The sequence below is a fragment of the Campylobacter concisus genome, from assembly GCF_902460625.1.
Classification (GTDB): Bacteria; Campylobacterota; Campylobacteria; order Campylobacterales; family Campylobacteraceae; genus Campylobacter_A; species Campylobacter_A concisus_AD.
Genome location: NZ_CABPUT010000006.1, coordinates 192,127 through 249,797, shown reverse-complemented (window position 1 = coordinate 249,797; position 57,671 = coordinate 192,127). Strand labels below are relative to the sequence as shown.

At 36.3% G+C, this 57,671-nt stretch carries 61 protein-coding genes (1 of these 61 running past the window's edge); 19 read left to right on the top strand and 42 right to left on the bottom strand.

Annotated elements, in window-relative coordinates; translation table 11 throughout:
• The 6 genes in view from mnmE to rpmH are tightly spaced (at most 1 nt apart) and all read right to left on the bottom strand, a layout consistent with a single transcriptional unit that may run on beyond the window.
• On the bottom strand, positions 1-1,120 hold the 5' portion of the coding sequence (gene mnmE, locus F3G69_RS05675; protein ID WP_149714645.1) for a tRNA uridine-5-carboxymethylaminomethyl(34) synthesis GTPase MnmE. The gene continues 206 nt to the left of window position 1, outside the view; the window shows 1,120 of its 1,326 coding nt (coding positions 1-1,120); the start codon lies at positions 1,118-1,120; the stop codon falls past the left edge of the window.
• The gene (locus F3G69_RS05670; protein ID WP_103600815.1) at positions 1,117-2,178 is read right to left on the bottom strand and encodes a Jag N-terminal domain-containing protein; all 1,062 of its coding nucleotides are present in this window, start codon (positions 2,176-2,178) and stop codon (positions 1,117-1,119) included. The genes mnmE and F3G69_RS05670 overlap by 4 nt, the downstream gene beginning before the upstream one ends.
• Positions 2,178-3,731 carry a membrane protein insertase YidC gene (gene yidC / locus F3G69_RS05665; protein WP_149714644.1) on the bottom strand — a complete coding sequence of 518 codons (1,554 nt, stop codon included), beginning with the start codon at positions 3,729-3,731 and terminating at the stop codon, positions 2,178-2,180. The genes F3G69_RS05670 and yidC overlap by 1 nt, the downstream gene beginning before the upstream one ends.
• 1 nt (position 3,732) lies before the next feature.
• On the bottom strand, positions 3,733-4,074 hold the full coding sequence (gene yidD / locus F3G69_RS05660) for a membrane protein insertion efficiency factor YidD (protein ID WP_103600817.1): 342 nt from the start codon (positions 4,072-4,074) through the stop codon (positions 3,733-3,735).
• Positions 4,071-4,406, bottom strand: coding sequence for a ribonuclease P protein component (rnpA, locus tag F3G69_RS05655; RefSeq protein ID WP_103600818.1), 336 nt, complete (start codon positions 4,404-4,406; stop codon positions 4,071-4,073). The genes yidD and rnpA overlap by 4 nt, the downstream gene beginning before the upstream one ends.
• Positions 4,394-4,528 (bottom strand): 50S ribosomal protein L34, encoded by a 135-nt coding sequence (gene rpmH / locus F3G69_RS05650; RefSeq protein ID WP_002940373.1) that lies wholly within the window; start codon positions 4,526-4,528, stop codon positions 4,394-4,396. Before rpmH ends, rnpA begins: the two co-directional genes overlap by 13 nt.
• Positions 4,529-4,650: 122 nt before the next feature.
• Between rpmH and F3G69_RS05645 the strand changes: the two genes are divergently transcribed.
• Both F3G69_RS05645 and F3G69_RS05640 read left to right on the top strand, forming a co-directional pair.
• A complete protein-coding gene (locus F3G69_RS05645; protein WP_107776134.1) occupies positions 4,651-5,304 on the top strand; it encodes a uracil-DNA glycosylase in 654 nt (217 codons plus the stop codon).
• A complete protein-coding gene (locus tag F3G69_RS05640; RefSeq protein WP_149714643.1) occupies positions 5,301-6,551 on the top strand; it encodes a hypothetical protein in 1,251 nt (416 codons plus the stop codon). Before F3G69_RS05645 ends, F3G69_RS05640 begins: the two co-directional genes overlap by 4 nt.
• A 43-nt stretch (positions 6,552-6,594) precedes the next feature.
• Here F3G69_RS05640 and F3G69_RS05635 read toward each other — a convergent pair whose 3' ends face one another.
• The 13 genes from F3G69_RS05635 to F3G69_RS05575 all read right to left on the bottom strand — a co-directional run bounded on the left by F3G69_RS05635 (position 6,595) and on the right by F3G69_RS05575 (position 17,682).
• A complete protein-coding gene (locus tag F3G69_RS05635) occupies positions 6,595-6,984 on the bottom strand; it encodes a YbgC/FadM family acyl-CoA thioesterase (RefSeq protein ID WP_149714642.1) in 390 nt (129 codons plus the stop codon).
• A complete protein-coding gene (locus F3G69_RS05630) occupies positions 6,984-7,985 on the bottom strand; it encodes a hypothetical protein (RefSeq protein ID WP_107708764.1) in 1,002 nt (333 codons plus the stop codon). The genes F3G69_RS05635 and F3G69_RS05630 overlap by 1 nt, the downstream gene beginning before the upstream one ends.
• A 237-nt stretch (positions 7,986-8,222) precedes the next feature.
• Positions 8,223-8,747 (bottom strand): threonine/serine exporter family protein, encoded by a 525-nt coding sequence (locus F3G69_RS05625; RefSeq protein ID WP_149714641.1) that lies wholly within the window; start codon positions 8,745-8,747, stop codon positions 8,223-8,225.
• The gene (locus F3G69_RS05620; protein ID WP_149714640.1) at positions 8,740-9,522 is read right to left on the bottom strand and encodes a threonine/serine exporter family protein; all 783 of its coding nucleotides are present in this window, start codon (positions 9,520-9,522) and stop codon (positions 8,740-8,742) included. Before F3G69_RS05620 ends, F3G69_RS05625 begins: the two co-directional genes overlap by 8 nt.
• Positions 9,506-9,985, bottom strand: a complete 480-nt coding sequence (locus tag F3G69_RS05615) for a DUF4149 domain-containing protein (protein WP_149714639.1) — start codon at positions 9,983-9,985, stop codon at positions 9,506-9,508. The genes F3G69_RS05620 and F3G69_RS05615 overlap by 17 nt, the downstream gene beginning before the upstream one ends.
• 10 nt (positions 9,986-9,995) lie before the next feature.
• Positions 9,996-10,808 carry a peptide chain release factor N(5)-glutamine methyltransferase gene (prmC, locus tag F3G69_RS05610; protein WP_107686507.1) on the bottom strand — a complete coding sequence of 271 codons (813 nt, stop codon included), beginning with the start codon at positions 10,806-10,808 and terminating at the stop codon, positions 9,996-9,998.
• Positions 10,798-12,000 (bottom strand): M48 family metallopeptidase, encoded by a 1,203-nt coding sequence (locus F3G69_RS05605; RefSeq protein WP_149714638.1) that lies wholly within the window; start codon positions 11,998-12,000, stop codon positions 10,798-10,800. The genes prmC and F3G69_RS05605 overlap by 11 nt, the downstream gene beginning before the upstream one ends.
• Positions 12,001-12,011: 11 nt before the next feature.
• Positions 12,012-13,385 (bottom strand): sodium-dependent transporter, encoded by a 1,374-nt coding sequence (locus F3G69_RS05600; protein ID WP_103559328.1) that lies wholly within the window; start codon positions 13,383-13,385, stop codon positions 12,012-12,014.
• Between the two features lie 176 nt (positions 13,386-13,561).
• Complete coding sequence (locus F3G69_RS05595; RefSeq protein WP_149714637.1) at positions 13,562-14,005, bottom strand: hypothetical protein; 444 nt, start codon at positions 14,003-14,005, stop codon at positions 13,562-13,564.
• 106 nt (positions 14,006-14,111) lie between these two features.
• Positions 14,112-14,912, bottom strand: coding sequence for a 3'-5' exonuclease (locus F3G69_RS05590; protein ID WP_149714636.1), 801 nt, complete (start codon positions 14,910-14,912; stop codon positions 14,112-14,114).
• Complete coding sequence (gene rpe, locus F3G69_RS05585) at positions 14,909-15,556, bottom strand: ribulose-phosphate 3-epimerase (RefSeq protein ID WP_087576873.1); 648 nt, start codon at positions 15,554-15,556, stop codon at positions 14,909-14,911. Before rpe ends, F3G69_RS05590 begins: the two co-directional genes overlap by 4 nt.
• A gap of 9 nt (positions 15,557-15,565) precedes the next feature.
• On the bottom strand, positions 15,566-16,939 hold the full coding sequence (locus tag F3G69_RS05580; protein ID WP_149714635.1) for an STAS domain-containing protein: 1,374 nt from the start codon (positions 16,937-16,939) through the stop codon (positions 15,566-15,568).
• Complete coding sequence (locus tag F3G69_RS05575) at positions 16,936-17,682, bottom strand: hypothetical protein (RefSeq protein ID WP_149714634.1); 747 nt, start codon at positions 17,680-17,682, stop codon at positions 16,936-16,938. Before F3G69_RS05575 ends, F3G69_RS05580 begins: the two co-directional genes overlap by 4 nt.
• A gap of 172 nt (positions 17,683-17,854) precedes the next feature.
• Here F3G69_RS05575 and rpmB point away from each other — a divergent pair, with 172 nt between their 5' ends.
• From rpmB to F3G69_RS05560, 3 genes are all read left to right on the top strand, one after another.
• The gene (gene rpmB / locus F3G69_RS05570) at positions 17,855-18,046 is read left to right on the top strand and encodes a 50S ribosomal protein L28 (protein WP_021090707.1); all 192 of its coding nucleotides are present in this window, start codon (positions 17,855-17,857) and stop codon (positions 18,044-18,046) included.
• 23 nt (positions 18,047-18,069) lie between these two features.
• A complete protein-coding gene (locus F3G69_RS05565) occupies positions 18,070-19,200 on the top strand; it encodes a potassium channel family protein (protein ID WP_021090478.1) in 1,131 nt (376 codons plus the stop codon).
• Between the two features lie 115 nt (positions 19,201-19,315).
• Entirely contained in the window at positions 19,316-19,522 is a 207-nt protein-coding gene (locus F3G69_RS05560; RefSeq protein ID WP_084041511.1) for an HP1242/YdcH family protein, read from the top strand.
• Positions 19,523-19,541: 19 nt separating this feature from the next.
• On the opposite strand, the gene epsC is transcribed toward F3G69_RS05560, so the two are convergent.
• From epsC to yajC, 13 genes are all read right to left on the bottom strand, one after another.
• Entirely contained in the window at positions 19,542-20,093 is a 552-nt protein-coding gene (epsC, locus tag F3G69_RS05555) for a serine O-acetyltransferase EpsC (protein WP_149714633.1), read from the bottom strand.
• A 4-nt stretch (positions 20,094-20,097) separates the two neighbouring features.
• Positions 20,098-21,003: a cysteine synthase A gene (gene cysK, locus F3G69_RS05550; RefSeq protein ID WP_085657533.1), complete on the bottom strand. Its 906-nt coding sequence runs from the start codon at positions 21,001-21,003 to the stop codon at positions 20,098-20,100.
• Between the two features lie 118 nt (positions 21,004-21,121).
• On the bottom strand, positions 21,122-21,790 hold the full coding sequence (locus tag F3G69_RS05545) for an endonuclease III domain-containing protein (protein WP_149714632.1): 669 nt from the start codon (positions 21,788-21,790) through the stop codon (positions 21,122-21,124).
• Positions 21,787-22,551: an ATP-binding protein gene (locus tag F3G69_RS05540; protein WP_149714631.1), complete on the bottom strand. Its 765-nt coding sequence runs from the start codon at positions 22,549-22,551 to the stop codon at positions 21,787-21,789. Before F3G69_RS05540 ends, F3G69_RS05545 begins: the two co-directional genes overlap by 4 nt.
• Positions 22,548-25,493, bottom strand: coding sequence for a transcription-repair coupling factor (mfd, locus tag F3G69_RS05535; RefSeq protein WP_149714630.1), 2,946 nt, complete (start codon positions 25,491-25,493; stop codon positions 22,548-22,550). Before mfd ends, F3G69_RS05540 begins: the two co-directional genes overlap by 4 nt.
• Positions 25,474-26,676, bottom strand: coding sequence for a Mur ligase family protein (locus tag F3G69_RS05530; RefSeq protein WP_149714629.1), 1,203 nt, complete (start codon positions 26,674-26,676; stop codon positions 25,474-25,476). The genes mfd and F3G69_RS05530 overlap by 20 nt, the downstream gene beginning before the upstream one ends.
• A complete protein-coding gene (locus F3G69_RS05525; protein ID WP_085657538.1) occupies positions 26,673-28,247 on the bottom strand; it encodes a GGDEF domain-containing protein in 1,575 nt (524 codons plus the stop codon). The genes F3G69_RS05530 and F3G69_RS05525 overlap by 4 nt, the downstream gene beginning before the upstream one ends.
• Positions 28,228-28,767, bottom strand: coding sequence for an LPS assembly lipoprotein LptE (lptE, locus tag F3G69_RS05520; protein ID WP_103589470.1), 540 nt, complete (start codon positions 28,765-28,767; stop codon positions 28,228-28,230). Before lptE ends, F3G69_RS05525 begins: the two co-directional genes overlap by 20 nt.
• Before the next feature lie 3 nt (positions 28,768-28,770).
• Positions 28,771-31,236 carry a leucine--tRNA ligase gene (gene leuS, locus F3G69_RS05515; RefSeq protein ID WP_103600879.1) on the bottom strand — a complete coding sequence of 822 codons (2,466 nt, stop codon included), beginning with the start codon at positions 31,234-31,236 and terminating at the stop codon, positions 28,771-28,773.
• A gap of 8 nt (positions 31,237-31,244) precedes the next feature.
• Positions 31,245-31,583 (bottom strand): DUF6394 family protein, encoded by a 339-nt coding sequence (locus tag F3G69_RS05510; RefSeq protein WP_021090699.1) that lies wholly within the window; start codon positions 31,581-31,583, stop codon positions 31,245-31,247.
• 9 nt (positions 31,584-31,592) lie between these two features.
• Entirely contained in the window at positions 31,593-32,564 is a 972-nt protein-coding gene (secF, locus tag F3G69_RS05505; protein ID WP_103582612.1) for a protein translocase subunit SecF, read from the bottom strand.
• Positions 32,565-32,566: 2 nt separating this feature from the next.
• Positions 32,567-34,147, bottom strand: coding sequence for a protein translocase subunit SecD (gene secD, locus F3G69_RS05500; protein ID WP_149714628.1), 1,581 nt, complete (start codon positions 34,145-34,147; stop codon positions 32,567-32,569).
• Complete coding sequence (yajC, locus tag F3G69_RS05495; RefSeq protein WP_021090619.1) at positions 34,147-34,419, bottom strand: preprotein translocase subunit YajC; 273 nt, start codon at positions 34,417-34,419, stop codon at positions 34,147-34,149. The genes secD and yajC overlap by 1 nt, the downstream gene beginning before the upstream one ends.
• Between yajC and F3G69_RS05490 the strand changes: the two genes are divergently transcribed.
• Positions 34,395-35,687, top strand: a complete 1,293-nt coding sequence (locus F3G69_RS05490; RefSeq protein ID WP_180997331.1) for an apolipoprotein N-acyltransferase — start codon at positions 34,395-34,397, stop codon at positions 35,685-35,687. The two genes, yajC and F3G69_RS05490, sit on opposite strands and share 25 nt — an antisense overlap.
• A gap of 42 nt (positions 35,688-35,729) precedes the next feature.
• Here the strand turns inward: F3G69_RS05490 and metK are convergent, their stop codons facing one another.
• Positions 35,730-36,935 carry a methionine adenosyltransferase gene (gene metK / locus F3G69_RS05485; protein ID WP_103600876.1) on the bottom strand — a complete coding sequence of 402 codons (1,206 nt, stop codon included), beginning with the start codon at positions 36,933-36,935 and terminating at the stop codon, positions 35,730-35,732.
• Between the two features lie 137 nt (positions 36,936-37,072).
• Between metK and sstT the strand changes: the two genes are divergently transcribed.
• From sstT to F3G69_RS05420, 13 genes are all read left to right on the top strand, one after another.
• Complete coding sequence (gene sstT / locus F3G69_RS05480) at positions 37,073-38,440, top strand: serine/threonine transporter SstT (RefSeq protein ID WP_410470295.1); 1,368 nt, start codon at positions 37,073-37,075, stop codon at positions 38,438-38,440.
• 87 nt (positions 38,441-38,527) lie between these two features.
• The gene (locus F3G69_RS05475; protein ID WP_149714627.1) at positions 38,528-40,249 is read left to right on the top strand and encodes a M3 family oligoendopeptidase; all 1,722 of its coding nucleotides are present in this window, start codon (positions 38,528-38,530) and stop codon (positions 40,247-40,249) included.
• Between the two features lie 2 nt (positions 40,250-40,251).
• Positions 40,252-40,701 (top strand): hypothetical protein, encoded by a 450-nt coding sequence (locus tag F3G69_RS05470; RefSeq protein ID WP_103600874.1) that lies wholly within the window; start codon positions 40,252-40,254, stop codon positions 40,699-40,701.
• 51 nt (positions 40,702-40,752) lie between these two features.
• Positions 40,753-42,822 (top strand): ATP-dependent helicase, encoded by a 2,070-nt coding sequence (locus tag F3G69_RS05465; protein WP_103600888.1) that lies wholly within the window; start codon positions 40,753-40,755, stop codon positions 42,820-42,822.
• Entirely contained in the window at positions 42,819-43,640 is an 822-nt protein-coding gene (truB, locus tag F3G69_RS05460) for a tRNA pseudouridine(55) synthase TruB (protein ID WP_103600873.1), read from the top strand. The genes F3G69_RS05465 and truB overlap by 4 nt, the downstream gene beginning before the upstream one ends.
• Positions 43,634-43,864: a carbon storage regulator CsrA gene (gene csrA, locus F3G69_RS05455; protein WP_021090864.1), complete on the top strand. Its 231-nt coding sequence runs from the start codon at positions 43,634-43,636 to the stop codon at positions 43,862-43,864. The genes truB and csrA overlap by 7 nt, the downstream gene beginning before the upstream one ends.
• A complete protein-coding gene (locus tag F3G69_RS05450) occupies positions 43,861-44,604 on the top strand; it encodes a 4-(cytidine 5'-diphospho)-2-C-methyl-D-erythritol kinase (RefSeq protein ID WP_149714626.1) in 744 nt (247 codons plus the stop codon). The genes csrA and F3G69_RS05450 overlap by 4 nt, the downstream gene beginning before the upstream one ends.
• A 14-nt stretch (positions 44,605-44,618) precedes the next feature.
• On the top strand, positions 44,619-45,071 hold the full coding sequence (gene smpB / locus F3G69_RS05445; protein ID WP_103600887.1) for an SsrA-binding protein SmpB: 453 nt from the start codon (positions 44,619-44,621) through the stop codon (positions 45,069-45,071).
• Positions 45,072-45,079: 8 nt separating this feature from the next.
• Positions 45,080-45,676, top strand: coding sequence for a thioredoxin domain-containing protein (locus F3G69_RS05440; RefSeq protein WP_149714625.1), 597 nt, complete (start codon positions 45,080-45,082; stop codon positions 45,674-45,676).
• A gap of 62 nt (positions 45,677-45,738) precedes the next feature.
• Positions 45,739-46,173 carry a flagellar basal body rod protein FlgB gene (gene flgB, locus F3G69_RS05435; RefSeq protein WP_054196421.1) on the top strand — a complete coding sequence of 145 codons (435 nt, stop codon included), beginning with the start codon at positions 45,739-45,741 and terminating at the stop codon, positions 46,171-46,173.
• A gap of 8 nt (positions 46,174-46,181) precedes the next feature.
• On the top strand, positions 46,182-46,682 hold the full coding sequence (flgC, locus tag F3G69_RS05430) for a flagellar basal body rod protein FlgC (RefSeq protein ID WP_103600870.1): 501 nt from the start codon (positions 46,182-46,184) through the stop codon (positions 46,680-46,682).
• Positions 46,682-46,975 carry a flagellar hook-basal body complex protein FliE gene (gene fliE / locus F3G69_RS05425; protein ID WP_021090507.1) on the top strand — a complete coding sequence of 98 codons (294 nt, stop codon included), beginning with the start codon at positions 46,682-46,684 and terminating at the stop codon, positions 46,973-46,975. Before flgC ends, fliE begins: the two co-directional genes overlap by 1 nt.
• Positions 46,976-46,982: 7 nt before the next feature.
• Complete coding sequence (locus F3G69_RS05420) at positions 46,983-48,815, top strand: peptidoglycan D,D-transpeptidase FtsI family protein (RefSeq protein WP_103600869.1); 1,833 nt, start codon at positions 46,983-46,985, stop codon at positions 48,813-48,815.
• Between the two features lie 112 nt (positions 48,816-48,927).
• Here F3G69_RS05420 and F3G69_RS05415 read toward each other — a convergent pair whose 3' ends face one another.
• The 9 genes from F3G69_RS05415 to F3G69_RS05375 form a co-directional block, all read right to left on the bottom strand.
• Positions 48,928-49,428, bottom strand: a complete 501-nt coding sequence (locus F3G69_RS05415; RefSeq protein ID WP_223155881.1) for a hypothetical protein — start codon at positions 49,426-49,428, stop codon at positions 48,928-48,930.
• A 53-nt stretch (positions 49,429-49,481) separates the two neighbouring features.
• Positions 49,482-49,913 (bottom strand): fatty-acid--CoA ligase, encoded by a 432-nt coding sequence (locus F3G69_RS05410; RefSeq protein ID WP_103600868.1) that lies wholly within the window; start codon positions 49,911-49,913, stop codon positions 49,482-49,484.
• Positions 49,914-53,009, bottom strand: a complete 3,096-nt coding sequence (locus F3G69_RS05405) for a cytochrome c biogenesis protein CcsA (protein WP_149714624.1) — start codon at positions 53,007-53,009, stop codon at positions 49,914-49,916.
• Between the two features lie 45 nt (positions 53,010-53,054).
• Positions 53,055-53,612 carry a c-type cytochrome gene (locus F3G69_RS05400; RefSeq protein WP_087578611.1) on the bottom strand — a complete coding sequence of 186 codons (558 nt, stop codon included), beginning with the start codon at positions 53,610-53,612 and terminating at the stop codon, positions 53,055-53,057.
• Between the two features lie 92 nt (positions 53,613-53,704).
• Positions 53,705-54,979 carry a major outer membrane protein gene (locus F3G69_RS05395; protein WP_107695331.1) on the bottom strand — a complete coding sequence of 425 codons (1,275 nt, stop codon included), beginning with the start codon at positions 54,977-54,979 and terminating at the stop codon, positions 53,705-53,707.
• Between the two features lie 255 nt (positions 54,980-55,234).
• Positions 55,235-55,672 (bottom strand): hypothetical protein, encoded by a 438-nt coding sequence (locus tag F3G69_RS05390; protein WP_087576844.1) that lies wholly within the window; start codon positions 55,670-55,672, stop codon positions 55,235-55,237.
• 133 nt (positions 55,673-55,805) lie between these two features.
• Positions 55,806-56,393, bottom strand: a complete 588-nt coding sequence (locus tag F3G69_RS05385; RefSeq protein WP_103600637.1) for a hydrogenase-4 component G — start codon at positions 56,391-56,393, stop codon at positions 55,806-55,808.
• Positions 56,394-56,475: 82 nt separating this feature from the next.
• Positions 56,476-56,910 carry a Dps family protein gene (locus F3G69_RS05380; protein ID WP_021090517.1) on the bottom strand — a complete coding sequence of 145 codons (435 nt, stop codon included), beginning with the start codon at positions 56,908-56,910 and terminating at the stop codon, positions 56,476-56,478.
• A gap of 149 nt (positions 56,911-57,059) precedes the next feature.
• A complete protein-coding gene (locus F3G69_RS05375; protein ID WP_021090898.1) occupies positions 57,060-57,437 on the bottom strand; it encodes a rhodanese-like domain-containing protein in 378 nt (125 codons plus the stop codon).
• Positions 57,438-57,671 lie beyond the last annotated feature (234 nt).

The window sequence follows — 57,671 nt, the reverse complement described above, 5'->3', positions numbered from 1 at the left end:
TGATCTCGTCGGTGTCTTGCGTCTTGAGATATTCCTCGAGCTTTTTTAAAACTACACTCGTATCATTTTTTGCTGAAATTTTGATAGCACCCTCTAGCTCTATGTCAAATTTAAACGCCAGATCGCTTTTGTTTAAGATAAAAAAGGCTTTTTTGTTTGAGCTAGAAACGAGCCTAATTATCTCTTTATCTTGCTCGTCGCTTAGATTTGAGCCATCAAAAACAGCTAGGATTATGTCAGCTTCGTTTATAGCAGAAATAGAATAGTTTATACCGATTTGCTCGATCTTCCCAGCATCTTTTCTGATGCCAGCGGTATCTATTATACGAACTAGATGTGAGCCGATCTTGAAATTTTCTTCTATCCTGTCCCTAGTAGTGCCCGCTTCGTCGCTAACGATCGCCCTCTCATATGCCAAAAATGAGTTTAAGATAGAGCTTTTGCCAACATTTGGCTTACCAACGATAGCGATCTTAAAGCCATCTATCAGTCCTCTTCTTTGCTCGCTAAGAGTTGCTATGCGCTCTAGCTTCTCGCTATTTTTTAAAAGCATCTGCTTAGTCTGCTCTAGTAAATTTGCTGGCAGATCATCATCAGCATAGTCAATCATCGTCTCAACAAAAGCAAGAGTTTTGACCGCTTCGCCCCTGATCTCGCTTACAAATTTACTAAGATCGCCTTGCATCTGGCGGGTCAAAATTTTAGCAGCGATCTCGCTTTTTGAAGTGATGAGCCCTTGCATAGCCTCAGCCTTGGCTAGATCCATCTTGCCATTTAAAAATGCCCGCTTGCTAAACTCGCCTGGCATAGCAAGCCTTGCGCCAGCCTTTATTAGCTCATTTAAAATTCTCTCACTCACCATCACGCCACCATGAGTTTGAAATTCAACGATATCCTCGCCTGTAAAGCTTGCTGGGGCTTTAAAATATATAACGACGCTCTCGTCTAAAATTTCATCATCAAGGGAGTAGATTTTGGCTAGTTTTGCGTATCTTGGCTCTAAATTTGAAAGTTTAAGAAGTTTTAAAGAGGTGGCCAGAGCGTCTTTGCCACTAAGCCTTACGATAGAAACTGAGCCGATGCCATAAGCTGTGGCAAGGGCTGCGATGGTTTCACTCATTTTTTGAAAAAGTCATTTACGACGACAAATTTGCCGTCATTGCCGCTTTTTATGCCGACATATTTATCTGGAAATTTCTCGCGAAGTTTCTCAAGTGCGATCTTGACCAAAACCCCATCAAGTGGCTTTGTTTGAGCTCTACCACTATTTTGTACACGCTCGATCACACCATTTAGATACTGATCCATCATCGCTTCTTGATTTTGCAAAAATTGTGCGATCTCAAGGCGGATAGCAAGGTTGTATTTTGAGTTTAACCAGTTGTAAAGCATGTAAGATATCGCTTTATACCTATAACCTTCTTTACCTATAAGTAGAGCCGCATCAGCTCCATCAAGCTCTATAAGCACCGTTTCATCGTCAAATTTGCTAACTTCAATTTTACTAATATCAAAACAACTTGCCTTAAAAAGACGGTTCATGCCCTCTTTGATCTCAGGTAAAATTTTGTCAAAGTCGATTGTTACTTTTTCTTTTTTTTCTTTTTGTAAAGCTTGAGCCGCACTCTCTTCATCAGTTTGGTTAAAATTTTCAATAATAGAATTATCTAAAATATTTTTAGGAGCATTTTTGCTAGCTTGTGGCTCCTTTATTTCTTTTGGCTCATCAAGTCTCTTTATCACATATCCTGGTTCAGCTTCTTCTTCACTCTTTTGAGTAAATGCATCTTTAGCTAGAGCTTCATTTTTTTCACTTAAATTTGACTTTTCATTTTTATGTTCTTTTTGCTCAAATTTAGTTTCGCTTTTTTCATCTCTATGTTTTTTAGGGCCTCGCTTTTTATCACTATGATCGTGTTTTTTAGCTTGCTTTTTATCTTCTTTTATAGCCTCGTTCTCATCATTTTTTTTAACAAAATTTTTATCATTTTTTGGCTTGTGTTGTGGTTTTGGCTGATTTTCTAAATTTGCTTCAATGATCGCACTTCTTTTAAAAAATCCCAAAAAACCACTGCTTGGATGCTGTAAAACTTTTATATCAAGCTGAGTTACTGAGCAGTTAAGCTGCTCAGCTGCTTTTTGAAATGCCTCTTGAAGGGTATTTGCTTCTATTTTCATTAAGCCTTTACCTCCGTAGCTTTTTTATGTTTTTCAAAAAGTTTGTTTACAAATACTTGCTGAACAACCGAGCAAACGTTATTTACAAACCAGTAAAGTGTAAGACCGGCTGGGAATGTCACGAAGAAAAATGTAAATATAAGAGGTAAAAATTTCATCACCTTTTCTTGCATAGGATCAGTAAATGTCGTTGGTGTAAGCTTTTGCTGTAAAAACATCGTAAGACCCATCAAAATAGGTAATACAAAATATGGATCCATTACCGAAAGATCGTGTATCCAAAGTATCCAAGGAGCACCTTTTAGCTCGATCGCATTTAGTAAAACGCGGTAGATTGCAAAAAATACCGGAATCTGAAGTAAGATCGGTAAGCAGCCACCCATCGGATTTGCACCATGCTTTTTATAAAGCTCCATCATATGAACTTGCATTTTTTGCTTATCATCTTTATATTTTGCCTGAAGCTCTTTTACCTTTGGAGCAAGCTCTTTAAGCTTATTCATAGATAGCATACCCTTGTATGTAAGCGGGAATAAAACTATCCTTATAACAAGTGTTAGCACAACTATAGCCCAGCCCCAGTTGCCAATGTAGTTATGCAAGAAATTTAAAAATGCAAACATCGGTTTTGCTATAAATGTAAACCAACCATACTCAATAACATCGTTTAATCTCTCATCCATCGAACTTAAAATTTTATGCTCTTTTGGTCCGATATATGCGCCTAATTTTAAATTATCATTTGCCTTTACAAAAAGAATAGGATTATTGTTAGAATCTTTATCTACGGCTACTTCAAATGGTTTTTCAAATGAGTAAAATAGCGTTGTATAGTATCTATCAGATGCGGCTGCTATTGTGGTATTTGCATAGTTTTTAACCTCTTTAGCGTCACCATCTTCTATGATGTTTAGGCTATCATCCGTGTTTCTAAGCATCACGCCGTGAACCGTATAGCTATCTACTGAGATGTTTGGTCTAAAGCCAGGGGTGATGAAATAATCAACACTTTTACTTAAATTTACTTCAACTTCATATCTGCCATTTGGGTAAAATTTGATATTTTTTGTGACTGTAGCTCCATCTAAATTTTGAGTAAGTTTTATGGTTTTAGGCTCGCTGCTAGCATCTATCTCGCTAGCGTCACTACTATATGCAACCTTAAAGGCATCAGTGTTTAAAGTACTATCGTTAAATCTAAGCTCAAGTGGCAATGGATTTTGTGAAACAAGCTCGATTTTGTTGCCATCTTCTGTTTTGTACTTATCTTCAGTTAGATAGAATTTTGAAATTCTTCCTAGCTTATCTATCTTTGCTTCATAGCTTTGACCTTTGATCGTAGCGATTATCTCATTTGAAGCCAAATTTTCATTTGATTTTGGTGTATTTTGATTTATATTTGGAGCTTTATTTTGATCTATTGTTTGGGACATTGTAGTTTGGTTTTGCTCAGGTATCACTCTTTTTGGCATAAAAAAATCATACACTATAAAAAACACAATAGATAAAAGCGCTGCAAGAAGCAACCTTTTTTGCATAGACATCTGTTCCATTTTAATTTTTTTCCTTTAATTTATCTAATACTTTTACGACATAAAATTTACTATTCTGACAAGGGATAAACCAAAAATTTACATTTCTGGTATCACTTTTTTGAAATATAAAACATAAGTTAAATTTTTTGTAGATGATTGGGTAGTTGATACCGCCTTTAAAAAGCTGATTACATTTTAAAATTCGCATGAAGGTTGCAAAAAAAGCAGAAAAAAAACTATTTGTTTGAAATTCCCAAATCGCGTATTGTGAGCAAGTCGGGTAATAGCGACAGCTTTTTGGTAGAAGTATGGAAATATATTTTTGATAAAAAGCGATAGCTTTAATCGCAATTTTTTTCATTTTAAACATCCCATTTTTTTTGTAGACCAACTTAAATTTTTACAAATTTTTTCAAATGAAATTTCTGTAATTCCATTTTTTGCGATCATAATATATGTGCCATCTTTTAATTCACTAGAAATATTAAAAAAAGCGGCTCTCAAAAGTCTTTTAGCTCTATTTCTAACTACCGCTTTTCCTACTTTTTTACTAGCAACTACTGCTATTCTTTTTTCATTTGTTGGTTTATAAAAAATAATGCAAGCATCACAATGCCACTTGCTAGCCTCTTTATAAACTTGAGAGAATTCTTTTGAGCCGCTTAACGACTCAAAACCAGCTAAGCAGCCAATCTTTTTCTACCTTTGGCACGTCTAGCGTTTATTACCTTTCGTCCATTTTTAGTTTTCATTCTTAAGCGAAAGCCGTGAGTACGTTTTTTAGGGGTTTTATGAGGTTGATAAGTCCTTTTCATTTCTATCCTTAAAGTTAATATAAAAAGTGGGATTTTATCAAAGCAATACTTAAATTCCTTTGAATAACTTAGCTTAAAAAGCCACAACTCAAACTTTAAGCAAATCAAGTTATAATCCAAAAATGAATTTTAATAAAGACAATAGGCTTTTAAAAAAATTATTTTTCTTAAAACTAATTGGCTATAAGTTTATTGATAAAAATTTTCTTAGTCTAAGCAATTATCATGATTACAACAATATTGATGAGCTAAACCGCGAAGTAAAAAAATGTTCTCTTTGTTCTTTGCGAAACAGCTCAAAAGGCGTAACAGCCGGTATCGGCAATGAAAATAGCAAAATCATGTTTATATTATTTTCTAAAAAAAATGATTCTTATGAAAATAATAGTAAAAAATTTTTAGAAAATGCTATAAAAAATAGTTTAAATTTAGATATAAAAGAAATTTATATAAGTTCTCTACTTCGGTGTGAAATTTCACAAAATGATGATAAAAGTCCGATTTTAAGCCGCTCTATCGAGCTTTGTCGTCCTTATTTGCTTGAAGAGATTAGACTGATAAAACCAAAGATAATAGTGACTTTAGGAGAGAAAGCTTTTATGCATTTATACCCAAATTTATTGTTAAAAGGCGGATTTTCAAGTATAAGAGGTAGTATTTTAAAAAATGAAAATAGCCTTATTTTACCAACGTTTTCGCCAGAGTGGATCAGCAAAAATCCTAGTTTTGAAAATATTTTTATAGATGATTTAAGAAAGATCAAAGGAGTGATATGAGAAAAATTTTACTTTTTTTAGCCATTTTTTCGACTATTTTTGCATCGCAAGATGAGATAAATTTTGAGAGTAATACTACAAAAAACCAAAGTCTATCAAGCATACCTCCAGCAAAGATTACTTATATAAATTTAGAACCAGAATTTTGTGATAATGCCTGCCTAAATGAGCTTATCAAGGCTGATTTACTGGCTAGTTTTATGGCTAGATTTGAGCCAGTAAAAATAGACGATAACGCTCTTTTAGAGCTTTATATCTCTCTTGGTGGTGAAGCTATTTTAAAAGTTAATAAAAGCGGTAAAATCGCTGTAATCATCCCACAAAAGATTATAAAATCTTATGCAAATATTGTATCAAATGCGGTCTTAAGCTATGTCTTAAAGCAAGACGCAGATATCGAGATCAAATTTATAAATAGCAACGATGAAAGCCCACAAAGTCTTACAAATGCTATGCAAGCGGCTAGAGCCCAAGGCTTTAATTATTTTATCGCAGCCCTTACATCAAATGGTGCAAACATTATGAATTCGCTAGTTCTACCAAATGAGCTTATCTACATTCCAAGCGTTCATAGCTCTTTTATCATAAATCCAAAGCCAAATTTAATTTTTGGTGGCATTGATTATAAAGAGCAAATTTCAGCTTTGCTAGCTTACTCGAATGAAAAGATAGTTGCATTTGATGATGGTAGTTCATTAGGGCAAAAGCTAAATGAATATATCCGCATGCAAAGTAGCGATTATCATGAAGCCTCTATTGTAGGCAAAGATATAAATTTAAATGATACTTTAAGTAAAAAATCCAAATTTGATAATGCAAGTATATTTTTAAACATCCCAATCGTCAAAGCTTCTCTTGTAGCAACGCAGATGAGAGGCTTTGAGATAAAGCCTTATGCGCTTTTAAGCACACAGATAAATTTTTTACCAAATATCTTTAATGCCATCGCACAAAGAGATAGACAAAATCTTTTCATTGCAAACTCACTAAATCCTATTAACGACTTATTTTTGGGGCTTGGTGATCTTTTTGATGTAGATTTTAGATATTCACAAATCGGCTATTCAAGTGCTTTTGGTGCCGAGTATATATATACAAATTTTATAGATAAAAGTGCTGATAGAATTTTTACCGAAAGAGTTGAAAACTCTCAAGTCTTATATGGAGTTAAAATTTATAACGCAAAAGGCGACCACTTTGACGAAGCAAATCAAGAAATTTTGCTCGATCAAAATAGCTCGATGTAAAAGCACAAAGTGGCTAAAGTTAAATTTTTAATTTAGCCACGATTTAAAATTTAGAATTCTCCAAAAATTTCTTTATCTCGTCATTTATCTTAGCAAGCTTCTCTTCTTTCTTAAAGGCTAACGTAATCGTCGCTCTAAAGAGTAGTTTTTCGGCATTTTTGTCATCAAATTTATAAATTTCTTGCTCCAAAACAAGACTAGCTTTTTTAAGCTCTAAAATTTTGGTTCTAACAAATACTTCATCGCCAAGCACAGCAGAGGCGATAAATTTAGCCTCAAGCGACGAAACTACAAAGTATCCGCCCTCTTTTGTAAAATTTAATCCAGCCTGAAAAAATGCTTCACTTCTGGCTCGCTCGCAAAATTTAATGTAGTTTGTATGATAAACTATACCGCCCGCATCGGTATCTTCGTAGTAGATTCGTATTTTCACTACATTAAACCTCGTGATTCAAAATTTACCTTAAGTTTAATTATTCTTGTAAGACCTTTTATTTCTTTAATAATTGATAATTCCGAAATAAACTTAATTTTTTCACTCAATCTAGCATCTAAAGGTAATTCTGAAAAATCTTTACGCATCAAAGCTTCATTCGCTTGAAAATAAAATTTCCTCCTCTCACGATCCCTATTTAATACGATATAAAATACTCTTTCATTATTGCTACCAGAACTATCGTTGTCAAAATATATCCCACAATCTGCTTCGTTTGTTTCAGAAAAAAGCTCATCAGGGAATTCGTCTTTGCTTATAAGATTTATCAAGGCTCCTTTGTCATTTGTAGCAAATAAAAAAGTATTTATTTTTGGGATTTCTAGGGTATTATTATGACAAAAATAATCTTTTAACAATTCATTGTACACATCAATGTATGCCTTGCCTTGAGTTAAATAGCTTTGAATATCTACTTTTACTTCGTTAAAGTCGAAATTGTTTTGTTCTATAGCATCAACTATATCATTTATTGCTTGTAGCATATTATTTAATACCGGCAATCTAGAATGTGATACCATATTTATACCTTGCGCCCAAGCCAGATTAGTGGCCTCTTCATCAAAGTCACTTGCAGAAAATATTATAGGAACATCCAAAAATCTATATTTGTTATTTCTTTGTGAAGATATGTAGTTTTCAGATATATCTTTATACACCCCTATATATTGTCTGATAAAGGATTTATTTATTTTTTTATTCCAAAATTTACACTCCGCTAACAGCCTTATCGGAAAAACAAACGGTATATTTTTAGAATAAATTCCTACAAAATCAATTTGATGATTAGTTCCTCTGCCTTCTATTTCCCCATCTTCAGATACTATATTACCATTCAAAATACCAGGACAACCTTTTCCGCATTTAGCAAATCCATTTTGTTCTAACCAATATGAAATAAAAATTTCATATAAATATCCTCGCATTTGACCTTTTGTCATGTCACAGCCCCTGTATTAAATTTTTACAAAAATTACACAAGATCAATTCCTTGATCGATTTTTATTTTTAATACTATTACTTTTAGACTATAAAATGCCTTAAAAGTTATATTGTTTGTTTTTAATCAACTATATCATTTTGCATAATTACTATTGAATAAAAATAAAAGATCATGATTTTAAAATAGAAGAAATATCAAAAACTATAGGAATTGTTGTGGCTTAAAAATATTTTTATCAATCATGTCTTTTTCTACACTCTAGATCACACTTGGCGCCGCGAGTAATCATCAAGGACTGATCGTAAAATAAAATAAGCACCACAGAAACCCCGACGCCAAGGGCTAGCGAGACCGTCGTAGTCGTGATCGCGTTATCGAAAAATATGATTAGGTATTCGTTTTTCTTAGCGATATTAGGCTCGTTTAGAAACGAAAACAGCGCCAAAATGCCCTTATACGCGTAGACTCCCGGTACCATCGGCAAAAGCGCGGGAAAAGCGATGATCTCGGCCGGTACTTTGAGCCGCTTGGCAAAGAGCATACCTAAAATCCCGCTCAAAAAAGAGACGATAAGGGTGGCGACGCTGATGTTAAAAAATCCCATCTGCATGATCCAAAAGCGGCTAGCGTGTGCAAACGCCGCAAGCAGCGCACAAAATGCGAGAGTCCTTTTTGGCGGAGAGCTAGCGTAGGCAAAGCCAAGCCCCGCCACCGCGGCAAAAGCGCCGTCTATGAGAGTCGCGGTCAAAAGCTCAAACATGTAAAATCTCCGCATTGCTAAGCGAGAGCGTGATATAGACGCCCACCGCGATGCAAAGTATCAGGATGCCCGTGCTCACGGCCCTGCTGATGCCCACAAGCGTGTTGTCGTTTATGATATCAAAGACCGAGTTTATGAGAAAAACGCCCGGCATCAAAAAAAGTATCGACGAGCCGATCGCTACGTCGCTAGTGTGCGTAAAGCCGTAAAATACGCCAAGATAGGCGATAAACGAGACTACAAACGAGGTCAAAACGTACTGGATTTTTAAATTTACGCCCATTTTAGCAAGCGCAAATCTAAGGCTATATCCCACGAGCGTCGCGAAAAATACGCATACGACCGAGCCCGCATCGCCGCCAAAAAGCTTGCAAAACGCCGCATTTGCAAGGCTTATTAAAATAAGTGAGCTTGCAAATTTATGCGCCCCGATGCGCATGACGCCATCAAACTGCTCTTTTGCCTCGTTTAAGCTTAAATTTTCATCCAAAATCCGCCAGCTAAGCGACGAAAGCTCGGAAATGCGATTAAAGCTCACATGACCAAACGGGATCTTTTTTACGTAAGTTCGGCGCAGGGAGTTGTCGGCCGAGTCCATGACGCTAATCGTAAAATACTTCACAAAAATCGTCACGCTAACGTCGTAGCCGTAGTGTTTAGCTATGCGATCTACGCACTTTTCTACGCGTGCGGTGTAGGTACCAGCGCTCACCATCGCACTCGTGTATTCGGCTAGAAAATTTGTTAAGACTTGAATATCAGGCTTTGAGTTCATTTTGACTAATCTTAAATTTCACAAAAAATAAAATGATTTGCAAAACAAGCATGATTTTCATCACATATTCACTCGCACTATGCATTTTGGCAAATTCAGCCGTCTGTGTCGCGTCAACACCCAAATTTTGAGCGTAAACTATAAAAGGTGTAAAGAAAAATACAAAGCTAAAAGCTAAAGCCAAATTTAAAAAAGCAAGCATTAACATGCTAAATTTTAGTGAAAAAATAAGCTTTTTTCTAAGATCAAATAGCTCGCTAATCATTATAACTATGCTTATAAAAAGCAAAATATAATTAAATTTCAAAAATATCTTTGTCATCATTTGACCGCTCATAAAATGCGTAAGTACGCCATCTCCTATGATGCTTTGTGGGAAAAATATGACTGGCGCCACCAAGATACCAAGCGTTAGCTCAGCTCCTATAAGTACTGCCAAAAGCAAAAAATAAACTCCTCTCAAATTCTCTCCTTTATATTTTTAACTTCGCGCTAAAGCCTCTATCAAAGCCAGCCAAATCTTTGTAAAAACTATACTCAAAACCATTGGCCTCTAAGAATTTTTGCATACTTGCTTTTTGATCGTACCCCATCTCACAAGCAACGTTTTTGATATTACGATCTTTGGCTATGAGAATAATATCTTTTAAAATTTCATCTCCTACTTCGCCTCCAAAGAGCGCACTTTCTGGCTCATTTAGTACAAATTTACTAAGTTTATAGCTTCTTGCAATATATGGCGGATTTGAAACCAAAATATCAATATCTTCTAAAATTTCATCCACATAAGAGCAGTTTAAAAATTTGATCCTCCCGCCTACATCAAATTTATCTGCATTTTTTTTTGCAAGTATCAAAGCTTTTTCATTGATATCTGTCGCTACAATATTTGCCTTTGTTTTTAGAGCCAGCATGATACTAATAATGCCGCTTCCTATGCCTATTTCTGCAATCTTTGGTTCATTATATTCGCGTGAAATTTCTATTACTTTATCCACTAAAATTTCTGTTTCAGGTCTTGGGATCAGCACTCCGCTTTCCACGTAAAAATCAAGCCCATAAAAGCTAGCTTTACCAGTTATATATTCAAGAGGCTCATAGTTTTCATACCTTTTAACTAGAGCAAAATAGCTGCTCTCATCAAATTCATTTTTTTGATTTAAAAATATCCATTCAATGCTTACATCAAGATAGTTCATAAGCAAAATTTTAGCCACTCTGCTTGGATTTTGACAAAGTGAGCTTAGCCTTAAACTAGCCTCTTTAAGAGCTTCTTCAATTTTCATTTTCTAGCTCATTTATACGCTCAAAAAGGCTTGGGTGCGAATGATAGACGAACGCATAGAGAGGATGAGCCTTTGGAAAGGCCTTGTTTTCGGAGCCTAGCTTTTTTAGCGCGCTTATCATGTCGGCTTTGTTTGAGACCTCGCCAGCGAATCTATCGGCGCCAAATTCGTTCGCGCGGCTAAAATACGAGCTCACCGGCGAAAATAAAAATCCGAAAATCGGCGAGAAAAGCAGTAAAAATACGATCGTTCCGCCGCCTCCGCTATGAAGCCCAAGCGCTTGATACGCCGCGTCAGGGATATTGCCGAATATCAAAAACATCGCAAAAAGCATAACCGCGCTTAGAGCGATCATTTTTAGGATATCTTTGTGCTTAAAGTGTCCCAGCTCGTGCCCCAAAACGGCGATTATCTCATCTAAACTTAGTTTTTTAACGAGCGTGTCGAAAAGCACCACGCGTTTAGTCGCGCCAAGGCCACCGAAATAGGCGTTTAAGCGGTTGTCGCGCTTGCTGGCGTCTATCGTGAAAACGCCGCTACTTTTAAACCCGCACTGCGCTAAAAGCCCTTCTATACGGCTTTTTAGCTCACCCTCTTCTAGCGGTTGCATTTTGTTAAAGATAGGCGCGATGAGCGTCGGGTAGATGAGATTTATAACAAGCGCGACGGCAAAGCTAAGCAAAAACGCCCAAAACCACCAAAAATCGCCCAAAAATCTAATGCAAAGCAGCACCAGCCACACAAACAGCGTGCCAAACACTAGCGTTAGCGCGAGCGTTTTAAGCAGGTCAAGCGCGAAAATTTTAGGCGTAACGTTTGAAAAGCCGAGCTTTTTATCTTTGACAAAGGTTTCGTAGATGTTTAGCGGCAGTTCTAACAGCGACGAAACGAGCAAAAATACCATAACCATAAAGACGTTATCGCCTATATCTCCCGTTTTATAGGCATGCCCCGATATCGCGCCAAGCCCCCAGCACGCCCACATCATAAATATCGCGGCGTGATAAAGTAGGCCTGCTATCTCAAATTTTTGATTAGTTATTGCTGCGGCAGCGGCGGTTTCATACCCCCCCTGCTCTAGCACGACAGCTGGCTTTTTGGCCTCTGCGCGTATAAAATTTATCTGCAAAATCGCCAAAATCGCCTTTGCGGCGACGTAAAAAAAGTAAATACCGAGTAAAAAATAAAACATATTTTTACGCCCTATTTTAAAAAATTATCGTAAAACGAGCTGATAAAAAGCACCAAAATGATAAACGGCACGACGAATTTAATATACCAAAACCAGACATTTATTAGTTTTGCATGTTTTTCACTACCTTGCAAAATTTCTTTTTTTGCATCGTCTTTTAGCACCCAACCTACGAATATTGCACAACCAAATGAAGTAAATACAAAAAATATCGTTGCGCTTATTGCATCATATGCATCAAAAATATTCTTACCAAAAATACTTACATGACTTAGTATATTTGTGGCCATCAGCGAAGGTAAATTTCCTAAAATAAATATACCGCCAAGGACTAAAAATATTGCCTTTTTGCGTTTTATCTTAAATTTTTCTTGAAGTGTCGTGATTATTACTTCATATATTGGTAGTGATGTCGTAAGTGCAGCGATCATTAATAGTGTAAAAAACGCAACCGCGAAAAAACCACCAAATGGCATGTGAGAAAAAACAATTGGTAGCGATTTAAACACCAAACTTGGGCCACTATCTGGCGATACGCCGTAGCTAAAAAGAGAAGGAAAAATCATAAACCCTGCAAGTACGGCGATTACTGTATTTAAAATACCAGTAATGATAGAAATTTTAACCAAACCCTCATCCTTTTTCACAAAGCTAGAAAGCGTGATCATCACACCAAAACCAAGCGAGAGCGCAAAAAAGACCTGCCCCAAAACATCAACGAAAAGCTTTAAGTTTATCTTTGAAAAGTTAGGTGTCAAGTAAAATTTTACGCCTTCTATTGCACCATCAAGTGTGATATTTTTAGCGATCATAATAAGCATTAAGATAAAAAGTAGTGGCATTAAAAATTTCGCTGATCGCTCGATACCACCGACCGCACCTTGTACCAAAATAGCGTAATTAACTAGCACAAAAACAAGTGTTGCAAAGCTTATAGCAAGTGGATTGCTTACGATATTTTGCTCATAAAATGCACTTGTCTCCTCAAAACTAACCACATGTGATAGGTCAAGCAAGCCAAATGAAATTTGGGCGATGTAGTTTAGCACCCAGCCGCCAATAACCATATAGTAAGCCATGATGCCAAAAGCACCAACAAGTCCCATCCAGCCAACGATCTGCCATTTTTTGCTGATCTTTTTACCATTTATAGATCCACCAAAAGCATCCACGGCATTACATTTTAGGCGTCTACCGATCGCGTTTTCAACTAAAATCATAGGAATCCCTATAACAATCATTGCTATGCAAAATATCAAAACATAAGCACCACCGCCATTTTGCCCGACCAAATACGGAAAACGCCACGTCGCACCAAAGCCAACCGTAGCTCCTGCAACAGCTAAAATGTATGTGAGCCTTGAACTCCAAGATTTTCTATCCATCTTTTTGCCTTTGTGAAAAATAGGGATTATATAAAAAAATTGATTAAATTTTGCTAGCAATAAGCAGTGTTAGGATGCAAGCTCAGTTTTTTATTAATTCTAAGAATTTTTACGAATAATTTTTCTTTCACGTTTTGTTTTTATTGACAATTTTAGACAACTGCTTAAAAATAAATTTATTGGTGCAAAACACCAAATTCCACATATCCCTCCATCGCAATGAATAATATCCAGCCCTCCTTGGGACTACAAAAATAGTGATGCTCTGGGATATTTTCAACTATAAATTTTAAAAAATCGTAAAAATACTTAGGCGCAAATTTAACCTCTATATTTGTTAAGTTGTCGCCGATGTAGCTTATATCACCACTTAAAATTTTACTTTTGATACTTGGATTTGAGCTGAGAAATTTTTTAATGTCGGCAAATTTTTTATATTCAGCCGTTTTGTAATCTTTTAAATTTTGCAAAACTGGTTTTGAGCCGATAAAGGTCAAATTTTGTTCTATAAACTCCACTCCATCATTACTCACGCACCAATTTTCACCAAATTTTGACAAAAAAGCGAGCACCTCATCGTCAGCTGAGATTAAATTTGAAACTAAATTTTTCTGGCTCATTTGCCTCCTTTTTTGTAAAATTTAGTAAACTGCCCATAATCCTTTAAAAACAAAGAACACATAAAAATTAATGATTAAATTTAGGATTAAGGATAATTTTTTATTGCTAATTCGCACATAAAACCGGTTCGGGTTTTAGCTTCACGCTTGGAGCTGTTTTGCTAAAGCTTATGAGATCCTCTGTCGTTTGAATACTAAAAGGTAGGCGTGTGAGGCAGACTTTAAAAATTTCAGCTGCCGCTATTGCGTCATTTAACGCTCTGTGGTGGGTGTTGTTTATGCCAAGAAGCTCTTTTAGCGAGCCAAGTCCGTATTTTTGCGAAGCAATAGTGCGGCGACTAAGATCGATGGTACAAAGCTTTCTATTTAGCAGCATACCAAGACCGATCTCATTTAGGCTGTGAGAGATAAAGCCATAGTCAAAATTTACGTTGTGCGCGATAAAGACGCTAGTTCCAAGAAAAATTTTGAACCGCTCAAGCACGTTTAGCAAATTTGGCGCGCCAACTAAATCGCTAGCCTTTATGCCAGTTAGCTCGGTGATATTTTCAGGCACCACAGGAGCTGCTATAAAGCTTTCAAAACGCCCTATCTCAATACCATTTTTCATTTTTATTGCGCCTATTTCGATGATCTGTCCGCTCGTCGTACCACCAGTCGTTTCGATATCAACTACGCAAAATTCCTGCTCACTAATATCTCTAAATCTCGTGCCAAGCTCGATCTCATTCTCTTCGTTTCTAGTGATGTCAAGCCCAAGAGTTCGCCACATATCAAGGTCGCGCACGTCAATGAGTGATGAAATTTCTTCAATATCGCTAAATCTTAAAATAAACTCATGATAGCTTAAATTTTGCCTAGCTAAAATTTCAATGCTATTTTCTAAACGCTGTTTTTTTGGTTTCAAAACTCAAGCTTTATGGCGCGAATGGCTTGTTCGTAGGAATTTGATGAGAAGATGTAGTTGCCTGCCACCAAGATGTCAGCTCCAGCCTCTTCAAGATCAGGCGCATTTAGTCCGTTTACGCCGCCGTCTACTTCGATGAGACACTTGGCGTTTTTACGCTCTATTAGCTCTCTTAGCGCCCTTGTTTTCTCAAGCACGACTGGCATAAATTTCTGACCGCCAAAGCCAGGATTTACACTCATCAAAAGCACCATATCGACTTCATCAATGATATGCTCGATCGCACTAACTGGCGTGTGTGGATTTAGCACGATGCCAGGGCCAACGCCGTTTTTCCTGATGTGATCTATGAGTCTTAATGGATGCTTCTCTTCTTCAATGTGAAAGGTTAAAAATTTTGGCTTTAGTGGCAAGAAAAGGTCGGCAAAAAACGAGTTATTTTCAACCATCAAATGTATATCAAGTGGCTTTGTAGCTGCTTTAGCAACGGCATTTACCACGACTGGCCCGATGGTTAAATTTGGCACAAAATGCCCATCCATAACATCAACATGCACCAGATCGCACCCAGCCTCGCAAATGGCTCTTATCTCAGCTGCCAAATTTCCAAAATCAGCCGATAAAATACTAGGTGCAACATACATTTCTTCTCCTTACTTGGTTACAAACACAAAGCCTATTTCGTCATCTTTTACATCTAATCTATTCATGATGCCTACACTATTGTGATCGAAAAAAACATCATCAGATAAAATTTTAGGCAAGCTAACTTTTACTTTTATGCCTTTTTGCCAAAGATGAGTCAAAAATTTATCTGTAATGATACTAAAAATTTGAGAATATCCACTTAAATAATCATTTGAATCATTGCCTTCAGGCATAAAAATAGAGCAAATTTTATCTAACTTATCTTTTTTTACACCAAATAGCACTCTTGCGTAAATATCACCATAATACTGAACACAAATACGCAAATAATCGCACTCGTCCTCTATGTCAAGCGCACTAACTTTGGTATCAACACACAAAATTTCTTCTTCTGCTAACTGTGAAATAATTTTGCTCGCAATTTGCGTCACATAAGATGAAATTTGAGCAACGCTCTTGTTGATATCTACTGGCTCTGCATCAAACTCTCTTTTTTTAAGATAAAAAATAGTGTCGTCTTTGTAAAAGTCATTTAAATTTTTATAGATAAATATATTTGCATCTTTAAGGTATGTTACTAATTCGATAGATAAATTTGATTCGTTTATGCCACAAAGCGAAATAAATGCACCTGATCTTTTGCTAATGCTAGCAAGTTTGATTAGAAATTTTGCACCCCTTATATTTAAAGCACCAGAAATATTTACCCATAAAATAAAAAATTTATATCCGATTTTTAGCATAATGTTATGAGCTGACATATCAAAATCTTCAATAAAATCTGAGTCCATAAAACTTTTTATGGCATAAACAACGACACCATCTTTTATAAAAGTATCTATCTGGTTTTGCTTTAATCTAACATGATTTAGCTGTGATACTGCATAACTATATAAATTCTTTTTTTTATTAAATTCGGTCGCATCTCTAGCCTCAACCACATCAAATGAGCGATTTTTGAGATAATTAGCCAAATAGTGCTTATACTGCTCAGTTGAGTTATAAATGAAAACTTTGTCATTTGTATTGTTTAGAAATTTATTTAAAAACAAGCTTGCGATATTTTCACTTTCAAACATTGAGATATTTAAAATATTCTTAACTGTTTTCATCATCAATTCATAAAAAATTTCATTGCAATCGCAAATCGCAAATACTACCCCATGCTTTTGCGCTTCTTCGCTTAAATTTTCAATTACTCTACCAAGCCAAACAGGACTAAAAAATGTAACATTTTTTAGTGAGAGCAGTATAGCGCTGATATCGCGTGATAAAATTTGGTTTATGTATTTTTCACTTAATTTTAATGGAACATTCTCTGCTTCCAAAAAACCAAAAGGCCTTATAATAGCCATAGAACCATTAAAAGTTAATTTCATTTTTGTAGAGCTTTTTTAATAAATATAATGGTTTGCATCTCTGGATAAACATTGATATCTAAAATTTTATCAATTCCAAAATCATAAAATTCAGGCCTGCTGGACTCATAAGAGAGCAAAATCTCAAAAAAGCAAAGCATCTCTTTATCAATCTTGCTTAATGATTGCTTATTCATATTCATTGCTTTTAAAAAAATATCCCAAAGACTAAAATCATATTTTTTTTGCAAAATTTTATTATAGCTTACGTCAGAATACGAAATAACGTCTGACATGCAAGATGGATATTTTGAAAATAAATTCTCACACACTATAATACAGGCAATAGAATACGGAGCAAGCGATAAATAGCTGTATCGTTTTTCTTTAAAAGAATTTAATATCTTTAGCCAATCTGATAAAATTTTAGCATTAAGCTCGATTAAATCGACGATTTTAAAATTAAATACCTTATAAATTTTTGGGGATTTTAAAAATATAAAATAAGAAAGCACTATCGCTCTAAAAGTATCAATGCCAAGCATATTTGTTATTACTACCAAATCGTTGCCATCATAAGGAATATCAAATTTTGCACGCTTAAAAATGGAGCTGAAATAAGTTTTAAAAGATGCTATATTTTGTAAAGCAGTAACAGCCTCAGTTACATTGCCAGCTAATAAAAAACACTCGATCTTTTCAAAAAGAGTTGGCATCTGTAAAACAAAATTAACATTTTTTTCGATCAACTCTTTACTAAGCATTTTGTATCACTCAAGATTTCTAAATATTTTTGCATTTATAATTATAGGCAAAGGCGTTATTTTATCTAGATTATTAATAAAAATCAATTCTTTTAAAAAAGAATTGATTTAAGCATTACTTTTGTTTGTTTTAGATAAAATCAGCAGAAATTTTTGTTTATAAGGAAAAAAAATGTCAAAAAGATGTGCGATAACAGGCAAAGGACCGATGATAGGCAACAATGTGAGCCACGCTAACAATAAAACTAAAAGAAGATTCTTGCCAAATCTTAGAACGATTCGTGTTACACTAGAAGATGGTACTACAAGAAAGATAAAAGTTGCTGCTTCTACTCTAAGAACAATGAAAAAACAATCAAACTAAGAATATAAAATGAAGAGGAATTTATGTCTTTTCTCTCAAGACTTTTAAAATTCCTCAACTGGTCAAACTCTACAAAACCAGAAATAAGCCTAGATACTGAGCTTTACGAACAATTAAAACCTTTTAGATTTCCACTAATTTCAGTCGTATTACTGTTACTTTTTGGAACATTAGGTTATGTCTTAATAGATAATTTCTCGCTAATAGATGCCTTTTACCAAGCTGGTATGACTTTTACAACAGTTGGTTTTACCGAAGTTGCTCCAATAACTCCAAAGGGCAGAATTTTTACTATCACATTTATACTTATTGGTTTTATTATATTTACACTATCGATTGGTATTGTGGTTGAGGTTTTAAAAAGAGGTACATTAATTAGCATTTTAAAGGAACGACGCATGCTTTATAGGATCGCAAGACTAAAGAATCACTTCGTTATTTGTTATCACAATCTATACACAATCGAACTTAGTGCTCAATTTCGCGAAAATCATATACCTTTTGTAGTGGTCGATGATAGAGAAGATATCGCGGAGCTAGCTCAAATTTATAAATACCCATATTTCATAAAAGCTCAGCCACACACGCAAATTGCCTTTTTAAAAACACATCTATCAAGCGCAAAAGGTCTTATAACTCTTAGCTCAAATATTGCTGATAACATCGCCCTTATAGCATCTGTAAGACTTTATGAAAAGGAGATAGGCCGCAGAAAGCCTTATCATATCATCACAAATGCAGAGACAGAAGACGATACGCAAAGATTAAAAAAATTAGGCGCTGACAATGTGGTAAGTCCATCTCGCTTAGTCGCGCAGCGGCTAAGTGCCATGAGCGTAAGGCCAGACATGGAAAATTTATTAGAGCAGTTTTTGTATACAAAAAATTCACCTATCGATATAGAAGAAATTCTTGTGCCTGATTACTCTTGGATAAGATTTAAAAGATTAAAAGAGACTCATTTGCGAAATATTACAAATGCAGACATAGTAGGCATTAGAGATATAAATAATAATTTTGTGCCAATGCCAAATGGCGATACATTAGTAGGGACAGGATCAAAGCTTTTAGTCATCGGTACCGTTGATGGAATACGTCTAACCAAGCGTGTTGTAAAAAGCAAACACAAACCTGAAGAATTTAAATACGTATAAAATAAATTTTTCTACTCGCTCTTTTTAAAAATTTAAGCAATGACTTGGTGCTTATTTTATATCCAAACATTTACAAAGTCTTGATAAAATTTCTCAAATTTTTATAGGAGCCGATATGTTACATGAATATACAGACCTTATAAATGAGCTAAAGAAAACCGATGCTCGTTTTGCTACTCTTTGCAAAAAACATGATGAGCTAAATAAAAAAATAGATGAGAATCTAGCAAAACCATCAGAGCTTGATGGTTTAAAGAAAGAAAAATTAAAACTAAAAGATGAAATTTATGCTCAAATTTTAAAATACAAAGAGCAAAAATAAATTTATTTAAATTCTAAAATTAGATAATAAATTCTGGTTCAAATTTTGTCCCATTTACTCGAACTATTCTTGCTGGTATACCAACGACTGTCGCGTTTGCTGGGACATTTTTTAGCACGACCGAGTTTGCGCCGATCTTGGCATTTTCGCCGATCGTTATGGCACCTAGTATTTTCGAGCCAGCTGCGATAGTCACACCATTTTTTACAGTCGGATGCCTTTTGCCACACTCTTTTCCAGTGCCTCCAAGTGTTACTTGATGATACATCATTACATCATCGCCTATCTCAGCTGTCTCACCGATAACCACACCCATGCCATGATCTATGAAAAATCTCCTACCGATCTTTGCGCCAGGGTGGATCTCAATGCCTGTTAAAAATCTTGCAATTTGTGAGATGAGTCTAGCTAGAAAAAAACGTTCTTTTTTATATAAAAAATGAGAAATTTTATGAAACAAAACCGCATGAATACCAGGAGTGTTTATAAGTATTGCCAAAAAGCAACACTTATGTACCGATGGGTCTTTTTCACGAATAGTTTGAACTAGCTCCTTTAGACTCTCCCGCATATTTTTATGCTCCGTAAAGCTCTGTGCTTAAGTATCTTTCACCATTATCTGGAGCTATGAAAAGTACTTTTTTGCCAGCGCCAAGTCTTTTAGCTACTCTTTTTGCAGCCACGTAAGCAGCACCACCGCTTATACCTATCATGAGTCCATCACTTTTTGCAATTGCTCTAGCTGCGTTTAGTGCGTCATCGTTGCTTACTTTTTCTACCTCGCTAACTAAGCTCATATTCATAGTATTTGGTAAAAATCCGGCTCCAATGCCTTGAATTTTATGCGGTCCTGGGTTGCCACCACTTAAAACTGGCGATGCTTCAGGCTCTACTGCGATGATCTTAGTATCATAGCCTTTTTCTTTTAAAATTTTTGCTACGCCACTTATTGTACCACCTGTGCCAACGCCAGCTACAAATGCATCAAGCTTACTAAAATCAGCCACAATTTCAGCTGCTGTTGTTAGTTCGTGAGCTTGTGGGTTATACTTGTTTTCAAACTGGCTTAGCATTACGTGATTTGGCTGAGCTGCTAGCTCTGTAGCTCTTGCGATCGCTGCTTTCATGCCACCAGACGCTGGAGTAAGCTCAAGCTGTGCACCATAAGCAGCTACGATCTTACGTCTTTCGATACTCATGCTCTCTGGCATGCAAAGTATCACTTTAAAACCAAGTGCAGCACCGCACATCGCTACACCAATGCCAGTATTTCCGCTCGTTGGCTCAACGATAGTATCACCATGTTTTAGCGTACCGTCAGCTAGCATCTTAGTTATCATATTAAATGCAATCCTATCTTTTACAGAGCCACCTGGGTTAAAAAACTCTAGTTTTACGTAAATTTCGGCTTCATCAGCACCTGTTTTTATCTTTACAATAGGTGTATTACCAATCGTTTTAACGATGTTATCGTAAATCATCACTCCTCCTAAACTAAATAAGATAAATTTTGTGTAAATTTAGCACAGAATTTTAAAATAGACTATAAAAAGTCCCAATCTTTGGCAAATTTATAAAGAGTTGTTACATATTAGTAGTTTAATTTTTGATGCTGCTTAATATTTTTTGACCATTTTGGCTTAAGATTTTACCTTTGAAATTCTCTTTGCAAAACTCCAAAATAAGAACGTGATAGAGCTTTAAAACCTCAGTTTCGTCAAATTTCTCGCTATCAAGAAATTTATAAATTTCATCATAATCAAGCGAGCTAAACCACTCAGCAGCCTCGTCGTAGCTCTCAAAAGTATAGTCAAAATACGTCATTATCCTAAGTGCGTAAGCATCAACGACCATATATGGCTTACCGCAAGCGTATGCAAGTATCGCGTCGCAAGTCTCGGCTCCAACACCTTTTACGCTTATGAGCCACTCACGACTGGCATTTTCTTTGAAATTTTCAAAGTCGTCAAACTCGTTTCTTATGGCTTGGCAAAGCGTCTTTAGCCGTTTAGCCTTTGTGTTATAAAAGCCACTTGGCTTTATGAGCGTAGCAAGCTCGCTGTTTTCAAGCTCGCAAATGCCTTGTAGGCTATCTTTGTTTGCTTTTTTTAGATTATCTAGCGCTTTTTCTACGTTTTTCCAGTTGGTATTTTGCACTAAAATAGCACCTGAAACAACCTCAAAAGTGCCTTCACCTGGCCATTTTAGCTCATCAAAATTTTTGTTTTTGTGATTAAACAAGGTTAAAAATAGATCGGTTGAAGTCATTTTAAATTTTCTTTAAATGTGAGATAAAACTGCTTTGCTGTTCTGCCACTTCTGCTAGCTCTTAGTGTGGCGAAATTTTTAGCAAGCGTATGAAGCTCGTCTTTATTGCCTTTATAGTCTTTAAAGTAAAAATCAACCATTTTTAGGTACTCGTCGTAGTTGCCTTGATAAAAGCTAATCCAAAGACCAAAACGATCGGATAGAGAAATTTTCTCCTGAGCTGCGTCGCTGTAGTGGATTTCGCCGTCTATTAGCTCTGAGTTTTCATTTTCGCTTTTAAACTCGCTTATTAAATGTCTACGATTTGATGTAGCGTATAAAAGTACGTTTTTTGGCGGCTTTTGGATAGAGCCGTCCATTATAGGTTTTAGAAATTTATACTCATTGCTGCCATTTTCAAAGCTTAGATCATCACAAAAAATGATAAATTTAAACTCGCTTTTTCTGATCTCATCGATGATATCGCCAAGGTATTTTAGATCCTCGCAACCGATCTCAATGATGCGAAGCCCAGCTTTATAAAATTTAGTAAAAACAGCTCTTACAAGGCTTGACTTTCCACATCCTCTCTCACCCCAAAGAAGCACGTGATTTACATCTTTACCTTCTATAAAATTTATAGTATTTTTTAGTAAAATTTCTTTTTGTTTTTCCAGCCCATAAAGTGAGTCGATATCTACAAAATCAATATCATCAACTGGTTTTAGCATGCTTTTTGTGCTTCTATATATCGCTGCGTACTTCACTCCCCAATCTATCATTTCTTATCCTTTCTTAGATAGACCAAAATTTCAGCCAAAACATCATCATCGTCCTTGCTACGTGACTTTAGCCTGATCTTCTCATCATCATTTTTTGTTATTAGTATGTTTTGCTCGCTGTTTGAGATCGTTTTTATACCAGCTTTTAGAGCTAAAATTTTAATGATAATGACGTCTAAAAACTGCTTTGTAAACGTATCTATCTTGCCAAATCTATCCTCAAGCTCGCTTTGTATCTCATAGACCTCAGCGACCTCTTTGCACTTGCTAAGACGCCTATAAATTTCAAGCCTTAGCCTATCTTCTCTTATAAATTCTTGATTTAAAAAGGCACTCACACTAAGCTTTAGATCTATTTTGTCAAGCTTTGCGGAGTCTTGATTAAGAAGCTTATTTATCTCATCTTCTAGCATCTTTAGATATAGCGAGTAGCCAATAGCCTCGATGTGGCCACTTTGCGCTTCGCCGATGATGTTGCCACCACCTCTTATCTCAAGGTCGTGATATGCTAACACTGAGCCAGCGCCCAAAAATGAGTTGCCTTCAAGTGCGACAAGTCGTTTTAGCGCGTCTTTACTAATGGCGTCTTTATCTTCCACCAAAAAGTAGCAGTATGCCTGCTTGTCGCTTCTGCCCACTCGTCCGCGGAGCTGATGCAAGTCAGCCATGCCAAATTTATTGGCATTTTCTACGATTATAGTGTTTGCATTTGGCAAATGAATGCCGCTTTCAACGATGCTGGTGCAAAGTAGCAAGTCATATTCGCCCTGCTCAAATTTCATCATCTCATCTTCAGCGACTTTTGCATTTACCTTTGAGTGAAGTATCAAAATCCTAAGCTTTGGCAAAATTTTTCTTAGCTCATTTGCTGTCTGCTCGATGTCTGCGATATGGTTGTGGATGTAAAAGGTCTGCCCGCCACGTCTTAGCTCACGCATAATCGCCTCTTTGACGACCTTTTCGTCCCACTCTCTAACACTTGTTCTAACATCCAGCCTCGAGCTTGGCGGAGTGGCTAAAATGCTATATGTTTTTATCTTGCTAAGTGCCATATTTAGGCTTCTTGGTATCGGCGTAGCACTCATACTTAAGATGTGCGAGTGCTGAGAAATTTCTTTTAGCTGCTCTTTTTGCTTAACGCCAAATTTATGCTCCTCATCAACCACTATAAGCCCCAAATTTTCAGCCTTTACACCAAGAAGTGCATGCGTACCCACGCAAACTATGGGCTCATTTTCTTTTAGCGCTTTTTGCAGGCTCGCCTTTTCTTTTGCACTTGAGAAGCGATCCAGCCTAAAGACCTTTATGCCAAATTTGCTAAATCTTTGGCTTAGCGTCTTGTAGTGCTGCGAGCTAAGAAGAGTCGTTGGCACGAAGAAAAATGCGCTAAAGCCTGATTTTATGCAGGTAAATATAGCATTCATCGCAACTTCAGTCTTGCCAAAGCCTACGTCGCCACTAAGCAACCTATCCATAACTTTTCCGCTTTTTAGCTCATCTTTTATATCATTTACCGCCTTTTGCTGATCATTCGTGTATGAAAAGCCAGCATCTTGGACGAAATTTAGATAAGAGATATCCTCTTTTTGTAAAATTTTGCCTGCGATTAGCTCTCTTTTTGCAGCCATTGCTACGATCTTTGAGGCGATCGCGAAGAGTTTTTCTCTGACCTTTTCTTTTATCTTTGCAAAATTTGCCTTACCCAAACGATCAAGCACTGCCATAGAGCCATTTTGAGCGATGTAGCGGTCTATCAAATTTAGATGTTCAACTGGTAAAAGAAGCTTATCGTCATTTTGGTAGGCAATAACTACAAATTCCTTCGTCGCACCCAAAACCTTGATCTTTTCAAGCCCCAAAAATCTGCCTATACCATAATCTTCATGCACGACATAGTCATTTACTTTTAGCTCATCGACCACGAGGCTTGAGCGCTTAACTCGCCTTTTTTTCTCAAATTTATTTAGTGATACTACGATCTTATCACTTGAGGTTAAATTTACCACAAGGGGCGAAATTTCAAGCTTTACATTTGCAAAGCCATCAAGCTCATAGCCCTTAAAAAGCCCTTCATTTCTTGAAAGAACGGTTATACTTTTGCTTTTATTTAGCTCAAAAAAGTCAAAATTTAAAGTAACTTCTAAGTCTTTATAGATCTTTGGTTCAGGCAAAATTTCAATGCCCTTAAATTTCTCTTCAGGCACATCATAAATTTCAAAATCGATCTTTTTAACAAGTTTTGAATCAAAAACTTTTAAGTAGTCGCTAAAGCTATCTATCGCCCAAAATCCAAGCGAATTTAGATCATTCACAAGGGCGTCACTTTGCATATCCTCGATCTTTTGACTAACTTTTTCAAACTCATCTTTGCTCAAATTTGCAATAAATGGCACGATCTCGGCTTCGCTTAGCTCATTTTTGTTGCTAATTTGCGTGGCGGTGTTGTAGTTTCTGATACTCTCCACCTCATCGCCAAAGAGTAAAAGTCTAACAGGATCGTCCATATTTACGCCATAAATGTCGATCACTTCGCCGCGTATGCTAAACTCGCCAACGCTCTCAACGATATCGACGCACTCGTAGCCAAATCGTATGAGCAAGTCGGCAAATTCGTTTAAATTTAGATTATCTTTTAGCTTGATCGTTGAGCTCTCTAGGTTTTTTTGCGTTGGAAGTGGATTTAAAAGCGTACTAAATGGGCTTATGATGATCTTTTTGCCATCAAATTTATAGTATTTGCTAAGCACGGATGAAATTTCAAAGAGCTCTTCGTTAAAGCTTCTTAGATCATCACCCTTTTTAGCTCTAAAATCAGGTAATTTAAAGGCGCCAAAGCCAGCAAAACTGGCCGCATCCGCACAAAGTGCCGCCTCTTTATCATCTTCGCAAATGAGAATTTGTGGGGCGTGCGTTAAAAGATACTCATAAACCTTTGCTTGCATAGTACTCTTTTAAAAATGCTTCAACTAGATGAAATGAGCCAAAAGCTAGATAAATTTTGCCGTTTTTTGCCTCTTTTATATCGTTCATATCGCTTGGCTCAAACTCTCTATGTGAAATTTCAAGCTCATTTAGCGCTTTATTTATGAGCTCTCCGCCAAGCTCCCTGCCCTCGCAGTGATAGTGATATAGTAGCACATCCTCGACGACTGGCTTAAGAGCTGCCAAAACTGCCTTGAAATCTTTATCCAAAAATGAGTTATAAACTAGCGTTAGCTTCTTGTCACTAAACTCTTTAGAGCTAAATTTCTTAGCCACAGCCTTTGCACCAAGCTCGTTGTGACCGACATCAACGTATAAATTTGAAGCGATCTTTTCGCATCTGCCTCGAAGCGATAAAGCGCCAAGCTTTTTTATGTCTATGCTGTTATCTAAAATTTTAGCTGCGCCGTAGGCTAGAGTTAAATTTGATCGTAAAAACTCTGGCAGATTAAATTTATCTGCATAATTTGAGATCTCGTTTAAATTTTCTTTGGTTAAAATTTCTCTTGGGAAGCTCAAAATTGCGCTCCTCTCGCTTGCGATCTCTTTTGCGATAGCAACGCTTATCTCGTTCATCTCATCATTTAAAATGGCTCTTTTGCCCATGGCTTCAAATTTCGTGCGTGAAATTTCTTCTAGGCTATTTCCAAGAACTGCCGTGTGATCAAGCCCAATAGGCGTAAAAATGCTTAACTCTTTTTCAAAAACATTTGTCGCATCAAGCACACCGCCCATACCAGCTTCGCAGACAAAATAGTCGCAACCCTCAAAAAGCACAGCTGAAAGCAGCGTCATATACTCAAAATAACTTGTTTTTATCTTGTATTCATCGCTTAGAAGTCCTTGCAGGCGCTCGTGAGCTGCTTCTAAAATTTCATCACTAGCGACTTCGCCATTTAACCAAAATCGCTCGTTAAATTTAAATATATGAGGGCTCGTGTAATGCCCTACTTTTGCGCCATTTTGGCTTAAAATTTGCGCTAAAAAGCGGCCGGTGCTGCCTTTGCCATTTGTGCCTATTATATGAATAATCTTAAATGGCTTTATATGTTCTTTTATAGTCGCATACGCTCTAATAATCCTACCATAATCAATCTCTTTGTAATAAAGCGGCTTGCCATCAAGAAATTTAGCTAGGCTCATTTTTCCTCGATTATCTTTGGCATTACTTGATTTCTACCATTTTCTTTTGAGAGATAAAGCATCTTATCAGCAGCCTCAAGTGTCATCGTCTCGCTTAAATTTGCACTTCTTGTCGCTATACCAGAGCTGATAGTAACCTTAATACGCTCGTTTTTATAGATAAATTTGAAATTTTCTATCATGCTTCTTAGCTTATCCCCAAATTTAACACTATCTTTTAAACCAGTGCTTGGAAGCAAGATTACAAATTCTTCGCCACCATATCTACCAACAAAATCAACCTTTCTGGCATTTTTCTTAAGCACTTGAGCCACTGCTGAAAGAATAACATCTCCAGCCTCATGCCCATAAGTATCGTTTATGCTTTTGAAATGATCAATATCAACAAAGCATATAGAGTAATCAGTCCCATAGCGTTTATATGCCTCTTCGATGCGTTGAATCTCGTTCATCAAAGCACGCTTGGTAGATACCTTTGTCAAAAAGTCTTCTTTGCTCTCCAGTTTAGCTTCCTCAAGCTCTTTTTCAAGACTATTCACTCTATTTTGAAGCTCTAAGATAGTAGCTTGCCTATTGTGCATCTCGATACCTAGCTCTTTGCTCTCGATCTCCAAAGCACCAGCGATCTCAATAAGCATGCTTCTTACTTGATCAATGCTATTTGTATTTAAATTTACATTTTTTAGATCATTTTTAATGCTTTTAACTTTATCAGAACTACTTTGCGAACTAACCGCAATATCAGAAATTCTCTCGCTTATATTTTGCAAGACATTATTTAGCGAACCAACTTTTTCTATGATTTCTGTTCTATCTTCTTCTATTCTGCGATCAACAAATGCCTTTACCTTTTCTTGAAATTCTTTGCTATTTAAGGTTTTAGGATTTTGCTTCAAAGTACTTCTTATCGTGCTAAGCTCTTCATCAAGATCCTTTGTAATAGAAGGCTCAAGAGTAAGGCTTAAAAGCTGAATCAAAACATCCTCTTCGCCATCTTCATCTTTTTGTGTAAGAAATTTCTCAAGTTCAGAACTCATTGTCTTTAAATCATCAAAATTTCTAACACCATAATATTTCAAAAATTCTAAAAATTCAGTGTCGTACGAGCTAACAAAATCAAACCATCTAAGGCACATTTCTTCAAGATTTTTCTCATCATATCTTCTAGCAAGCAGTTGCATACTTTGCTCTGCTAAGCTTTTTGCATCTTTATTGTGAAGCATTGAGATAGCTTGGAGAATTCTTCTAGCAAATGCGTTTAGTGATTGTAATTTTTTATCATCGGCCACAAGACCCGCCCCTTGTTGAGCACCTCTAGAGAGCCTAGCAGTCATAAAAGCAACAAACTCATCGACCGTCTTTATATGAAGGCTCAAGGCTTGATTTTTATATTCATCACCAAGCCTTGAGATATATTTTTCTATCTTTTTACTCTCTTCTGTTGTAAAGCCGTATTTTTTAGAAATTTCATTATATACTTCAGTGTAATTCTCTGGCGTTAGCATCAAATGGCGATCTTTGATCTCATTTAAGGCTTCCTTGACTATTTGACTAACGGTTACTGCTGCCATTTCTATATCCTTTTACCGCTAAACTTGCGATATACTCATCAAAGGCCTCTTTTGATGCCTCTTTGATAGCTTCGTATTTTTGAGTATCACTAAGAATGCTGTCAGCAAATCTTACATCTTTTTGACGTCTTGCGACACTAAAGTCATACTCGCCAGTGGCTGGAATATCAACTACGCTGCCATCTTTAAATTTAGTCTTATAATTTAAGCTAAGATGTGCTTTGTATGACGTAATGTAGCCAAATTCATCATAAATAATTGCTTCGTAATTTAAATCTTTTACCGAAATAATTATCGAAGTATCAGCACTCTCTTTACTTGATAAATCTTTATTTAGCCTTGCGACCATGCCCTCTTTTACAGCATCCTTTATCCAAACACTATTTTTTGGCTCTTCTTTACTAATAATCACATCAACGTAAATTTTATCGCCCACTAGATCATGTGTGATCTTTGAAACTGGTTTATACCCACACCCGCAGATAAAAAACGCAATAAAAAACGCTAAAAAATATCTCAAAATTTATCCTTTAATGACAAAATTTACTAATTTGCCTTTTATATAAATCTCTTTTAAAATTTCCTTGCCCTCAAGCCATTTAGCCACATTTTGTTTAGCTAGTTTTAAAATTTCACCCTCGCTCTCGCTTGTTGCCACTTCAAACTCAGCCCTTTTCTTGCCATTGACTGTAACTGCAAGAGCGATGCTATCTTTTACAAAGACCTCTTCTTTTACAGCTATCTCTGTGAAATTTTTTCTACCAAAAAGCTCTTCGCTAAGCTCGTTTGCAATGTGCGGCACAATAGGTTCTAGTAAATTTAAGATGATGAAAAAGCCCTCAGCATTTACATCTTCGTTATCCTGAGCATTTATAGCATTTAGTGCCTCCATGCAAGCAGCGATCAATGTATTAAAAGCAAATGTGTCGCCAAAAACCTCGGTTGATTTTTTAAGTGCTTCATAAATTTTTAGCCTTGCAAATTTCTCATCTTTGTTTAGACTTTCATGGTCTATCTGAGGCAGTTCGTCTATCTTTTTGATAGTTTGTGCCTTCTCCCAAAGCCTATTTAAAAATCTAAATGCACCCTCAACTGCGCTGTCATTCCACTCAAGCTCTTTTTGAGGAGGCGCTGCAAAAAGGATAAAAAGCCTTGCTGTATCGGCGCCATATTTATTAATAATATCGTCAGGATCTACGACGTTGCCCTTACTTTTGCTCATCTTTTTGCCATCTTTTAAGACCATGCCTTGAGTTAGTAAATTTTCAAATGGCTCGTCATCTCTTAGATAGCCTAGATCTCTTAAGACCTTTTGGAAAAATCTAGCGTATAAAAGGTGCAAGATCGCATGCTCGATGCCACCGATATACTGATCTACATTCATCCAGTAATTCACGCTCTTTTCATCAAGCGCTTTTTGTTCCCAAGTCTTCTCATCGCTTGCAAATCTAGCAAAATACCAGCTACTCTCCACAAACGTATCCATCGTATCAGTCTCTCTGATCGCATCTTGTCCGCATTTTGGACACTTTGTAAATTTCCAAGTTGGATGTTTATCTAAAGGATTGCCCTCGCCTGTGATCTCGACATCTTCAGGTAGCGCGATAGGTAAATTTTCCTCTTTTTCAGGCACTACGCCGCAGCATTTGCAGTGAACTACTGGTATTGGTGCACCCCAATATCTTTGACGAGAAATTCCCCAGTCTCTTAGTTTGTAGTTTGTGATCCTTTTGCCTAAACCATCTTTTTCAAATTTTTCTATTATGAAATTTTTAGCTTCTTCTGAAGCAAGTCCATTTATAAGCTCAGAATTTATAGAAATTCCATACTCAGAGTATGCTTTAGAACCGTCGCTCTCGCCCTCAAGCGGCTTTACGACTGGCTTTATAGGAAGATTAAATTTACTTGCAAACTCGAAGTCTCTTTGATCATGTGCAGGGACAGCCATAATAGCACCACTGCCGTAGTCAGCTAAGATAAAATTTGCAACCCAAACTGGGATTTTTTCATTGGTAAGTGGATGAACGACATAAATTCCTAAAAATTCTCCGTCTTTTTCGCTAGCTTGACGCTCTCTTGGGCTTTGATTAAGTATTGCTTTTATCTTTGCCTTTTTGCTTTCATCAAATTTATCACTTTCAAGAAGCGCTTTTACGATAGGATGCTCTGGCGCAAGAGCTGTATAGCTAACGCCATAAATCGTATCAGGTCTTGTAGTAAATACCTCAAAGCCATCAAATTTACCACCTAAAGTCTCTTTTGATGCCTCATCAAGGCTAAATTTAAACTCCAAGCCGTAGCTTCTGCCGATCCAGTTTTCTTGCATTGTGATGACTTGATTTGGCCATTTGCCCTCAAGAAGCTTTAGATCCTCAAGTAGCTCGCTAGCGTATTTTGTGATGTTGAAGTAATATCCTGGAAGCTCTTTTTGCACAACATCATTACCGCATCTCCAGCATTTACCGTCTTCAACCTGCTCGTTTGCAAGCACAGTTTGATCGTACTCACACCAGTTTACGATGGCATTTTTTCTATAAACAAGCCCTTTTTCAAACATCTTTATAAAAAAGCTTTGCTCCCACTTAGTGTAAAGTGGATCAGATGTGGCTAAAATTCTCTTTTTAGAAAATGAAAAGCCAAGACTTGCAAGCTCTTTTTTCATATAGTCGATGTTTTCGTAAGTCCAAATTTTAGGGTGAATTTTATGTTTTATGGCTGCGTTTTCAGCTGGCATGCCAAAGCTGTCAAAGCCAATAGGATGAAGCACATTATATCCGCTTTTTCTATATGATCTAGCAAGTGCATCGCCAATAGAGTAGTTTCTTACATGCCCCATATGTATGCGTCCACTTGGATAAGGAAACATACTTAGGATATATTTTTTTGGCAAGCTTAGATCGTCTTTTGGTTCAAATTCTTCATTTTTATCCCAAATTTCTTGCCATTTTTTTTCTATCTTTAAAGGCTCATATTTTCTCTTTTCAGCCATTTTTTCTCCTAAAATTCTTCTTGAGCTTTACTTGATTCTATTAAAACCAAGGCTAGTGAAAATATATTTGCAATGACTGCACCGATAGCTAGTGAATAGCTAAGTGTTATATTTTCAGAGACTTGCAAAATAACAAAAGCTGGTATAAGGTGTAAATCAGCAACCAGCGAGCTTGCAAAAAGCTCAGCTGAGAGTAAATTTTTAACACCGATCTTAAGTAGCGTTGAAACCAAATTTATACTAGCCGCCACAAAAAGGGCGATCTCGTTTTTATCATATAAAAATTCTGCCGTAGTCGTAAGACTCATTAACGCAAAAAATATGTAGATAACTTTTCCCCAGTTCATTATCCCTCCTTACACAACGCCTTTCTCAAACATAGCACGCTCTTTTTCGCGCTCTTTTTTTATCTTTTGCTTTTCAGTCTCTCTACTTCTAAAATGCTCGATGCTAAATTTAAACCAGATAAGAAACGGCGAAGAGATGTAGATCGAACTGATCGTTCCTATGACAATGCCAACGATAAGAATAAATGAAAATCCATGTATCATATCTCCACCAAATAAAAATAACACAAGAACTGTCATCATCGTAGTTGCTGAAGTTAAGATAGTTCTTGAAAGTGTGGCTGAGACTGACTCGTTGATAACGCCTTCGATATCAGTTCGCTTGCTCTCTTTGATACCCTCTCTGATCCTATCAAAGATAATAATCGTATCATTTAGTGAGTAGCCAAGAACCGTTAAAACAGCAGCTAATGTGTCCAAATTTACATCGATATCAAATAGCGAAATAGCACCAACAGTTATAACTATATCGTGAATTTCAGTTGCGATCGCAGCAAGCGCAAAACGCCACTCAAACCTAAATGTGATGTAGATTAATATACCAATTAGTGAAATTCCAAGAGCCATCAAGCCTTTTTCTCTAAGCTCGTCACCAACCTTTGGTCCAACGATATCAACACGCCTTACTTCAAAATTTCCAGTATCTTTTAAAATTTGCTTTATCTCAGTACCGATGTCGCCAGTTAAATTTGAACTTGATCCTGAGAATCTAATAACAGCCTCATCTTCGCTTCCAAACTCAGTAACAGAGGCGTTTTTAAGCACTTCATTTGTGCCAAAAGCGTCGCGAATTTTATCAAGTGGCGCTTTGGTATCGTATTTTAGCTGGATAAGCGTACCACCAGAAAAATCGATGCCGTAGTTTAGACCCTTTGTTGCAAGCAAAAAGATCGAACCAACAAATAAAAATATAGAAAGTGCCAATGAAGCAAATCTAAACCGCATAAAATCATAAACTTTTGCCTTAGTGAAAATTTGCATCCCTAGCTCCTTTTATAACCAAACCAAAGTCTGGTATTTCCGCTTTTTTCTATCTTGTCCATGACTGCATCAAACATGCCATGTGTGCCTAAAATGGCCGTTAGCATCGAAGCCATGATACCTATCGCCATTGTCACAGCAAAGCCTTTAACTGGGCCAGTACCATAAGCATAAAGCACAGCAACTGTGATAATAGTAGTTAAGTTTGAGTCGATGATCGCACTCATAGCGTGCTCATAGCCCTTTTGCACGGCTGTCCTTATCGCCACACCTTCACGTAAAAGCTCACGTATACGCTCGTTTATAATGACGTTTGCATCAACCGCCATACCGATCGTTAGCACGATACCAGCCATACCAGGAAGTGTAAGCGTCGCTCCAAAAAGCGCCATCACAGCGACTAATATAACGACATCTGCAACTAGTGCAATATTTGCAAAAACTCCAGAAATTCCATAATAAACTAGCATAAATAACACGACTAAGATAGATCCAGCAGCAAGAGCTACCATGCTTTGGTTGATGCTCTCTTGTCCCAAAGATGGGCCAACACTTCTTTTTTCTAGCATCTTAACGGGTGCTAAAAGCGCGCCACTTCTAAGTGCAATTGCTACGTCGTGAGCCTCATCAAGGGTAAAGCCGCCGCTGATCTGACCACTGCCGCCACCTATTCTTTCATTTATAACAGGAGCTGAATAAACCTTACCATCAAGCACGATAGCAAGCCTTTTGCCAACATTTGCGCCAGTAAAATCGCCAAAAATTCTAGCGCCCTCTGAGTTGAGAGTGAAATTTATAATAGGCAAGTTATTTTGCTGAGAAAATGCGACCTTTGCGTCAGTTAGCATCGAGCCGTCAAGCACTGGGATATTTTTAACGACGTATTTCACGCGGTCATTTTTAGCATCTTTAAAGATCACATCGCCGTAGCTTTCAGCTTCAGCCTCGCTCATCGTATTAGCCTGATCTTGTCTTTTATCATCAACTGCCATAAGCTGCAAGTGAGCAGCCTTTGCGATGAGATCTCTTGCTCTTTGTTCATCCTCTTCAGTTTTTATACCAGGAAGCTCAACTAGGATATTATCTTTGCCCTGTCTGGCAACAGTTGGCTCAGCTAGACCAAACTGATCGAGTCTGTTTCTAATAGTTTCAACAGCTTGTGAGATCGCATACTCGATCGTATCCGTTCTTTCTTGTTCTGTTAAAGATATGCTGTAATTTAAACCATCTTTTTTGATATCAAGCCCCTTTATCTCAGCTAGTGCTTTATCTACTTTTGGAGCTTCGTCGCCATCAAGAAGAGTAAAGTCAATGTTCTCTTCTTTAATCTTAAATTTATCAATTAACACATCTTCTTTTTTAGCATAATAATTTATACTTCCAGCTATTGATTTTATTTTTGAGTGAATAGCTTCGCTCGTTTCAACACCAAGTAGCATATGAAGGCCGCCTTGAAGATCAAGGCCAAGTGAAATTTTAGCTCCACTTTGTGTTTGAAAAAAAGATGGCACCGAAAAGCCAAAACCAAAAATCAAGGCTAATATTAAGATAACTAGCCTATATGTGACTCTTGCGTTACGCATTATTTATCTTCGATCTTTTTAGCTACAAACTCGCGTGCTATACGAACGATTACATCATCGTTAAGTTTAACTTTGATAAAATCATTTTCGGCTTTAATCACTTCGCAGATAAGTCCGCCATTAGTTATTATCTTATCACCTTTATCAAGAGCTGCGAGCATTGCTGCATGGGCTTTTTGTTGTTTTTGTTGAGGTCTAATAACCAAAAAGTAAAATATGGCGAAAAGCACAACAAGAGGTAGTAATGATGTTAAAAAATCAGCGTTTTGCATGGATTTCCTTATTTGTAAGATTTTTAAATGGGCATTTTAGCACTAAAATTATAATAAAAGCCTTTGTCGGTGCTTTTTTGCTTTCCAACTTTATTTTTTTAAGCCTCTTCGAGAATTTACTCTTAAATTTTATCTCGCCGTTTCTAACTTTGACTGGAATTTACATCATCATAAATTTAAGCAGAGCTGGTTTTTTCGTGGCTGGATTTTTCACAGGAATTTTGTGGTTTTATTGGATTAGCTTTAGTTTTATCTACTACGATCTGATCTGGCTCATACCTTTTGTCATCCTCTTTGTAGCATTTGTTTATGGGCTTTTGTTTTGGATAGCCTCTTTTCCCAGTTTTGTCATGCTAAGGGCTGTTTTGCTATTTTTAGTAAGCTATATTCATCCATTTGGCTTTAACTGGTTTAATCTTGAAGCAACGCTTATTTTAGGCGCTTTTGAGCCAAGCACAAGAGGGCTTATATTTATATTTCTTGCGGCTATTTCTTTGAGTTTAAAAGGCAAAATTTTAAAATTTATTCTAGCTTTTATCTGCCTGATCGCTGCTTTGCAATTTAAAAGTAGCGAGGCAAAGACCCTGCCATTTGACGTGGAACTAATAAATACCGACATCGCTCAAAGGGTGCGCTGGGATAAAAGCTTGCGTATGGAATTTACAAATGAAAATTTAGACTTAATAAATAACGCCATAGCCGAGCAAAAACGCCTTATCGTACTGCCAGAGAGCGCATTTCCACTATTTATGACAAATGAGCCACTACTTGTCGATGAGCTAAAAGAGCTTTCAAAAAAGACAACCATCATAGCTGGCGCGCTTGCCTATGAAAATAAGCAAATTTATAACTCCGCCTTTTTATTTCAAGATGGCGATCTAAGGCGAATGGATAAGAAATTTTTGGTGCCATTTGGTGAAGAAATTCCTTTGCCAAAATTTATGCAAGATGCAGTAAATAAGCTATTTTTTGGCGGAGCTAGTGACTTTAAAAAGGCTGAAAATTTTAGCGACTATGAGATAGACGGGGTTAAAATCAGAAACGCCATCTGCTATGAAGCGACAAGAGAGGAGCTTTACAAGGGCGAATTTGACGTGGTTGTAGCTATCACAAACAATGGCTGGTTTGTGCCAAGCAGCGAACCTGTGCTTCAAAGGCTACTAATAAAACACCTTGCCACAAAATACAATAAAGCGGTCTATCACAGCGTAAATGGCTCAAAAAGTGAAGTTATTTTGCCAAAAAAAGCATTTTGGGATGAGTTTTAAAGAGAAATTTAAAGTGGCTTTTAGATAAAGCCACTTTTTTGATTATTTTTTTAGTAAAGCTTTGAAGGTATCAACCGCATCAAGCTTTTCCCAAGGGTATTTTGCATTTCCCACTTGACCTTTTGCAGCTACTTTTGCGTATAAAAACGTATCTTTACTTGGCTTATCAAGACCAAATTTATTTGTTATCCAGCGAGGCGTTAGAGAAAAATGCTCGCTTACAAAATTTGAAAGCATATCGTCATTTACGCAATTTGCATGAGTTCCCATGGTGTCAACGCTAACTGAAGTTGGCTTTGCAACGCCTATTGCGTAGCTTATTTGGACGATACATTTTTTAGCAAGGCCAGCTGCGACTATGTTTTTAGCTATCCAGCGCGCTGCATAAAGTCCGCTGCGATCAACCTTTGTGTAGTCTTTACTTGACTGAGCGCCGCCGCCTATCGGACTATATCCGCCAAAGCTATCAACGATTAGTTTTCTACCTGTTAGACCACTATCGTGAAGTGAGCTATGATTTACATATCTGCCTGTTGGGTTTATGTAAATGATCGTTTTTTCTTTATTATATAGTTCTTTTGGAAGACCAGTTTCGTCTATTAAATTTTGAATTAGTGTGCGAAGCTCTTCTATCTTCATGCTCTCCACGCAAGGCGCAGAGACGACGATAGTGTGGATGCTTTGAGGTTTGCAGTTTTCAAAGTTATCTTTGCTACCGTAATCAATAGTAACTTGTGTTTTTATATCAACGCCAAGTTTATCAGGGTTTGCTTTGGCAAATTTATATACTTTTTCACAAAGCATTCTTGCGTAAGTTATAGCTGCAGGCATAAATTCTTTCGCTTCGCAGCTTGCAAAGCCAAACATGATGCCTTGATCGCCTGCTCCGATCTCACCACTACTTTGATCAACACCTTGATTTATATCTGGACTTTGTTGATTTAAACAAACTTTGACCTCGATATCATCTGGGTGCAAACACTGCTCTTTTGTAAAATTACTCTTTCCATCATATCCGATATGCGCAAGAGCGTCCTTTACGATCTTTTCGTAGTCTTTATATGAGAGTTTTACTTTTGAGTTTATCTCTCCGCCTATTACTATGTTTTTCCCAGCTACAAAAACTTCACTTGCTACACGGCCATTTGGATCTTGTGTTAAAATAGTATCCACTATGCTATCAGCGATTATGTCAGCACATTTATCTGGATGACCCGGACTTACAACTTCAGAAGTAAATAGATACATTTTCATCCTTTTTCTTGACTAAATTTTGTGCAATTGTAACAAATCTATTTAAAAGGCTAATTAATCTTTATCAAATTCTTTATATTTAAAAATTGTTTAGCTAAAATCAACAAAAAACTAATTTATTAAGGTGTCAAATGAATATGCTTAAAAACATAGCAAGAAGATATGCCGATGGAAATTTGATAGTTCAAATTTTAGTTGGTATCATTCTAGGTGCCCTAGTTGGCTTTTACACACACTACGAAGCTGCTCCTTATAACAAGATCTCGGCTAAAATTCAAACTATTCAAAACGAGAGTGGTTTGAGCATAGATGAAGTTATAAAAACTCGCCTTAGTCAAGATGAAGCCAAACAGCTAAATGAAGCCAAAGAAAAAGCTAGCTCAGCCGATTCTATTGCAGCTTCAGCTTCGGTTTTAGGAGATTTATTTAAAGGCGCTTTAAAAGCTATCGCACCAATTCTTGTCTTTGTTTTAGTGGCGACATCCATCATTTTAAGAGATTTTGGTCATACAAAAGGTATGCAAAAGATTATTACACTCTATCTAATTGGTACATTTTTAGCAGCCGTTGTTGCAGTTATTGCTAGTTTCTTATTCCCAGTGGAGCTTTCTTTAAAAGGTCTTGCAAGTGCTGATATGTCAGCGCCTCAGGGAATTACCAATGTTTTAAAAGATCTCATTTATAAAATGGTCGAAAATCCAATAAACGCCCTTGCAAATGGCAACTATATAGGCATCATCACCTGGGCAGTTGGTAGTGGTATAGCACTTAGAAATTCCACAGCTGAGACCAAAAAAGTATTTAAAGATATAAGTGATGGCGTAACTCATATCGTTAAATTTATCATTAGACTAGCTCCGTTTGGTATCTTTGGTATGGTTACTATTAGCATTCACGAAACTGGATTTGAAGTACTTGCAGGATATCTAAAACTAATTTTAGTTCTTGTTGGGGCAATGCTTGTTGTCGCATTTATCATCTACCCAGCCATGGTTTTTGTATTAACTAGGAAAAATCCTTATCCACTTGTCATGATCTGCCTAAAAGAGAGCGCTATTTCAGCATTTTTTACAAGAAGCTCGGCCGCAAATATCCCTGTAAATATGGCACTTTGCAAAAAGCTTGGTCTAAAAGAGGAGCTTTACTCTATCTCGATCCCACTAGGTGCCACCATAAACATGGGTGGCGCAGCAGTTACCATTAGTATTCTAGCGCTTACTGCGGTAAATTCTATCCCATCTATCACGGTTACATTTGGCGATGCACTACTTCTTTGCTTCATCTCAGCTCTTGGTGCGTGTGGTGCTTCAGGCGTGGCTGGTGGCTCTTTGCTTCTAGTACCATTAGCGTGCGGTCTTTTTGGTATCAGCAATGACATCGCCATGCAGTTTGTAACAGTTGGCTTTACCATTGGTGTTATCCAAGACTCAGTTGAAACTGCGCTAAATAGCTCATCAGACGTGCTTTTTACAGCAGTAGCTTCAGAGACTTCAAACTAATCTTCATAAAATTTCAGCTAAATTTTGGCTGAAATTTTACTTTTATCCATTTTTTTGTAAAATGTCCCAAAAATTTAAAGGATAAATATGCAAATTTGGGATCTAAAAGCACTTTTTGCAAACGAAAAAGAGTGTGAGCAAAACGCACTAAATTTACAAAAAGAGTGCGAGAAATTTAAAGATAAATACCTAGAAAATTATGAAAATTTAAAAATAGATGAGTTTTTAAATGCGTTTTCTGAATATGAAAACTTGATCGCTAAAATTTCAAAAGTAATGACCTATTCTTTTTTAAATTTTGCCAAAGATACAAGCAAGGGAGCGTTTTATGCAAAGATCGATGAGATAGCGACAAAAGCAAATGAAAATTTGATATTTTTTGAGATCAAATTTAATGAGCTTAGCCCTAAAAAACAAGAAGAGATCATCAAAAGCTCCAAAAAATATGGCTACTATCTAAGCAATCTCGCCAAAGCAAAACCACACCAACTAAGCGTTGCCGAAGAAAGAGTCTTGCTTCGCACTGCAAGTACTGGAGCTGAGGGCTTTTCGAGGCTTTTTGATGAGAGCATGAGCAAGATGAGGTTTAAATTTAAAGGTGAGCTTTTAAATGAAGAGGAAATTTTAGCCAAGCTTCATGACAACGACCAAAGTGTGCGAAAACTAGCCGCCAAAAGCCTCTCAAACGAGCTTAGCAAACACCAGCACCTTCTTGGCTACATATACAATATGATAAAAACTGATCTAAAAACAAGCTGCGAGCTTAGAAATTTCAAGCTTCCTGAAGAGCCAAGACACCTTGAAAATCAAATCAGTAAAAAAAGCGTTGATTCGCTCATTGCCGTAACTGAGAAAAATTTTGACCTAGTTGCTAAATTTTACGAGCGAAAAAGAGAAATTTTAGGCCTTAAAAAGCTTTATGACTACGATAGATACGCGCCTCTTAGCAGCGAAGGTGAGTATAAATTTGATGAGTGCAAAAAGATAGTTTTAAAGGCGTTTGGGGCGTTTTCACCTAAATTTGGCGAGATCGCCAAAAGTGCCTTTAGTGACGGCTGGATCGACGTTTATCCAGCGCCAAACAAGCGAGGTGGGGCGTTTTCTCACTCAGGATCAAGCGACACTCACCCTTATGTTTTGCTAAATCATACCAACCAGCGAAGAGATCTTTTCACGCTTGCCCACGAACTTGGCCATGCCGTGCATCAAAAGCTCTCATATAGTGTAAGCTACCTAAATTCAGACACCCCGCTAACCACGGCTGAGACAGCTTCAGTATTTTGCGAGATGCTAGTTTTTGATCACATAAAAGACGGCCTTAGCAAAAAAGAGAAAATTTCACTGCTTGCTGGCAAGATTGAGGATATATTTGCCACGCTTTACCGCCAGATAAATTTCACCACATTTGAGCGAGCCGTGCACGCACATGAGGGCGAGATCAGCCTAGATGAGCTAAATAAAATTTGGCTAAGAGAGAGCAAAAAGATGTTTGGCAAAAGCGTCACACTAAATGACTACTATAAAATTTGGTGGAGCTACATCCCGCACTTCATCCACACGCCATTTTACTGCTACGCCTACTCTTACGCGCAGCTTCTTGTGCTTGCGCTTTTTGGGCTTTATAAAAGCGGCAAATGCAAAAATTTTGTCGAAATTTACACCGAGTTTTTGAGCCTTGGCGGCAGCCTTAGTCCAAAGGAGCTTGTAGGTAAATTTGGCTTTGATATCGATGATAAAAATTTCTGGCAGATCGGCATAAACGAAGTTAAAAAACTAGTAGATGAGTTTTTAGAAATTTCAAAGGATTAAGGATGTTAGACGAAATTTTAGATGATGAGAAATTTTCGCTTTTAATGAAAATGCACGTCTATGAGTGCATTGATTTTTTGCTTGAAAAGGGGGTAAATTTCTCAGTTATAGCAAATTTACCGCTAGTTAGCTTTGAGCCAAGCTTGCCAGATGAGATAAGCAGGAGCTTTAATATGCCAGTCATTATGTTTTCACTTGGTGGCTATACGCTTGAGAGTGCGAAACTAACGCAAGATGAGCTTAGCTTTGAGGCTGGCTTTGGTAGTGAAAATTTTGCCTCTGTGGTCTCTTTTCCACTCGGTGCAGTGGTTCAAATTTTGGTTGAAAATAGCCCGATCCTTGTAAATTTCTCTATCTACAAGCCAAAAGAGAAGCAAATCGATCACGCTAAAAAATCAGCCTCAGTCTTTTTGCAAAACCCAAAAAATAAAGATATATTTAAGAAAAAATAGTAATTTTAAGCATTTTTGGCTAAAATCAAAAGAAAAATTAAAAAGCAAAAAATGGAAAAATTACTATCAAATTTAAACGAAGCCCAGCGTGAAGCAGCTACTCATATAGATGGTCCGATGCTCATACTTGCAGGAGCTGGCAGCGGCAAGACAAAGACCATCACAACTAGGCTTGCCTACCTCATCGGCGAGGTCGGTATAGATGCGGCAAATACACTAACTCTTACTTTTACAAACAAAGCCGCCAACGAGATGCGTAGTAGAGCCATGGCGATGCTAAGCCAAAGCGGCAAAAACTATTCGCCGCTACTTTGCACTTTTCATAAATTCGGGCTTTTGTTTTTAAAGCTTTACATTGAAAAGCTTGGCAGAAAAAATAACTTCGTCATAATCGACACAGATGATAAAAAACGCATCATCAAAAGCTTTGAAAGTCCAGTTGCCACGGCGATTTTATCAAGTGAAATTTCAAACTACAAAAACTCACTTTTAAGCGTCGAAGAGGTCTATAAAAATGCAAATTTCTCTTCATTTGATAAGAGCAAGGATAACTTTTACAAACAAGCTGCTCAAATTTATGAAAAATATGAAGACTATTTAAGGACAAATAATCTTGTTGATTTTGACGATTTATTGGGGCTTACTTATAAAATTTTAGACGAAAACGAAGAGCTTGCTAGAGAAATTTCAAACCGATACAAATACATAATGGTCGATGAGTATCAGGACACAAACGACCTTCAGTATAAACTGCTAAAAAAGCTCTGTCTATGCCATGAAAACATCTGTGTCGTGGGCGATGATGACCAAAGTATCTACGGCTGGCGCGGTGCAAAGATCGATAATATCTTAAATTTTAAAGATCAGTTTAAAGATGTAAAGATCATCAGACTTGAGAAAAACTACCGCTCGAGCGAGGCGATACTAAAAGCCGCAAACGAGCTAATTGATCACAACCGCAACCGCCTTGGTAAGAAGCTTGTGGGCACAAAAGGCGAAGGTGAAGCTGTAAATTTGATAGAGAGCTTTGATGAGAGCGTTGAGGCTGGTAAGATCGCAAAATGCATAAAAGAGCTTTTAAGCAAAGGTGTGCAGGCAAAAGATATTGCGATCTTATACCGCATAAACGCGCTCTCTCGCTCGCTTGAAGATGGGCTAAACAAAGAGCAGATCGCCTATAAAATGGTCGGCGGAGTTAAATTTTACGAAAGAGCCGAGATCAAAGATATCATAAGCTACCTAAGGCTTATAAATAATCCAAACGATGATTTTTCAATAAGGCGCATCATAAATCGCCCAAAGCGTGGGCTTGGCAAAGTGAGTCTTGATAAGCTTGAAAAAATGGCATTTGATGGCAAAATTTCCATTTACGAGGCGATCTCAAACATCTCTGATAACGACGAAGCCTTTAGTAAAAAGGTAAAATCAGCTCTTGTTGAGTTTGCAAACAACCTAAAAGAGCTTCAAGAAAGCAGCTCAGTTTTTGACCTAATAGATAAATTTGAAGCTAAATTTGGCGTGAAAAAATACTACGAGAGCCTACCAGATGGCGCTGAAAGAGCGGCGAACATCGACGAGTTTTACGCTGTTTTAAAAGATCAGATCAAGCAAAATCCAAGCTTTGATCTGGAGGAATTTCTAAACGAGATCACACTAACAAGCGAGCAAGATGGCATCAGCGACGAGGCTATTAGCATTATGAGCGTGCATGCGAGCAAGGGGCTTGAGTTTGAGCATCTTTTTGTGATCGGCCTTGAAGAGGGATTTTTCCCGCTCATTGGCGATGGTAGCGACATCGAAGAGGAGCGCAGGCTCGCTTACGTGGCGATAACAAGAGCCAAAAGGACACTTAGCCTAAGCTTTGCAAATTCGCGCTTTTACAAAGGTCAGCGCACAAGGCTAAATAAGAGTAGATTTTTAAGCGAAAGTGGCATAACGCATGGCTCGCTAGTCATCGAAAAGAGTAATGAATTTAAAAAAGGCGACCTTGTTAAACATAAAATTTTTGGTATCGGCAGGGTGAGTGCGGTTAGCAAAATCAAAAAAGAGTTTAAGCTAACTATAAATTTTGGTGGTAATGTAAGAGAGATCATGTCAAGCTTCGTGGAAAAGGCCGTATGAACGGCATCTTCGTAGCAAACAAGCCAGCTGGCATGAGCTCAAACCACTTTTTAGGGCGACTAAAGAGAAAATACGGCGTTAAAAAGGCTGGATTTTCAGGCACACTTGATCCATTTGCTAGCGGCTGTCTCATCGTTGCCTTTGGTTCATATACGAAATTTTTTAGATTTTTAGACAAAAGTCCAAAAGTCTATGAAGCTACGATCTGGCTTGGGGCTAGCAGTCCAAGCATGGATAATGAAAATATCACTGAAATTTCAAATGTAAAAGAGCTAAATTTAGAAAAACTAGAAGCCATAAGAGGCGAGCTGACTGGCAAGATAAGCTATATCCCGCCAAAATTTAGCGCCAAGCACGTAAATGGCACAAGAGCCTATAAGCTGGCTAGAAACGGCGAAAAATTTGAGCTAAAGACAGAAACTATGGAAATTTTTGATAGCCAAATTTTAAACTATTCGCACCCATTTTTAACTATCCGTCTAAGCGTAAGCGAAGGAAGTTATATCCGTTCGTATGCAGAAATTTTTGGAAAAAAGCTTGGTTATAATGTAACTTTAAGCTCATTAAAAAGGATAAGTGAAGGCAAATTTAGCTACGAAAATGAAAAATTTTTGAATATTTGTGATTTTTTAAACATTCAGAAAAATACATATCTTGGGGATATAAACGATATTCTTGATGGTAAGAAATTAAAAATTAACGATTTTGAAACACAAAAGCAAGGAATTTATTTGCTAAATTATGATAAATTTATGAGCGTAATCCAAATCACGGATGATACTATAAATTACACTCTAAATAAGGTTGAAAAATGTTAATCCTAGCAAGAAAAGAAAATGAAGAAATTTTAATAGGAAATGACATAAAAGTTGTCATAGTAAATATTTCAAAAAATACTGTTAAACTCGGTATCGAAGCGCCACGAAATACAATGATACTAAGAAGCGAACTAGCAAATGATATCAAAAATGAAAATATACATGCAACAAAAACTGCAAGCGAAGCCGATATTCACGAGCTAGCTAAAAAAATCGAGAAATGAAAAGCTTCGCAAAGATAAATATATTTTTAAAGATAGTTGGCACTAGAGGCAACTACCACGAAATTTTATCTCGCTTTATACTCTGTGAGCAGCTTTTTGACGAAATCTATTTTAAAAAGTCAGATTCATTTGCCATAGAATGTAACAACCGCGATATAAAAGACAATATTATTCAAAAAGCGATAGATGAGCTAAAAAAAGCTGGCTTTTCAAACGAGCTTGACGAGTTTTTTAGCTCCCATAAAATCATCATCAACAAAAATATCCCAATTGGTGCGGGTCTTGGCGGAGGTAGTTCAAACGCCGCTACCTTTTTGCTAATGGTAAATGATGAGCTAAATTTAAATATAAAACGCAAAAATTTGATGCAAATAGCCTCCAAAATCGGCGCAGATGTGGCCTTTTTTGTAAGTGGCTACAAAGCAGCAAATGTAAGCGGCATAGGCGAGATCATAGAAGAATTTGACGATGAAGTGCCAAATTTAAATATCTTCACGCCAAATGTTTTTTGCTCCACACCGATGGTTTATCAAGAATTTAGAAGCAATTTCTTACAATACATAGACGTTAATGCTGCAAAAAAGATGCAAAATTTAAAGAGCAAAGAGCTACTTGAAATTTATAAAAACGAGGAGCTAAATGATCTTTTTGCCCCATGTTTCAATCTCTATCCACAGATGAATGAGTTTAAAGATAAATTTCTAAGTGGTAGCGGCAGTAGCGTATTTAGCGTAAAATAAAAGGTAAAACTTTGATAAAAGATCTAGCAAAAAACAAGAAAGCTTTGCATGACTTTAGCATACTTGAAACCTTCGAGGCTGGCATCGTTTTAAAAGGCAGCGAAGTCAAGGCTCTAAGGGCTGGCAGAGCAAATTTAAAAGATAGCTTTGTGCGTGTCATAAAGGGTGAGCTTTTTTTATTAAACGCCCATATTAGCTATCTTGAGACCACACATAGCGCATTTCGTCCAAATGAGCGAGCAGCCAGAAAACTTTTGATGCATAGAAAGCAGATTGATAAAATTTTCGGTCAAGTCTCGCAAGATGGACTAGCATTAGTTGCTTTGGCACTTTATCTAAGCGATAAAAACATCGTAAAAGCAAGGCTAGCTCTTGCAAAAGGTAAAAATTTACACGACAAGCGCGAGACTTTAAAAAGACGTGAGGCAGACAAAGAGGCAAGAGCTGCCATAAAAAGATACGTTTAAGGGATAAGATGAAAAATTTACTTGTTTTAATAATCGCTTTATTTGCTTTTTTTGGCTGTGGAGAAGATGAGAGCAGTAGTGTAAATTTTAAAGAATTTAGTCCAAATGAAGAGGTTAAGCTCGTAGATGTGAGCGGCAAGGAGCTCACTTTAGTTAGAAAAGATCACGGCTTTGCTATCAAAAATGATGAAAATAAGGTTTTAATGATCGACATTTTTGGCACATTTTGCCCGCCTTGTCAAAAAGAGGCAGCTGAGCTTACAAAATACCAGCTTGAAAACAAAGATAAATTTACACTAATTGGACTAACTCATTTTGAAAATGTCACAAATGAGTATGTTTTGCACGAATTTATGCAAAACTTTAACGCCTACTACTTCATAACAAACGATCAAAAGATAAATGACAGACTTGCCGAGCAGATCGTAAGAGACATCGAATATAAACATGAGATCGCACTACCTTTTAAAGTAGTGATAAAAAATGGCGAATATCAAATTTTAACAGACGTAGATAGCGGACAATACGGGATAAAATACTATCTTGGTGGTATAAAAGTCACAAAAATGAAAGAAGATCTGGCAAAAATTTATGAGACAAAATAAATTTGCCCTATATTTGGAACATCATTTGCTTATAAAAATGTGAAATTTCATAAGGATTTTAAATGTTTGTTTTAGATAAATCAAAATCTAGCCCACTTGTTGAATCAGCTCTTGCAGGCAGAGAACTACGCCAAAAACTAATCTCTGGCAATCTTGCAAACGTTGATACACCATTTTATAAAGCTAGAGATATAAGATTTGAAGATGTTTTAAAAGAAAAAGCAAATGAAATTTATAACACTTCAAGCCAAAAAAAACTACAACTTGCTAAGACAAACGAAGCGCATATGGCTGCAGTTGATTTTCCAAAAAGCGACACAGCTCAAATTTTCTTGCGTGATGGTCATATGGCTAGAAATGACGCAAATACAGTCGACCTTGACGTGGAAACAACAGAAATGGGCAAAAATACAGTTATGATAAACGCCCTTGATAACGCCTACAAGGCTCAAAGTAATATCTTTAAAAGCGTAATAGACGCAAGTGCTAAGAACTAGGAGAGATGATGTCATACTTAAATGATTTTGATATTAGTGGATACGGACTAAGCGCACAACGTTTCAGAATGAATGTCATCAGCTCAAACATAGCAAATGCTCAAACTACAAGAACGGCTGAAGGCGGACCATATAGAAGGCAAGAGGTGATCTTTAAAGAGATGAACTTTGATAAAATTTTAAACGATCAACTTAAAAGCTCACAAAGTCTACTCGAGTATGAAAATCCACTTGACGATCCAAGCTCACCAAGAAACGCTCACCCTACCCTAACTAGCGTGATCGTAGATAAAGTGGTGCGTGATGACAAGGACTTTCAGCTAAAATATGATCCAAACCATCCAGACGCAAATGCAAATGGCTACGTCGCATTTCCAAATATAAATCCAGTCATTGAGATGTCTGACCTACTTGAAGCAACAAGGGCATATCAAGCAAACGTGGCAGCCTTTCAAAATGCAAAAACAATAGCACAAAGTGCGATATCACTTATTTCAGGACAAGCATAATGATAAATAGTATAAATTTAGACAAAATAAATAAAAATGAAAATTCAAATAAAATAGCAAAAGCAGGCGAAGAAGGCGGCTTTGAGAATGCTCTAAACGACTCTTTAAAAGAGCTAAACAAGGTTCAAATAAACGCTGATAAAGCCATAGCTGATCTTGCAACTGGCGAGGTAAAAGATCTTCACCAAGCTGCTATTGCGATAGGTAAAGCAGAGACCAGCATGAAGCTTATGCTAGAAATTCGTAACAAAGCACTAAGCGCTTATAAAGAAATTTCTAGAACACAAATTTAAGTCATTAATGAATTCCAGAAAATCAAAAATAACCATACTTTTTTTATTAATTACTTTTGGAATTTCAATATTTGTGCTTGTCATATTTTATAGAGCAAGTATCGAGCGAAAGCTTCCTAGACTTCAAACAAGCGATATAAACACAGCAATTCGTGGTAATATAATCACAAAAGATGGCTTTAGCATCTCTTCAAGTCAAAAACTCTACAAAGTAATGCTTGACACTAGAAATATTGATCCTAATAAAAAAGAGATGTTTATCAAACTATATTCGCTTTACAGCGGCGACGATCCAAACAAAGTAAGAAAGATTATAAATGACACAAAAGGTATCGTTACACTCTCATATAGTATTGATGCAAAGGGTGCTACATACCTTCAAGAGCTCTCAAGAAAGCTAAATCGTAAGAGCATTTTGGTTTCATACCTTGATCCAAAAACAGGCCTTGCTTCATTTCAGGGCATGAGAGTAATGGAGAGCGGACAAAATCGTAAATTTATGTCAAAAGATGCTCTTACGCCAGCTATTGGCTACGTGAGCAAAACTGAAAGTGACGCACTTACAAAAAGTAAAGGCGTAAAAGGTCTTGAGAGATATTATGAAGATTATTTAGCTCCTATACAAAATGCAAAAATTTTAGGGCCTCGCGATATTGGAAATAATATCATTTTAACAAGTGACTCAAATTTAGCAACAAGAGTAGATGGCTACAATGCGGTGCTTTCTATACCGCTTAAATTTCAAACCAAACTAGAGCAAATTTTAGATGAAAAGCGTGAATTTCTAGATGCAAAAGAGTTAGTTATATGCATAATGAATAGCAAAAATGGAGAAATTTTAGCCCTAGCTTCTAGCTCAAGGTATGATCCTTCAAATATAAGAAAGCAAGATTATAGCGCTCTAAACTCGACCGTTAGCGAATATGCTTATGAAGTTGGCTCAGTTTTTAAACCATTTATATTTTCTATCTTACTTCAAGAGAAGAAAGTAAATCCATTCGAGCTTGTAAATACCTATAATGGCCGATACCAACTTGGCAAAAGGATAATCAAAGATACCCATCCAGAGCCTTTTATGAGCGCTGAAGATATAATCGTGCACAGTTCAAACATCGGCATGATTCAGCTTGTTGAGCGTTTAAATGGGCCACAAATTTACCAAGGACTTTTAAATTTTGGCTTTTCAAGAAAGACCGGCATAGACCTACCTTACGAGCAAGTAGGTATGATGCCAACAGTTACAAAGCTAAATTCATCGACATATAAGGCGACTGTGAGCTACGGATACGGCTTGCAAGCTACATTTATGCAGCTTTTAAAAGCCTATAATACATTTAACAATAAAGGCATTGAAGTTACTCCTCACATGGTTGCCTACTTAGAAAGAAATGGGAAAAGATACGATTTGCCAAAGTCCGAGCCAGCTCAAGTTATATCACAAGAAACCGCAAAGATAATGAAGAGAATTTTAATAAAAACGGTTGAGAAAGGTACTGGACTAAAAGCCTTTACGCCAGGGCTTGAGATAGGTGGCAAGACTGGAACTGCACACATTGCCTCAGGTAGTGGTGGATACAGCAATACCTACAATGGCTCATTTTTTGGCTTTGTAAATGATACAAGAGGCAATAGCTACACAATAGGCGTTTTAGCAAGGGATCCTAAAAGACCTTACTACTACTTCGGCGCTCAAAGTGCGTTGCCTATGTTTAAAAAAGCAGTTGATCTGATGGTTGAAGATGGATATTTATTTCCTGATGCAAATGTAATAGCTGAGTTTGAAGCCAAAAAAGATAAGCTTAAAAACGATAACACAAAACAAAAGCCTGCTTTGGACTAAAATTTTAAAAATAAAAAAGACCTAAAAACCAAGCAAAAGCTAAATATAAAAATTTCTCTTACTTTTTGGCGTTTTCTCTAATCGCAAAACCTTTAATGCTCTTAAAATACTTTTAGTTTCTAATAGCAATTAAATTATAAATAGAGAAACTAAACTGATCGAAAAGATTTAAGTCTCTCATATTTTTAGAAGTTATCTCTTTGTCATCTTTGTAGTTCTTTCCGCCTAAAAAGATTAGATAAATAAGCGGGGTAACATAATTAAATCTTAAAAAAAGCGCTACAATGCAATGAAAAAAGCCGTGATTATATTTGATACAAGCATAAAAACCATAAATTATATAAGCTATCATTAGAATCAAAAAAGCATAGAACACAAAGCTTAAACCAGCATAATCTGAAATATTTAAAAAGCTGCAAACAAAAATAAAAGTACCTACCAAAGCAGGCAATATAATGATTGGAAAAATTAGATGAAGTCCGATTAGATCAAATTTACTCGCATAAACCTTTATGCTATATCTACCTGCTGGGATTATCAAAAATATAGGCAATACGATTGAAAATAACATAAGAAATATCACGTACATAGAATCAAAATCATAAGAACTCATTTTATACCAAACTTAATTTTAAGATATTTTAACTACACTTTTTTTAAATAAATTTATCTACGATTTTTGCGATTTTCTATGCCGATTTTTTCACTCTCTTCTATTTCGACAATGTAGCTTGGATTTTTCTTTTTAGCCTCTTTGTCTAAAAAACTAATGAGCTTTGCATCAGAATTTTTATGAGAGCAGATTAAAATTATGAAATTTATATAGTTATTTGCCTCTTTTGGCATGATTTGGTTATTTTTGGCTGGTATACTAAAATTTCCTACAAAAATTTGAATAAGTTCGAAAAGCTCGTTTTTACTTAAACTATTATCACCCGCAAGCTTTTCAAGCTTTTCGATCGTTATCTCTTCTTTTTCTAATGCAAGCTCCTTTATTTCAACACTATAATCTCTATTTCTTAAAAGTAGATAGATTAACGCGCAAATTGCAATTAATAGCAATACAATAAAGAAAACTATTAGACCTTTTATTAGCATCTAAAGCCTTGAGCAAAGTGATCGCTTTGTAAATGCTAAAACACTCATAAGCACCATTATTACAATACTAATCCAGACAAAATCAGGTACTGGTAATGGATCGCCAGCTGCATACGAGTGCATGCCAGCTAAATAAAAATTTACGCCAAAATAAGTCATAATAATCGACCAATAAGCAAAGAATGAAGCCACCGCAAATGCATACTGGTTATTTAGTTTTGGAATAAATCTTATATGAAGAACTGCGGCATAAACAAGTATCGAAACTAATGCCCAAGTCTCCTTGCTGTCCCAGCCCCAATATCTGCCCCAACTCTCGTTCGCCCAAACACCGCCCAGGAAATTTCCAAGAGTAAGCAAACTAAGTCCTAGTATCATAGCCATCTCATTTATACGGGTGGCTTCGAGGATATTGCGAGAAATTTCTGGATTTGGCTTTTTCTTATTTTGCAAAATGATAAGCAATAGAGTAAAGCCACCAAGTAACGCGCAAAGCCCTAAAAATCCATAACTTGCAGTAATAACAGAAACGTGTATTGTTAGCCAGTAGCTTTGAAGCACTGGCACAAGTGTAGTGATCTGCGGATCCATCCAGCTAAGGTGCGCAACAAACAATGTAACACCAGTCAATATAGACGTAAGAGCAAGAGCGATAGGGCTACGTTTTGCAAAGACGATACCAGAAAATCCTAGAGCCCAAGCGATATAGACCATCGATTCATAAGCGTTACTCCAAGGCGCATGCTCAGCAATGTACCAACGAAGCCCAAGCCCAACAGTATGAGCAAGAAAAGCCAGCAAATTTATTATGTATACAACTCTTACAATGCCATTTATCTGGACCTTTGGGGCTAGCATTTTGACAAAAACAAAAAATAAAAGCGCAAGGCCAGCCAAAAGATAAACCGGCGTCAATCGCTCAAAAATTTGAATTTTATTAAACAAAATTTCTATATTTATCTTTTCTTCACTTGGCATTACAGCAGAGCCATACTTTTGCTGATAGGCTGAAATTTTATCAAGTGCAGCATCAGCCTTGCTCCAATCATTATCTTTTGTTGCCGCATCAACTGCTGCAAAATACTCTCTCATCATATTAATGACTAGATCAGCCTCTTTAGGCGGAAAATACATCATTGCACTAGCAGGCGAATACCAAGAGTTTGATGGGTCATCTTGCTTTGGAAAAATTTTAAAAATTTCACCAATAAATATCATATAAAAAACATTCAATCTCTCGTCGATCTTGATTACGTCTTTATCAAATGTATTGCGTGATCCAGGATGCTTACGATTAGCAATTTCGGCAAATTTTGTGAGTTTATATTCACTTCCGCCATCTTTTGTGGCTCTAAAAAAATCATTAAAACTTGCATACTTTGCATTTTCATCTATGCCAAGCTCTTTTTTTAGCTCCTTACTTTGTCCAAGTGAGATAATTTTTTCACTTCGCCAAAAATCAGGCGTTACCATTATTGAAAGCATGGCTTGATTCGAGTTTAGGCTATTTATACTCTCGCTTCTATGTATTTTATTTAAAATTTCTTTGCTAAGAGTGTCAAATGGCTTCATTCTACCATCTGAGCTTTGCACAATAAGCCTAGAAAGCTTTTGTGTGTGCTCTTTGCTGATATTAGGCAAAAAGTCTTCAGCCTTTAATGAGCTAAAATTTAAACTTAAAAGTATAATGGCAATAAGAGCAACAAACTTTTTATCGCCCTTTGTTGATTCATTGTCTATTAACTTAGCTAGTTTTCTAAAACGGCTACCAGGATTTATAACATTTAGCACAAAGCCAAGTCCAAGTAAAAAGTAGCCGATGTAAGTTGGTATCTTGCCTGGATCTTTATTTACAGAGAGAATGGTTCCTTTTTCATCTGTATCGTATGAACTTTGGAAAAATCTATAGCCATCATAGTCAAGCACGTGATTCATATAAATTTTATAGTCAAGCCCCGACAAGTTTGTATCATCTTTTACAATAACTTCACTTGAATAGCTCATAGGCGAATTTGAGCCAGGATATCTTTTAAGCTCAAAGTCTTTTAAGTATAAGCTAAACGGAAGTTTAACTTGCTGCGCACCCCATGAAGCGTTAAATTTTTGTCCAGCCACAGCTAAGCGTGAAGGCTCTGTTAGGTTATAAAAAATATGCATCTCTTTACTCTCGCCTTTATAATTTAATTCAGCTATCAAGGCGTTAAATTCGCTATCTTTTGTGCTAACTAGCTTCCTTGAGGCATGAGCTGAAACTAATCTTGGAGCAAAATTTATATTTGAAATAGTATAAAGACTACCCATGCCAAATTCATTTACGCTACCAGCTTTTAACTCGGTTTTTGAGCTATCACTCATTGTAAATTTTGAAAGATCAGTATTTGAAGTAACTGTAAAATTTCCATCCACTAATTTAAAAAGCACATATTTTTTGCTTTCGTCTGGCTTAGCATTAAAGATAAAACTAATATCTGCAACCCTTGCCTCCTCCTCTTCTAATAAGAAAATTTCTTCACTTTCACTCTCGTTTGAAACCACAAATTCCACTACTGGTTGCCCATTTTTATCATCCACAAACTTATAACTTGCATTTGGCACAAATTCTTTAAATTTTAAATTAGCTTCATTATCTGCTATTTTTAGCTTTAGATCAAAACCTTTTTTTGCATCAGAAAGTCCTAACGGCAAAGCAGCGTTTATCTCTTCTCCATTATCGTTTAATGCGGTTAAATTTAAATAGGATATTTTTGTCGTAACGATATTTGACTGAGTTTTCTCTCTTATATGCATATCAGCCTCAAAGCCAAGATATCTTGTTATTCCAGCACCGATTAAGATAACGATAAAACCAAGGTGAAAGATAAGCGAAGGAAGTTTTTTGGGATCGATTAAGTTGTATCTAAAGATATTATAGGTCAAATTTATACCAAGAAGTAGTTGAATTAGCGCAAACCAGCTGGCACCATAAACATAGTACCATGCAGCTTCTGTGCTAGTTTTACTTTCTATTATTGTGGCAGCTCCGCTAGCTATGGCAAAGATTATCATCAAAACGATAGCTGAGCCCATACTTAAAAATAATGATTTTGGATTTAACATCTGCTTCCTTTTATTTATATTATGACAAAGCTATCAAAGTGAAACTTATCTTAAATAACTGCCTTGCTTTGTTTGAGTAGAGACCGGCTTGTTCTCATTTGTGTCTTGTTCAGCAAATGCATCTTTACCTTTTAGATAGGCAAGAATCGCACCAAGATCATTATTTGAAAGAATTTTAGCTTGATTTTGCATTACATTTTTGCCACTTCCACCAAAACTTGAGTCACTTCTATAAGAGATGATACTATCTTCAATATCTTTAGCATCCATATTTTTTAGAGGTGTTGAACCAAATGGCCTTTTATCAGCATTCTCGCCATGACAGCTAGCACATTGCTTTTCATAAAGCTCCTTACCTAAAGAAACACTATATCTACCCTTTCTATCAACGCCTAATTTTAAAATTCTATTATCTTTATAGCGTCTTGGATCTTCATCAACATAGACATTTACTTTTTCATTTCTATCATTAGCCTGCTTTTTTGCCATTTCAGCAAGTTCTTTACCAAACTCACCACGAGCTTCTATATAGTAGACTTGTGAAGCTGCAAAGGCATTTGCCACCAAAAAACACGCCAAAAAAGAAATTTTAATACTTTTCATAATTTTCCTTGAAATTTTGCTCTAAATTTAAAAATCCCGGATCAGATTACTCCGACCCGGGATTATATCATAAGTTGATTAATGAGCTACGATTAGAATGAGTATTTAGCCTCAAATCTGAATTGATCTTCTTTGTTTTTAGCCTCATCAGCAAATTTTGAAGTTTTGAATGCATAGTATGAGCTAAATGTTAGCTTTTTGCTATATTCATATGCAAATCTTGGGGTAACCTCTTCAACTTTTTCTTTGCCATTTTTGCCAGGAGCTGCAGCGTGTTTAATGTGGCCTTTTATGTAATCAACACCAACTGTAAATTTATCAAATGTATATCCAGCTGTTCCATATACTAGGTTTGCTTTTCCATCAGCCCAAGTTGGATCAAGTGTAAGCTCACCAACATCTATTAGACTACCTTTATCTTCAAGAGCAAATGATGTTACACCTTTATTATCAACTTTCCAACCCATATAACCAGCTCTTAAATCAAAGCCGAATAATGAAGCTGTAAGTTCGCCAGCATAGAAGTTACCATCATTATAGTTTGCAACGCCATTAGATTCATCTATACCTTTAGAAAGATGTGCTTTTGCACTTTTATCTACAGTAGTATTTATATAGTTAACTCTACCACCTAAGCTAACATCATCATTAATAGCAAAATTTGCTGAAACATCAGCTGCAAGTAGATCAGCTAGATTTGTTAGGCTAGCATACCATAGTTGGAAATTAATAGGATCATATGAACCAGCGATACCAGCAGCATATAGATTACCAACATCATAAATATTTAAGTAACCAGTATTTACATATAGATCTCCATCACTCTCAACACTATCACCCTCAATTGCATCAAAAGCTAAAGCAGTAAGTGTTAGTCCTTCAATATCTTCATTTACTACTCTTACACCAGTAGCGATAGCATCATCTGTAAAGAACGAGCCAATCTCTTGTTTACCAGCTGTTATAGTAGTGTTTCCAGCTTTATAGCCAAGATAGAACTGATGAACTTTAAATGGATCAGTTGTATTAGTTTTATCTGTACCAGTGCCTCTAGAGCCTTGATCTCCTTGAGTATTATCACCAGAATTATCAGTAGCGTTATATCTTAAACCAATAACGCCAAAGAAGTTATCATCAATTGCAGCTTTAAAATTTGCTACTGCTTTAAATTGATGACCAGCTAATGAGCCAGACTCTGATTTTGTATTAGAAAACTCACCGTGTTTTTTATCATTTGTATATCTATATCTTGCAAATCCTGAAAGATCTACATTTTTTATAGCTTCTTCAAGTGGAGTAGCACTTGCTACGCTTGAAAATGCACCTAAAGCAACCAAAGTGGCTAAACTAATTTTTGTTAGTTTCATTTTTTCTCCTTTTAAGGTTTTGTGCCGACGATTATAATCAATAAAATTTAACATGAAGCTTAAAATTTTTAATTTCAGTTACCGATCGTTTACCGTAATTAATCAAAAATAGATAAAAATTGATAATTTTAAACAAACCAAGGATAAAAATTAAAATGAGTAAAAAGAAAAAGGGGCTGTTGCTTTGCCCCTTAAAAGGAGTTCTAGTTTTGATTGCTGTTGAAATTATATAAGCAAGCAGTAAATCAACGGTAATTAAAAAGAAATTTTTTCCTCTTTTGGTACTTCGATATTTGTTTTTACATTTTTTCTTTTAATAATCACTTCATTTTGTGGCTTTTTTATACCATTATATAAGCCACTAGAGCCGCCCTCTTTTATAAGAAGCATATCTATAAGTTTATCTGCATAAAATGTTGCATAGACTAAGTCGCCTTTATCATAATAGTATCTATTTGCACAAAAATTTGCTTTATTGAGTTTGTGGTTTTTTGTATCGCTCGCCACTATTTCATAGCAGTATTTTGAATCTTTATAAGTAACCTCTTTTATAAAACCTTTGATCGAGCTTTTCACTGGTGTATTTTGCATGACCTGTCTTGGCTGTTTTCGCACTGGTGGATTGTCCTCAAAAAATGAGCAACCCAAAAACATGATAGCAGTTGCCAGTGGAAGTAAAATTTTAGCTTTCATCTCTTCTCCTTAGTGTAAAACGGCGAAGTATAACTTTTAAGATTAAATAAATTTTGCGGGAAATTAAAGGCTCGTATCTAAATTTATATGCACAATCATATAAATTTATCTTAGGCGAGCCTGCTTAAGATAGTTAAGCTGAAACATTTAAAACGTTACCGCCAAACTCGGCGATCTTTTTATCAAGTGTCTCAAGAGTCTTTTCGATAGTCTTTTGAGAAATTTCAGGAAGCTCACCTCCCCAAATTTTCTTCGCATCCTCAAAACCCTTTGCCACACCCTCTCTACCAGCTTTTAGTTTTTCCACGTCATCGCCTGCACCATTTAGCACAAAGCTAGCTATCCTATCAGCCGTATTTACGATACCAAAAAATCCATTCTCGCTAATAAGATCATTTGCCTCGTCACTAGTTAGCTCGTTTAAAGATTTACCATTATAGCCGATATTTGTAAGATCAAGGCCTGATAAAATTTCTGATAAATTTTTAGGCGCATTAAAGCTTAAGCCACCTTGAGCTAATAAATTTGAACTACTGCTTTTAACGATCTCTTTTTGATACTGCAAAAAGTAGCTATTTGAAATATCTTTGGCTGTTAAATTTGTAATTTCAGACTCTTTTTTAGAGATATCCTTTTCATCTTTATGAAGTGAAATTTCTGATTTTACATTTTCTTTTAGACCTAAATTATCGTATGAGTTTGCAATTTGAGAAATCTTCATTTTGGCTCCTTAGAATTTATAAAATCAATATCGCCAAAAAGTAGAATTTATTTAGGTAGAGCGGGAAAACTCCCGCTAGTAGTTATTTGCTAAGTGTTGCGTTTAGCATCCAGATCGCTTTTTCAAATTTTGCGATTTGATCTTGTGCATACATTTGAGTTGTTGTATCACCTTCTGCAAGCTCGTCAAGCTTTTTAAACTCACCCAAAAGGTGTTTATAATCAGCCAAGACAATCTCTAAAACCTCAGTTGGAGTGTAAATTTCTTTTGGCTCGTGTTTGATATGAGTAACTTTTGCTAGCTCCTCAGCCTTGACGATAGGTCTGCCACCAAGCATAAGAGCTCTCTCAGCTGCATCGTCAAATATCTCACTCATATCTTCGTAAGCTTTTTCTGTGTATTCATGAACGCTAAAAAATTGAATACCTTTTACATTCCAGTGAAGATCGTGAAATTTAATATAAAGTGCATTTGCATCAGCCTGAATAACATTTAATTGTAAAATAACTTTTGACATTTTGTCTCCTTCTTTATTGTAAATATGATGAAATTATATATAGCTAGAGTTAATCGGTGGTTAATCAAATAATAAATTTTATTATTTGATATAAAATTTGACTACAAAATAAAATTATCTTGTAGTCAAACGTAGAATCATAAATTTTTCTATTTTTTATATGGTGTAGTTTTGTAGCCTTGCTCGATCAAACTGCTCATACCTCCATCTAAATTTATTATCTTAAGATCTGAGCTATCTATTGCTGCGGCTGCTGCTGTGCTTCTTCTGCCACTTCTGCAAACAAGAGCAATAGGTTTTTTGATATCGACTGCCTTTGAAAGCTCCTCTAAAAATGCACTCTTATCATTTGGATTAAAAGTTATAGTCTTTGCACCTGCGATAACGCCAGTCTCTTGCCACTCAGATGGAGTTCTAATATCAATAATCTGATCATATTTTTTGATCTCATCTGGGCTTATATTAACGGTTTTAACATCAGCTGACAACATACAACAAACAGCTCCTAAAAGTAAAATTTTTTTCATCTGCTCTCCTTAAATAAATTTTTGAAATGTTAGCACAGATTATTAAATATATAAAAATTTTTGTTGATAAAATTTATTAGTTTAGATAAAAATTAATAATATAACGTGTTGATAAAAAAGCTAAACCCACTACGAATACATATATAGATAAACCGACTAGATTGATGAAAATATAGTCATTTACCATTACGCTTTTTATAAAATTTCTTTGATATTAGTGATCTTGTTTGCATA

Coding starts and splice junctions, on each gene's coding strand:
- F3G69_RS05670 (WP_103600815.1), bottom strand. CDS start 2,178: ATGAAAATAGAAGCAAATACCCTTCAAGAGGCATTTCAAAAAGCAGCT.
- yidC (WP_149714644.1), bottom strand. CDS start 3,731: ATGGAACAGATGTCTATGCAAAAAAGGTTGCTTCTTGCAGCGCTTTTA.
- yidD (WP_103600817.1), bottom strand. CDS start 4,074: ATGAAAAAAATTGCGATTAAAGCTATCGCTTTTTATCAAAAATATATT.
- rpmH (WP_002940373.1), bottom strand. CDS start 4,528: ATGAAAAGGACTTATCAACCTCATAAAACCCCTAAAAAACGTACTCAC.
- F3G69_RS05645 (WP_107776134.1), top strand. CDS start 4,651: ATGAATTTTAATAAAGACAATAGGCTTTTAAAAAAATTATTTTTCTTA.
- F3G69_RS05640 (WP_149714643.1), top strand. CDS start 5,301: ATGAGAAAAATTTTACTTTTTTTAGCCATTTTTTCGACTATTTTTGCA.
- F3G69_RS05630 (WP_107708764.1), bottom strand. CDS start 7,985: ATGACAAAAGGTCAAATGCGAGGATATTTATATGAAATTTTTATTTCA.
- F3G69_RS05625 (WP_149714641.1), bottom strand. CDS start 8,747: ATGTTTGAGCTTTTGACCGCGACTCTCATAGACGGCGCTTTTGCCGCG.
- F3G69_RS05620 (WP_149714640.1), bottom strand. CDS start 9,522: ATGAACTCAAAGCCTGATATTCAAGTCTTAACAAATTTTCTAGCCGAA.
- prmC (WP_107686507.1), bottom strand. CDS start 10,808: ATGAAAATTGAAGAAGCTCTTAAAGAGGCTAGTTTAAGGCTAAGCTCA.
- F3G69_RS05605 (WP_149714638.1), bottom strand. CDS start 12,000: ATGTTTTATTTTTTACTCGGTATTTACTTTTTTTACGTCGCCGCAAAG.
- F3G69_RS05600 (WP_103559328.1), bottom strand. CDS start 13,385: ATGGATAGAAAATCTTGGAGTTCAAGGCTCACATACATTTTAGCTGTT.
- F3G69_RS05595 (WP_149714637.1), bottom strand. CDS start 14,005: ATGAGCCAGAAAAATTTAGTTTCAAATTTAATCTCAGCTGACGATGAG.
- rpe (WP_087576873.1), bottom strand. CDS start 15,556: ATGTATGTTGCACCTAGTATTTTATCGGCTGATTTTGGAAATTTGGCA.
- F3G69_RS05580 (WP_149714635.1), bottom strand. CDS start 16,939: ATGAAATTAACTTTTAATGGTTCTATGGCTATTATAAGGCCTTTTGGT.
- F3G69_RS05575 (WP_149714634.1), bottom strand. CDS start 17,682: ATGCTTAGTAAAGAGTTGATCGAAAAAAATGTTAATTTTGTTTTACAG.
- rpmB (WP_021090707.1), top strand. CDS start 17,855: ATGTCAAAAAGATGTGCGATAACAGGCAAAGGACCGATGATAGGCAAC.
- F3G69_RS05565 (WP_021090478.1), top strand. CDS start 18,070: ATGTCTTTTCTCTCAAGACTTTTAAAATTCCTCAACTGGTCAAACTCT.
- F3G69_RS05560 (WP_084041511.1), top strand. CDS start 19,316: ATGTTACATGAATATACAGACCTTATAAATGAGCTAAAGAAAACCGAT.
- epsC (WP_149714633.1), bottom strand. CDS start 20,093: ATGCGGGAGAGTCTAAAGGAGCTAGTTCAAACTATTCGTGAAAAAGAC.
- cysK (WP_085657533.1), bottom strand. CDS start 21,003: ATGATTTACGATAACATCGTTAAAACGATTGGTAATACACCTATTGTA.
- F3G69_RS05545 (WP_149714632.1), bottom strand. CDS start 21,790: ATGACTTCAACCGATCTATTTTTAACCTTGTTTAATCACAAAAACAAA.
- F3G69_RS05540 (WP_149714631.1), bottom strand. CDS start 22,551: ATGATAGATTGGGGAGTGAAGTACGCAGCGATATATAGAAGCACAAAA.
- mfd (WP_149714630.1), bottom strand. CDS start 25,493: ATGCAAGCAAAGGTTTATGAGTATCTTTTAACGCACGCCCCACAAATT.
- F3G69_RS05530 (WP_149714629.1), bottom strand. CDS start 26,676: ATGAGCCTAGCTAAATTTCTTGATGGCAAGCCGCTTTATTACAAAGAG.
- F3G69_RS05525 (WP_085657538.1), bottom strand. CDS start 28,247: ATGGCAGCAGTAACCGTTAGTCAAATAGTCAAGGAAGCCTTAAATGAG.
- leuS (WP_103600879.1), bottom strand. CDS start 31,236: ATGGCTGAAAAGAGAAAATATGAGCCTTTAAAGATAGAAAAAAAATGG.
- F3G69_RS05510 (WP_021090699.1), bottom strand. CDS start 31,583: ATGAACTGGGGAAAAGTTATCTACATATTTTTTGCGTTAATGAGTCTT.
- secF (WP_103582612.1), bottom strand. CDS start 32,564: ATGCAAATTTTCACTAAGGCAAAAGTTTATGATTTTATGCGGTTTAGA.
- secD (WP_149714628.1), bottom strand. CDS start 34,147: ATGCGTAACGCAAGAGTCACATATAGGCTAGTTATCTTAATATTAGCC.
- F3G69_RS05490 (WP_180997331.1), top strand. CDS start 34,395: ATGTTAAAAAATCAGCGTTTTGCATGGATTTCCTTATTTGTAAGATTT.
- yajC (WP_021090619.1), bottom strand. CDS start 34,419: ATGCAAAACGCTGATTTTTTAACATCATTACTACCTCTTGTTGTGCTT.
- metK (WP_103600876.1), bottom strand. CDS start 36,935: ATGTATCTATTTACTTCTGAAGTTGTAAGTCCGGGTCATCCAGATAAA.
- sstT (WP_410470295.1), top strand. CDS start 37,073: ATGAATATGCTTAAAAACATAGCAAGAAGATATGCCGATGGAAATTTG.
- F3G69_RS05475 (WP_149714627.1), top strand. CDS start 38,528: ATGCAAATTTGGGATCTAAAAGCACTTTTTGCAAACGAAAAAGAGTGT.
- F3G69_RS05470 (WP_103600874.1), top strand. CDS start 40,252: ATGTTAGACGAAATTTTAGATGATGAGAAATTTTCGCTTTTAATGAAA.
- F3G69_RS05465 (WP_103600888.1), top strand. CDS start 40,753: ATGGAAAAATTACTATCAAATTTAAACGAAGCCCAGCGTGAAGCAGCT.
- truB (WP_103600873.1), top strand. CDS start 42,819: ATGAACGGCATCTTCGTAGCAAACAAGCCAGCTGGCATGAGCTCAAAC.
- csrA (WP_021090864.1), top strand. CDS start 43,634: ATGTTAATCCTAGCAAGAAAAGAAAATGAAGAAATTTTAATAGGAAAT.
- F3G69_RS05450 (WP_149714626.1), top strand. CDS start 43,861: ATGAAAAGCTTCGCAAAGATAAATATATTTTTAAAGATAGTTGGCACT.
- F3G69_RS05440 (WP_149714625.1), top strand. CDS start 45,080: ATGAAAAATTTACTTGTTTTAATAATCGCTTTATTTGCTTTTTTTGGC.
- flgB (WP_054196421.1), top strand. CDS start 45,739: ATGTTTGTTTTAGATAAATCAAAATCTAGCCCACTTGTTGAATCAGCT.
- flgC (WP_103600870.1), top strand. CDS start 46,182: ATGTCATACTTAAATGATTTTGATATTAGTGGATACGGACTAAGCGCA.
- fliE (WP_021090507.1), top strand. CDS start 46,682: ATGATAAATAGTATAAATTTAGACAAAATAAATAAAAATGAAAATTCA.
- F3G69_RS05420 (WP_103600869.1), top strand. CDS start 46,983: ATGAATTCCAGAAAATCAAAAATAACCATACTTTTTTTATTAATTACT.
- F3G69_RS05415 (WP_223155881.1), bottom strand. CDS start 49,428: ATGAGTTCTTATGATTTTGATTCTATGTACGTGATATTTCTTATGTTA.
- F3G69_RS05410 (WP_103600868.1), bottom strand. CDS start 49,913: ATGCTAATAAAAGGTCTAATAGTTTTCTTTATTGTATTGCTATTAATT.
- F3G69_RS05405 (WP_149714624.1), bottom strand. CDS start 53,009: ATGTTAAATCCAAAATCATTATTTTTAAGTATGGGCTCAGCTATCGTT.
- F3G69_RS05400 (WP_087578611.1), bottom strand. CDS start 53,612: ATGAAAAGTATTAAAATTTCTTTTTTGGCGTGTTTTTTGGTGGCAAAT.
- F3G69_RS05395 (WP_107695331.1), bottom strand. CDS start 54,979: ATGAAACTAACAAAAATTAGTTTAGCCACTTTGGTTGCTTTAGGTGCA.
- F3G69_RS05390 (WP_087576844.1), bottom strand. CDS start 55,672: ATGAAAGCTAAAATTTTACTTCCACTGGCAACTGCTATCATGTTTTTG.
- F3G69_RS05385 (WP_103600637.1), bottom strand. CDS start 56,393: ATGAAGATTTCTCAAATTGCAAACTCATACGATAATTTAGGTCTAAAA.
- F3G69_RS05380 (WP_021090517.1), bottom strand. CDS start 56,910: ATGTCAAAAGTTATTTTACAATTAAATGTTATTCAGGCTGATGCAAAT.
- F3G69_RS05375 (WP_021090898.1), bottom strand. CDS start 57,437: ATGAAAAAAATTTTACTTTTAGGAGCTGTTTGTTGTATGTTGTCAGCT.